This window comes from Euzebya rosea (genome assembly GCF_003073135.1).
Lineage (GTDB): Bacteria > Actinomycetota > Nitriliruptoria > Euzebyales > Euzebyaceae > Euzebya > Euzebya rosea.
Genome location: NZ_PGDQ01000005.1, coordinates 288,192 through 345,862, shown reverse-complemented (window position 1 = coordinate 345,862; position 57,671 = coordinate 288,192). Strand labels below are relative to the sequence as shown.

Annotated in this window: 50 protein-coding genes, 3 rRNA genes and 1 pseudogene (2 of these 54 cut by a window edge); 12 read left to right on the top strand and 42 right to left on the bottom strand. The window is 70.1% G+C overall.

The genetic code is table 11. From position 1 onward, the window contains the following. Positions 1-936 carry the 5' portion of a site-specific tyrosine recombinase XerD gene (locus CUC05_RS08700; protein WP_108665683.1) on the bottom strand. The gene continues 45 nt to the left of window position 1, outside the view, so only the first 936 of its 981 coding nucleotides appear in the window; the start codon lies at positions 934-936; the stop codon falls past the left edge of the window. Between the two features lie 70 nt (positions 937-1,006). Then, positions 1,007-1,570, bottom strand: coding sequence for an NUDIX domain-containing protein (locus CUC05_RS08695; protein ID WP_108665682.1), 564 nt, complete (start codon positions 1,568-1,570; stop codon positions 1,007-1,009). 114 nt (positions 1,571-1,684) lie between these two features. Here CUC05_RS08695 and CUC05_RS08690 point away from each other — a divergent pair, with 114 nt between their 5' ends. Next, positions 1,685-1,990, top strand: coding sequence for a PGPGW domain-containing protein (locus CUC05_RS08690; RefSeq protein WP_205712217.1), 306 nt, complete (start codon positions 1,685-1,687; stop codon positions 1,988-1,990). A gap of 21 nt (positions 1,991-2,011) precedes the next feature. Here CUC05_RS08690 and CUC05_RS08685 read toward each other — a convergent pair whose 3' ends face one another. The 8 genes from CUC05_RS08685 to CUC05_RS08655 form a co-directional block, all read right to left on the bottom strand. After that, entirely contained in the window at positions 2,012-3,709 is a 1,698-nt protein-coding gene (locus CUC05_RS08685; protein WP_108665681.1) for a CTP synthase, read from the bottom strand. Positions 3,710-3,831: 122 nt separating this feature from the next. Continuing rightward, entirely contained in the window at positions 3,832-4,791 is a 960-nt protein-coding gene (locus tag CUC05_RS08680; protein WP_108665680.1) for a hypothetical protein, read from the bottom strand. 198 nt (positions 4,792-4,989) lie between these two features. Beyond that, a complete protein-coding gene (gene recN / locus CUC05_RS08675) occupies positions 4,990-6,666 on the bottom strand; it encodes a DNA repair protein RecN (protein ID WP_108665679.1) in 1,677 nt (558 codons plus the stop codon). Between the two features lie 61 nt (positions 6,667-6,727). Continuing rightward, a complete protein-coding gene (locus CUC05_RS08670) occupies positions 6,728-7,369 on the bottom strand; it encodes a TetR/AcrR family transcriptional regulator (RefSeq protein WP_108665678.1) in 642 nt (213 codons plus the stop codon). Between the two features lie 83 nt (positions 7,370-7,452). After that, positions 7,453-8,280: a TlyA family RNA methyltransferase gene (locus tag CUC05_RS08665; RefSeq protein ID WP_108665677.1), complete on the bottom strand. Its 828-nt coding sequence runs from the start codon at positions 8,278-8,280 to the stop codon at positions 7,453-7,455. Between the two features lie 25 nt (positions 8,281-8,305). Beyond that, complete coding sequence (locus CUC05_RS24600; RefSeq protein WP_157965375.1) at positions 8,306-8,464, bottom strand: hypothetical protein; 159 nt, start codon at positions 8,462-8,464, stop codon at positions 8,306-8,308. A gap of 3 nt (positions 8,465-8,467) precedes the next feature. Beyond that, positions 8,468-9,220 (bottom strand): phasin family protein, encoded by a 753-nt coding sequence (locus CUC05_RS08660; protein WP_205712216.1) that lies wholly within the window; start codon positions 9,218-9,220, stop codon positions 8,468-8,470. A gap of 95 nt (positions 9,221-9,315) precedes the next feature. Then, on the bottom strand, positions 9,316-9,696 hold the full coding sequence (locus CUC05_RS08655) for a tetratricopeptide repeat protein (RefSeq protein ID WP_108665675.1): 381 nt from the start codon (positions 9,694-9,696) through the stop codon (positions 9,316-9,318). A 78-nt stretch (positions 9,697-9,774) separates the two neighbouring features. Here CUC05_RS08655 and CUC05_RS08650 point away from each other — a divergent pair, with 78 nt between their 5' ends. The 3 genes from CUC05_RS08650 to CUC05_RS08640 are packed head-to-tail and all read left to right on the top strand — an operon-like array spanning position 9,775 to position 13,348. Then, positions 9,775-11,049: a DUF1015 family protein gene (locus CUC05_RS08650; RefSeq protein ID WP_157965374.1), complete on the top strand. Its 1,275-nt coding sequence runs from the start codon at positions 9,775-9,777 to the stop codon at positions 11,047-11,049. A 13-nt stretch (positions 11,050-11,062) separates the two neighbouring features. Continuing rightward, entirely contained in the window at positions 11,063-12,352 is a 1,290-nt protein-coding gene (locus tag CUC05_RS08645; protein WP_108665673.1) for an AI-2E family transporter, read from the top strand. Positions 12,353-12,376: 24 nt separating this feature from the next. Beyond that, positions 12,377-13,348, top strand: coding sequence for an MBL fold metallo-hydrolase (locus CUC05_RS08640; protein WP_108665672.1), 972 nt, complete (start codon positions 12,377-12,379; stop codon positions 13,346-13,348). Positions 13,349-13,426: 78 nt separating this feature from the next. Here CUC05_RS08640 and rrf read toward each other — a convergent pair. The 12 genes from rrf to polX all read right to left on the bottom strand — a co-directional run bounded on the left by rrf (position 13,427) and on the right by polX (position 29,272). Beyond that, positions 13,427-13,543, bottom strand: a 5S ribosomal RNA gene (rrf, locus tag CUC05_RS08635). Positions 13,544-13,609: 66 nt separating this feature from the next. Further along, a 23S ribosomal RNA gene (locus tag CUC05_RS08630) occupies positions 13,610-16,540 on the bottom strand. 328 nt (positions 16,541-16,868) lie between these two features. Further along, positions 16,869-18,388 (bottom strand): 16S ribosomal RNA (locus tag CUC05_RS08625). Together the 16S, 23S and 5S rRNA genes form the textbook arrangement of a ribosomal RNA operon. Before the next feature lie 677 nt (positions 18,389-19,065). Beyond that, positions 19,066-19,437, bottom strand: a complete 372-nt coding sequence (locus CUC05_RS08620) for a hypothetical protein (protein ID WP_108665671.1) — start codon at positions 19,435-19,437, stop codon at positions 19,066-19,068. Between the two features lie 67 nt (positions 19,438-19,504). Beyond that, the gene (locus tag CUC05_RS08615) at positions 19,505-20,362 is read right to left on the bottom strand and encodes an ABC transporter ATP-binding protein (protein ID WP_205712215.1); all 858 of its coding nucleotides are present in this window, start codon (positions 20,360-20,362) and stop codon (positions 19,505-19,507) included. Then, a complete protein-coding gene (locus tag CUC05_RS08610; RefSeq protein WP_108665670.1) occupies positions 20,355-21,200 on the bottom strand; it encodes an ABC transporter ATP-binding protein in 846 nt (281 codons plus the stop codon). Before CUC05_RS08610 ends, CUC05_RS08615 begins: the two co-directional genes overlap by 8 nt. Then, positions 21,197-22,438: a branched-chain amino acid ABC transporter permease gene (locus tag CUC05_RS08605; protein WP_108665669.1), complete on the bottom strand. Its 1,242-nt coding sequence runs from the start codon at positions 22,436-22,438 to the stop codon at positions 21,197-21,199. Before CUC05_RS08605 ends, CUC05_RS08610 begins: the two co-directional genes overlap by 4 nt. A gap of 1 nt (position 22,439) precedes the next feature. Next, a complete protein-coding gene (locus CUC05_RS08600; RefSeq protein WP_108665668.1) occupies positions 22,440-23,375 on the bottom strand; it encodes a branched-chain amino acid ABC transporter permease in 936 nt (311 codons plus the stop codon). A gap of 8 nt (positions 23,376-23,383) precedes the next feature. Beyond that, positions 23,384-25,063: an ABC transporter substrate-binding protein gene (locus tag CUC05_RS08595; protein ID WP_108665667.1), complete on the bottom strand. Its 1,680-nt coding sequence runs from the start codon at positions 25,061-25,063 to the stop codon at positions 23,384-23,386. Between the two features lie 51 nt (positions 25,064-25,114). Continuing rightward, on the bottom strand, positions 25,115-26,674 hold the full coding sequence (locus tag CUC05_RS08590; protein WP_157965373.1) for a hypothetical protein: 1,560 nt from the start codon (positions 26,672-26,674) through the stop codon (positions 25,115-25,117). A gap of 217 nt (positions 26,675-26,891) precedes the next feature. Then, positions 26,892-27,524, bottom strand: coding sequence for a DNA-3-methyladenine glycosylase (locus tag CUC05_RS08585; RefSeq protein ID WP_108665665.1), 633 nt, complete (start codon positions 27,522-27,524; stop codon positions 26,892-26,894). Beyond that, complete coding sequence (gene polX / locus CUC05_RS08580; RefSeq protein WP_108665664.1) at positions 27,521-29,272, bottom strand: DNA polymerase/3'-5' exonuclease PolX; 1,752 nt, start codon at positions 29,270-29,272, stop codon at positions 27,521-27,523. The genes CUC05_RS08585 and polX overlap by 4 nt, the downstream gene beginning before the upstream one ends. A 72-nt stretch (positions 29,273-29,344) precedes the next feature. Between polX and CUC05_RS08575 the strand changes: the two genes are divergently transcribed. Beyond that, positions 29,345-29,704 carry a tudor domain-containing protein gene (locus tag CUC05_RS08575; RefSeq protein WP_108665663.1) on the top strand — a complete coding sequence of 120 codons (360 nt, stop codon included), beginning with the start codon at positions 29,345-29,347 and terminating at the stop codon, positions 29,702-29,704. Here the strand turns inward: CUC05_RS08575 and CUC05_RS08570 are convergent. The 12 genes from CUC05_RS08570 to argC are packed head-to-tail and all read right to left on the bottom strand — an operon-like array spanning position 29,701 to position 40,040. Continuing rightward, the gene (locus CUC05_RS08570) at positions 29,701-30,081 is read right to left on the bottom strand and encodes a hypothetical protein (RefSeq protein ID WP_108665662.1); all 381 of its coding nucleotides are present in this window, start codon (positions 30,079-30,081) and stop codon (positions 29,701-29,703) included. The two genes, CUC05_RS08575 and CUC05_RS08570, sit on opposite strands and share 4 nt — an antisense overlap. A gap of 32 nt (positions 30,082-30,113) precedes the next feature. Continuing rightward, positions 30,114-30,578 (bottom strand): SRPBCC family protein, encoded by a 465-nt coding sequence (locus CUC05_RS08565; RefSeq protein WP_108665661.1) that lies wholly within the window; start codon positions 30,576-30,578, stop codon positions 30,114-30,116. Further along, a complete protein-coding gene (locus tag CUC05_RS08560; RefSeq protein WP_108665660.1) occupies positions 30,571-31,773 on the bottom strand; it encodes a winged helix DNA-binding domain-containing protein in 1,203 nt (400 codons plus the stop codon). Before CUC05_RS08560 ends, CUC05_RS08565 begins: the two co-directional genes overlap by 8 nt. Before the next feature lie 7 nt (positions 31,774-31,780). Beyond that, on the bottom strand, positions 31,781-33,199 hold the full coding sequence (gene argH, locus CUC05_RS08555; protein ID WP_108665659.1) for an argininosuccinate lyase: 1,419 nt from the start codon (positions 33,197-33,199) through the stop codon (positions 31,781-31,783). Then, positions 33,189-33,737, bottom strand: coding sequence for a hypothetical protein (locus CUC05_RS08550; protein WP_157965372.1), 549 nt, complete (start codon positions 33,735-33,737; stop codon positions 33,189-33,191). The genes argH and CUC05_RS08550 overlap by 11 nt, the downstream gene beginning before the upstream one ends. 17 nt (positions 33,738-33,754) lie before the next feature. After that, positions 33,755-34,258, bottom strand: a complete 504-nt coding sequence (locus CUC05_RS08545) for an arginine repressor (protein ID WP_108665657.1) — start codon at positions 34,256-34,258, stop codon at positions 33,755-33,757. Positions 34,259-34,274: 16 nt separating this feature from the next. Next, positions 34,275-35,225, bottom strand: a complete 951-nt coding sequence (argF, locus tag CUC05_RS08540) for an ornithine carbamoyltransferase (RefSeq protein ID WP_240606226.1) — start codon at positions 35,223-35,225, stop codon at positions 34,275-34,277. A 4-nt stretch (positions 35,226-35,229) separates the two neighbouring features. Beyond that, positions 35,230-35,616: a response regulator transcription factor gene (locus CUC05_RS08535; RefSeq protein ID WP_108665656.1), complete on the bottom strand. Its 387-nt coding sequence runs from the start codon at positions 35,614-35,616 to the stop codon at positions 35,230-35,232. Further along, the gene (locus tag CUC05_RS08530) at positions 35,616-36,815 is read right to left on the bottom strand and encodes an acetylornithine transaminase (RefSeq protein WP_108665655.1); all 1,200 of its coding nucleotides are present in this window, start codon (positions 36,813-36,815) and stop codon (positions 35,616-35,618) included. The genes CUC05_RS08535 and CUC05_RS08530 overlap by 1 nt, the downstream gene beginning before the upstream one ends. Further along, positions 36,812-37,786, bottom strand: a complete 975-nt coding sequence (gene argB, locus CUC05_RS08525; protein ID WP_108665654.1) for an acetylglutamate kinase — start codon at positions 37,784-37,786, stop codon at positions 36,812-36,814. Before argB ends, CUC05_RS08530 begins: the two co-directional genes overlap by 4 nt. Further along, a complete protein-coding gene (gene argJ / locus CUC05_RS08520; protein ID WP_205712214.1) occupies positions 37,783-39,033 on the bottom strand; it encodes a bifunctional glutamate N-acetyltransferase/amino-acid acetyltransferase ArgJ in 1,251 nt (416 codons plus the stop codon). Before argJ ends, argB begins: the two co-directional genes overlap by 4 nt. Beyond that, positions 39,030-40,040, bottom strand: a complete 1,011-nt coding sequence (gene argC, locus CUC05_RS08515; protein ID WP_157965371.1) for an N-acetyl-gamma-glutamyl-phosphate reductase — start codon at positions 40,038-40,040, stop codon at positions 39,030-39,032. The genes argJ and argC overlap by 4 nt, the downstream gene beginning before the upstream one ends. 112 nt (positions 40,041-40,152) lie before the next feature. Between argC and CUC05_RS08510 the strand changes: the two genes are divergently transcribed. After that, on the top strand, positions 40,153-42,393 hold the full coding sequence (locus CUC05_RS08510; protein ID WP_170127958.1) for a thiamine pyrophosphate-dependent enzyme: 2,241 nt from the start codon (positions 40,153-40,155) through the stop codon (positions 42,391-42,393). Positions 42,394-42,695: 302 nt separating this feature from the next. Here CUC05_RS08510 and CUC05_RS08505 read toward each other — a convergent pair whose 3' ends face one another. After that, positions 42,696-42,950, bottom strand: a complete 255-nt coding sequence (locus CUC05_RS08505; protein WP_108665651.1) for a hypothetical protein — start codon at positions 42,948-42,950, stop codon at positions 42,696-42,698. Positions 42,951-43,070: 120 nt separating this feature from the next. On the opposite strand from CUC05_RS08505, the pseudogene CUC05_RS26090 reads away from it, so the two are divergent. Continuing rightward, positions 43,071-43,487, top strand: a pseudogene (locus tag CUC05_RS26090) (SRPBCC family protein); the annotation flags it as partial. Positions 43,488-43,554: 67 nt separating this feature from the next. Here the strand turns inward: CUC05_RS26090 and CUC05_RS08495 are convergent. Both CUC05_RS08495 and CUC05_RS08490 read right to left on the bottom strand, forming a co-directional pair. After that, positions 43,555-45,351 (bottom strand): GMC oxidoreductase, encoded by a 1,797-nt coding sequence (locus CUC05_RS08495; protein WP_205712213.1) that lies wholly within the window; start codon positions 45,349-45,351, stop codon positions 43,555-43,557. 92 nt (positions 45,352-45,443) lie between these two features. Beyond that, entirely contained in the window at positions 45,444-46,916 is a 1,473-nt protein-coding gene (locus CUC05_RS08490) for a TIGR03560 family F420-dependent LLM class oxidoreductase (protein WP_170127957.1), read from the bottom strand. A gap of 63 nt (positions 46,917-46,979) precedes the next feature. Between CUC05_RS08490 and CUC05_RS08485 the strand changes: the two genes are divergently transcribed. Next, positions 46,980-47,420 carry a hemerythrin domain-containing protein gene (locus CUC05_RS08485; protein ID WP_108665648.1) on the top strand — a complete coding sequence of 147 codons (441 nt, stop codon included), beginning with the start codon at positions 46,980-46,982 and terminating at the stop codon, positions 47,418-47,420. Between the two features lie 26 nt (positions 47,421-47,446). Here CUC05_RS08485 and CUC05_RS08480 read toward each other — a convergent pair whose 3' ends face one another. Beyond that, positions 47,447-47,725 carry a DUF2277 domain-containing protein gene (locus CUC05_RS08480; RefSeq protein WP_108665647.1) on the bottom strand — a complete coding sequence of 93 codons (279 nt, stop codon included), beginning with the start codon at positions 47,723-47,725 and terminating at the stop codon, positions 47,447-47,449. Positions 47,726-47,827: 102 nt separating this feature from the next. On the opposite strand from CUC05_RS08480, the gene CUC05_RS08475 reads away from it, so the two are divergent. From CUC05_RS08475 to CUC05_RS08460, 4 genes are all read left to right on the top strand, one after another. Then, positions 47,828-49,807 carry a cell wall-binding repeat-containing protein gene (locus CUC05_RS08475; protein WP_170127956.1) on the top strand — a complete coding sequence of 660 codons (1,980 nt, stop codon included), beginning with the start codon at positions 47,828-47,830 and terminating at the stop codon, positions 49,805-49,807. A gap of 82 nt (positions 49,808-49,889) precedes the next feature. Then, the gene (locus CUC05_RS08470; RefSeq protein ID WP_108665645.1) at positions 49,890-50,840 is read left to right on the top strand and encodes an ROK family protein; all 951 of its coding nucleotides are present in this window, start codon (positions 49,890-49,892) and stop codon (positions 50,838-50,840) included. A 20-nt stretch (positions 50,841-50,860) separates the two neighbouring features. After that, positions 50,861-51,646, top strand: a complete 786-nt coding sequence (locus tag CUC05_RS08465) for a cytochrome b/b6 domain-containing protein (RefSeq protein WP_205712212.1) — start codon at positions 50,861-50,863, stop codon at positions 51,644-51,646. Next, on the top strand, positions 51,643-52,569 hold the full coding sequence (locus CUC05_RS08460) for a molybdopterin-dependent oxidoreductase (protein WP_108665643.1): 927 nt from the start codon (positions 51,643-51,645) through the stop codon (positions 52,567-52,569). The genes CUC05_RS08465 and CUC05_RS08460 overlap by 4 nt, the downstream gene beginning before the upstream one ends. 44 nt (positions 52,570-52,613) lie before the next feature. Here CUC05_RS08460 and CUC05_RS08455 read toward each other — a convergent pair whose 3' ends face one another. From CUC05_RS08455 to CUC05_RS08440, 4 genes are all read right to left on the bottom strand, one after another. Beyond that, positions 52,614-53,189 carry a hypothetical protein gene (locus tag CUC05_RS08455; RefSeq protein WP_108665642.1) on the bottom strand — a complete coding sequence of 192 codons (576 nt, stop codon included), beginning with the start codon at positions 53,187-53,189 and terminating at the stop codon, positions 52,614-52,616. A gap of 12 nt (positions 53,190-53,201) precedes the next feature. Further along, on the bottom strand, positions 53,202-55,619 hold the full coding sequence (gene pheT / locus CUC05_RS08450) for a phenylalanine--tRNA ligase subunit beta (RefSeq protein ID WP_108665641.1): 2,418 nt from the start codon (positions 55,617-55,619) through the stop codon (positions 53,202-53,204). 27 nt (positions 55,620-55,646) lie between these two features. Then, on the bottom strand, positions 55,647-56,720 hold the full coding sequence (gene pheS, locus CUC05_RS08445; protein ID WP_205712211.1) for a phenylalanine--tRNA ligase subunit alpha: 1,074 nt from the start codon (positions 56,718-56,720) through the stop codon (positions 55,647-55,649). A 117-nt stretch (positions 56,721-56,837) separates the two neighbouring features. Further along, positions 56,838-57,671, bottom strand: partial view of a sensor histidine kinase gene (locus tag CUC05_RS08440; RefSeq protein WP_108665640.1) — the 3' portion only. It continues 288 nt past the right edge of the window; 834 of the gene's 1,122 nt are visible here — the last part of the coding sequence; its start codon lies off the right edge, out of view — the gene reads right to left on this strand; it ends in the stop codon at positions 56,838-56,840.

The following is a 57,671-nucleotide window of genomic DNA, read 5'->3' as shown; positions in this document are numbered from 1 at the left end:
TTCGGCACCCATCGCGTCGGCATCGGCGATGGTGGCCCGCGGGTGTGCCCGATCGTAGAGCGCCCGGAGCCGGGCCTGCGAGGTGTGGGTGTACACCTGCGTGGTGTTGACGCTGGCATGGCCCAGCAGCTCCTGCACCACGCGGATGTCCGCGCCGCCCTCGACCAGGTGGGTGGCGAAGCTGTGGCGGAGGGTGTGCGGCGACACGCTGTCGGGCAGCCCGGCAGCGGCCGCATGTCGCTTGACGATCTTGTGTCCGCCCTGCCGGCTGAGCCGACCTCCGCGGCTGTTGCAGAACAACCACGGCCCCTTGGGGGACATGGACCCGCGACCGTGCAGCACCCACGCGTCGACGGCCGCCGCGGCCATCCGTCCGATCGGCACGATGCGTTCCCGCGAGCCCTTGCCGATGCACCGCACGCTCATCTCGATCAGGTCGACGTCGTCGACGTCGAGGTCGATCAGCTCGGTGATCCGCAGGCCCGCGGAGTACAGCAGCTCCAGCATCGCGAGGTCGCGACGCTGGGCCGGCTGGTCGCCCTCCGCGGCAGCGAGGAGGGACTCGACCTGCGACTGGGAGAGGGTGTCGGGCAGCTTTCGCTGCGGCGGCGGGGTCGTCAGCTCCGTGGCGGTGTCGACGTCGGTCAGTCCCTCGCGGACCAGATGGCGGTGCAGGCCCCGGACGGCGACGAGGGTCCTCGCGATGGAGGACTTGGCGTACGGCGTGCCGCGGGAGGTTCGCTGGGACCGCAGCCAGACGGCGAACCCCGTCACGGCGCGGGTGTCGGCGGCGATCGGGCTGCCGATGTCCTCGAGGTCGAGGTAGGTCCCGTACAGCGTCAGGTCTCGGCGGTAGGCCTGCAGGCTGTGGTCGGACAGGCCCTTCTCGGCGGCCAGGTAGTCCAGGTAGCTCTGCGCGTGCGGGGGAAGCGCCAACGGGCTCGAACCTCGAGGGTCAGGATGGTGGTCGGTCGCTGCGCAGTGTAGCCGCTGTGATTGACATAACTCAGCGCTGGAGGGAGGAGACCGCCAGCAGTCCGACGACGGTCTTGGCGTCGACGATGCGGCCGTCGTGCACCATCGCGATGGCCTCCTCCAGCGGGATCCGCAGGACCTCCATGTCGGCCTCCTCGTGCTCCAGCACGAAGTCGTCGGGCCGTGGCGCCGGGGTCAGGTCCTCCGCCAGGTACACCGTCGTCCGCTCCGTCGTCCATCCAGCGGAGTTGGTGAACGTGGTCAGGTGCGTCAGCGTGCCCGCGGTCAGCTGCACCTCCTCCGCAAGCTCGCGCTGCATGGCCTCGGCGGTGTCCTCCCCCTCGACGTCCAGCTTCCCGGCGGGGACCTCGAGGAAGTGCTGTCCGAAGGCGTGTCGGTACTGCCGCAGCAGCACGACGTTGCCGTCGGCGTCCAGCGGGACCGCACCCACGGCCGACATGTGCTCGGCGATCTCCCGGTCGGTGACCGTGCCGTCGGGCATGCGGACGGTGTCGACGCGGATGCGGGTGAAGCGCGAGCGGAAGGCCTCCTCGGACTCCAGGACCTCGTAGCCGTCGGTGGTGGTGTCGCTCACTGTGTGTCTCCTGCTCGGGCGGTGGTGTCGTGGATGCCCGGAGGACTCGGGGTTCCCCCTGATCTGTCCCCCAGAGCGGTGGGCACCGCGCCGCCACGATGCCAGACTGACCCCATGACCGCCGAGCCGTCGCGCCGTACCGTCGGCCGCCGCATGCAGCTGGCCGCGAGGCGGGTTGCCGTCACCGTCGTCGGTGGGGTCGTGCTGGCCGCCGGCCTGGTCATGCTCGTCACGCCCGGCCCCGGCCTGCTCGGCATCGTCGCCGGCCTGGCGATCCTCGCTCGCGAGTACACCTGGGCCGGCCGTGCCTACCGCTGGGCGCGGGACCGCTGGCGTTCGACCGTGGAGACCACCAAGGGACGGGTGGCGCTCCGTCGGGCCGAACGGACGGCACAGGACGTCGACCGCGACCGGGGGTGACCCCCGGTCGCAGGAACGGGGCTAGCGCAGCGCAGCCTCGGACACGGGGTCGGCGGCACGGTCGTCGTCGTCGGTCGCCCCGTCGTCGTCGGCCGGCCGGGGAAGACGGCCCTCGCGAGCCTGCAGCCGTTCGACGGCCGCACCGACGAAGTCCCGGAACAGCGGGTGCGGGTGGTTGGGCCGCGACTTGAACTCCGGGTGGGCCTGCGTGGCCACGAACCAGGGGTGGTCGGGGATCTCGACCATCTCGACCAGGCGCTGGTCCGGCGACATGCCGGACACGATCATGCCGGCCTCGGCGAGGCGGTTGCGGTACTTGTTGGCAACCTCCCAGCGGTGGCGGTGTCGTTCGTAGACGAACGGCTCGCCGTAGGCGGCCTCGGCCTTGCTGCCGGGAACCAGCCGGCAGGGGTAGATGCCCAGCCGCATGGTGCCGCCGATGTCGGTGACGTCGCGCTGGTCGGCCATCAGGTCGATGACCGGGTCTGGGGTGTCGGCGTCGAACTCCGAGGAGTGCGCCTCCGCGAGGCCCAGCACGTTGCGGGCGAACTCGATGACGGCCGTCTGCAGCCCCAGGCAGATGCCGAGGTACGGGACCAGGTGCTCGCGGGCGTAGCGGCCGGCGTTGATCTTGCCCTCCACCCCCCGGACGCCGAAGCCGCCGGGGACGAGGATGCCGTCCAGGCCGGCCAGCTGCTCGTCGGCCTGACCGGGCTTGGCCAGCTCGTCGGACTGGATCCAGCGGATGTCGACGTCGACGCCGTGGTGGATGCCGGCGTGCTCGAGGGACTCCACGACCGAGAGGTAGGCGTCGGGAAGCGACACGTACTTGCCGACGAGGCCGATGGTGACGGTGTCCTCGGGGTTCTCCAGCCGATGGACCATCTTGTCCCACTCGGCCATGTCCGGCTCGACCGCCGGGTCCAGGCCCAGCTTGCGGACCACGAAGCGGTCCAGGCCCTCCTGCCGCAGGACGGCCGGCACGGCGTAGATGGAGTGGGCGTCGTGGGCGCTGACGACACCGTCGAGGTCGATGTCGGACAGCATGGCGATCTTGCGCTTCAGCTCCAGCGGCAGCGGCCGGTCGGAGCGGCACACGACCGCGTCGGGCTGGATGCCGATGGACCGCAGCTCGCGCACGGAGTGCTGCGCCGGCTTGGTCTTCAGCTCACCGGTCGTGCCGAGGAACGGGACCAGGGCGCAGTGGACGTAGCAGATGTTCTCGCGACCCACGTCGTAGCGGATCTGGCGGATGGCCTCGAGGAACGGCAGGCCCTCGATGTCCCCGACGGTACCCCCGACCTCGGTGATGACGACGTCGGCCTCGTCGGCGAGCTCGAGGATGCGCGACTTGATCTCGTTGGTGACGTGCGGCACGACCTGGACGGTCTCGCCCATGTAGTCGCCCCGACGCTCCTTGGCGATCACGGCGGAGTAGACCTGCCCGGTCGACACCGAGGAGGCACGCGGCAGGTTGACGTCGATGAACCGCTCGTAGTGCCCCAGGTCGAGGTCGGTCTCGCCACCGTCGTCGGTGACGAACACCTCACCGTGCTGGAACGGGTTCATGGTGCCGGGGTCGACGTTGACGTACGGGTCCAGCTTCTGCATGGTCACCCGCAGTCCGCGGGCCTTCAGCAGGCGACCCAGCGACGCTGCGGTGATGCCCTTCCCGAGGGAGGACGAGACTCCACCGGTGACGAGGATGTGCTTGGCCAATGGGTCCTCCACGACTGTCGAGGTCGGATGGGGCCGCCATGGGCATGCGGAGCCTCGGCCAACGTAGCAGTCAGGCTGGCCCCCTCAAACCATCCCGTCGTGCCGCCGAGCGCGCCGCGTGCTCAGCTGGCAGCGGTGGTGGCGGCTACCGCCGGGGCATAGGGGTCGATGGCCTCTTCGGACATCGCTGGTCGGATCGAGATCCACACGCTGGGCAAGCCCAGCGGATTCTGTTCGGTCGTGGCCACCTCGCCGGCACGGACGGTGCCGAGCACGGTCTGGGCCACCCCCACCGAGTCACCGACGGCGACCGTCGGCGACTGCAGGCGGCGGATGATGACGTGCAGGTCGGCGCGGTTCTCGGGCTGGACGACGACGCGCCAGTCCCGCCCGCCGTCGGCGGTGGAGTACTCGTCGACGGCGACGACGGTGCCGGTCAGCGGGCTGGTGACCTGGGTACCGGGGGCAAGCAGCACGCGGGCGAGGCCGGTCGCTGGCCGGACGCCGGTCGTGGCCTCCGCGACGTGGTAGCCGGGCCCCTCGAAGGTCTTGACCGGGTCGTAGCCGGCGGGGTTGGCGTTGGTGACCATCTCGCCGATGGGCGCGAGGGCCAGCATCTCGGGGGCGTCGGCCTCGGTGAAGATGACGTCGGCGTCCTGGACACCCGGCAGGTGCAGGGCAAGGTCCTCGACACCGGCGAACGCCGGGGGCACCTCGACCATGCCGGTTGCCGCCCCGCCGCCGGGGACGATCAGGCGGCTGCCGGTGGCGGCCATCTGCGTGCCGCCGCTGAGCAACGAGGCCTCCAGCACGGGGTCGAGCGCCGGGATCTGCGAGGCGAGCGGTGAGGGCCGGTCCAGCTGGCTCGAGGCCGTCAGGCCGAGCACGAACAGGCCGAGCAGGACGATGCCGACCCCGGCGAGGACGATGCGCAGCGGCGGCATGGAGAACCCGGTGCTGCTGGTCCGACGGACCGTGCGCGACCCACGGAGCGAGAGTCGACGACGCAGCGTGCCCCCGCTGAGGGTGCCGCTCGCTGTGCCGAGTCGGCCCAGCGTCGAGAAGTCGGTCTGCGTGCTCACGTCGGGGGTGGGGTCCTCGGGGGGTGGCGGGGCCCGTGGGGGCGTGGGGGGTGTGTCGACGACCGGAGCGGCGCGACGACATGGGAGTTGAACGCAAGGTAACAGCGAGAACTCGCGGCGCGCAGGTGGCCCGATGGTCCTGCCGGACAGGGTGACCCGGAGTGGAACCGAGGGTCCGGAATGACGCTCGTTCGGTGGTCAGCTGCTCCCCTGCGCCAGCCCAAGCAGCTCGGCGGCGTGGGTGAGCGCCGCGTCGCTGTCGGGGGTGCCCGACAGCATGCGTGACAGCTCCTCGGCGCGTTCGTCATCGGCCAGGCGGCTGACCGAGGTGGTCGTGCGGTCGCCCGTGACGCCCTTGCGGACGACGAAGTGGGCGTCGGCGAAGGCGGCGAGCTGTGCGAGGTGGGTCACGCACAGCACCTGCCGTCCTCGGGCCAGGGTCGCCAGCTTCTGGCCCACGGCGAGGGCCGTCTCGCCGCCGATACCGGCGTCCACCTCGTCGAAGACCAGGATGGGCGTGTCGTCGGCGTCGGCCAGCGCCACCCGCAGGCCGAGGGCGACGCGGCTGCGTTCACCGCCGCTGGCCGACCGCGACAGTGGCAGGGCAGGCTGGCCGCGGTTGGCGGCCAGGAGGAACTCGATGCGGTCCGCCCCGTCGGGTCCGGGGTCCGCCGGGGTGATGTCGACCGACATGTGGGCGTCGGGCATGGACAGCTCGGCCAGGTGGCCGTCGACGGTGCTGCAGAGGGCCGCACCGGCGGACTCGCGGGCCACCCGCAGGGTCTTGCCGGCCGCGTCGACGGCTTGGCGGGCGTCGGCGAGGGTCGCGCGCAGCTCCTCCAGGCGGGTCTCGCCCCCGTCGATCAGCGCGAGCCGTTCGTGGGCCTGCGCCGCGTAGGCGCGCACCTGGGTCGTGGACGGCCCGTACTTGCGGAGCAGCGCGCCGATCGCCGAGCGGCGGCCGAGGATGGCGTCGAGGGCAGACGGGTCGGCCTCGAGCCCGTCGAGGTAGCTGGTCAGGTCGATGGCGACCTCCTGGACCTCCGCCATCTGGGCCTGCAGCCGCTCGAGGGGGTCGGCCAGGGACTCGTCGTGGGACACGACCCCTCGCAGCGCCGCGACGGCGGTGCCCAGCGTGTCGCGGGCGCCACCCTCCTCCTGGACGGCGTCGACGACGGTCTGGCAGGCGATCCGCAGCGACTCGGCGTGCTCGAGGCGGGCGATGTCGCCGTCGAGGCGGTCCTCCTCCCCTTCCTCGGGTGCCACCGCATCGATCTCGTTGACCTCGAACCGCAGGCGGTCGGCTTCCCGTGCCCCCTCGCGCATGGCGTGCTCGGCGTCCTCCAGCGCGGTCCGCGCCTCGGTCCACCGGCCGTAGGCGACGTCGTAGGCCGCCCGTGCCTTCTCGATGGCCTCGCCGCCGAAGCGGTCGAGCAGGGCCCGTTGCATGCGGTGGTCGGCGAGCCGGAGGGCCTCGTGCTGGGAGTGGATCTCCACGACCGGCGCCAGGACCTCCGCGAGGCTGGCCACCGGGGCGAGCCGTCCGGCGATGCGTGCGCGCGACCGGCCGGCCGCGGCGTCGCCGTCCCCCTTGGCCCCGACCTCGCGGCTGACGACGAGGTCCTCGTCCTCGGGGTCGATCCAGTCGGTGGCCGAGGCGGGCACGGGGACGAGGCGGGCCTGGACGATCGCAGCGCGGGCGCCCGAGCGAACCTTGTCGCGGTCGGCCCGTCCACCGAGCAACCACTGCAGGGCGCTGACCACCATGGTCTTGCCTGCACCGGTCTCACCGGTCAGCACGTTCAGCCCGGGCCCGAGGGCCAGGGACACCTCGTCGATGATGCCGAGGTCGCTGATTTCGAGGTCGGTCAGCACGTGACGATCATTCCATCGGTGGGGCCGTCCATCGCAGGACGGGCGCGTGTGGTGGGGGCGGTCAGGGCTGGCTCAGCAACGCGACCAGCATGTCGGCCACGGTCTGGGCCGCCTCGTCGGCGGTGATGCTGCCGACCAGGACGACCTCGTCGCTGACGGCGTCGACCATGACCCGGATGGTGGTCGCGAGGGCCTTGGCACCGGCGGCGGGCATCTCCGCCATCCCGGACTGCACGATGCCCTCGATCACCCCGGCGACGGCCGCGTCCCATTCCTCGTCGAGGCGACGCTGGACGGTCTGGACCTCGTCGTCGGTCAGGGCGAGCCGCAGCCAGGTGCGACGCAGCCAGGGGACCGACTGCCGGTCCTCGATGACCGAGGCGACGATGGACTGCACCAGGGTGTGGAGCGACACGCCCTCGGCCATGGCGTCGGTCACGCGGTCGAGGGTGGGTGCCACGGCCATCTCGTGCTGGCCCGCGACCATCAGGAATGCCTGGGTCTTGTTGGTGAAGTAGTTGTAGAAGGTGCCGGTTCCGAACCCGGCGTGGGCGGCGATGACGTCGGCGGTCACCTGCTCGAACCCCGGGTCGGCGAAGAGCTCGGCCGCAGCCTTCAGGAGCTTCTCCTGCTTGCGACGGCTTCGTTCCTGCTTGGGCTCCCGGGGCAGGGTGACATCTGCCGTGAGCCGTGAACGATGCATGGTCTCGGCATTCTACGGCTGCGGTGCGACACCGGCCGGGACCGGGCCCCTCGCCGTGTGGACAGGCGGCCGCGGGCAGCGCCTCAGCTCCGCAGCTCGAGTCCTGCCTCGGCCGCAGCGGCCAGGATGTCGTCGAGGTCGTTACCGCCGGGTGGGTCGCCCGCCGGGTCGCGGTGCAGGTGGAGGAAGAACTCGATGTTGCCGGCGGGGCCGGGCGCGCGCGACGGGGCGGCGCCGAGGGTCCGGAATCCCAGCCCTGCAGCGGTCTCGGCGACCTCGTGCATGGTCCTGACCCATGTGGCCGGGTCGCGGACGACACCGCCCTTGCCGACGGCGGCGGCTCCTGCCTCGAACTGGGGCTTGACCATCGGGAGCGCCGTCGCCCGGTCGGCGGCGAGCGACGCCAGCGCCGGCAGCACCTTCCCGAGCGAGATGAAGGAGAGGTCCGCCACGATCACGTCGGGACGGTGGGGGGCGAGGTCCTCGGGGGTCAGGTGGCGCACGTTCGTGCGCTCCAGCAGCGTGACGCGTTCGTCGCTCCGCAGCCGCCAGTCGAGCTGGCCGTAGGCCACGTCGACCGCCACGACATGGACGGCGCCGCGGCGCAGCAGGACGTCGGTGAACCCGCCGTGGGCGGCTCCCGCGTCCAGCGCGACGGCACCGGCGACGTCGACGCCGAGGTCCTCCAGCGCACCGTCGAGCTTCAGGCCGCCTCGCGAGGCGAAGCGAGGGCCGTCGTCCACGACGTGGATGGCCTGGTCACGGGTGACCTGGCTGGCGGGCTTGGGCACGGCGACGCCGTCGACCCGGACCGACCCGGCCTCGATGAGGGCGCGGGCCGCGGTCCGGGAGGGCGCCAGCTCACGGCGCACGAGCTCGGCGTCCAGACGGGCCCGACGGGCGCCCGTCATCGGACACCCGTCCGGTACCCGGGGGTCACCGTGCCGGCGGGATCGTCCTGGCCAGCTCGTCGAGCTCGCCGACGATGGTGTCGAGGGTCCGAGTCAACCGCTGGACGTGCTCGGCCACGGGCAGGTCGTCCATGGCATCGAGCTCGCTGCGCAGCCGCTCGATGACCTCCGAGGCGTCGGCCACCGATCAGCTCTCCGTCGACGAGCCGCTGTCGCTGCTGGACCCGGCGGCCGGGGTGGCCTTCTTGGCCGTCGTCCTGGCCGCCGTCTTCTTGGCGGTGCTCTTCTTGGCGGTGGCCTTCTTCGCCGTGCTCTTCTTGGCGGTGGCCTTCTTGGCGGTGCTCTTCTTGGCGGTCGCCTTCTTCGCCGTGCCCTTCTTGGCGGTGGCCTTCTTGGCGGTCGTCCTGGCCGCGGTCGACTTCGCCGCGGTCGACTTCTTCGCCGTGGCCTTCTTCGCCGTCGTCGACCCGGTCGAGGCCGTGGCCTTCTTCGCTGTCGCCTTGGACGCCGTCTTCTTGGCGGTGCTCTTCTTGGCAGTGGCCTTCTTCGCCGTGGCCTTCTTCGCCGTGGCCTTCTTCGCCGTGCGCTTCCTGGCCGGCGCCTTCTCGGCCGGGGCGGGGGTCGACGACGTGTCCTTGTCGTCGTCGTTGCCCCTGACGCGCTCGAGCAGCGAGATGCGGCTCTCCAGGGCGTCGAGGGCGCTCTTGCGCACCAGGTCGACGTTCTTCAGCGCCCGCTCGACCTCCTGGCCGACGAGGTTCTGGACCGCCTTTCGGTTGGTCTCGACCTGGCTGAGCAGGCTGTCGACGAGGTGTTCGCTGGCGTTCGCGGCCACCTCTCCGCGGGCGACGAGGGCCTTCACGGCGTCCTCGGCCTTGCGGCGAGGGACCTCCGTCAGGCCGGACGCCATGTCCAGGTACTTCCTCCAGGCAGACTCCACTGTGCGCTCCCGAAATTCGATCGTGTGGCGGTCGATGGTCCACGCAGCATAACCACGCAGGACCTCCACTACGCGCTGGCCATCCGGGCGGACGATCAGGCGGCATCCTCGATGCGTGCCTCGACCCGCCGCAGGTGCCGTGCGTAGACGGTCCGGTCGCTGAGCGCAGCCGCCAGCCGGAGGTGGGCCCGCGCATCGACGAGGAGGCCCAGCCGCTCCAACGCCCGGCCGAGCCCGAAGTGGGCGTAGGCGTTGGTGGGCTCGCGCTCCTCGAGGCGCTCGAACGCCTCGACCGCGCCCATGTGGTCACCAGCGGCGTACCGAGCCCGCCCCAGGAGCTCCAGCAACGAGGCCGACTCCGGGCTGGCGGCGACCGCTGTTTCCGCCATCTCGACGGCAGCCAGTGACAGCCCGTCCTCGAGCAGCCCCTCCGCCGTGCGGAACAGGTCGTAGACGTTCGGTTGACCAGCGCTCACCACCGTCCACGGTAGCGTCTGTCCTCCATCGGACCGGCCAGCCGGCAGGGTCCCAGACCGAGTCGGAGGAGTGGCCGCGTGAAGCTGCGTGCGTTCAGGGCGCTGCGATACGAGGCGACCGCGGCCGGTCCGGCATCGGAGACCTCTGCCCCGCCCTACAGCGACCCCGACCCCTTCGATCACGCCACCCACCGCACCTCCAACCCCTACACGGTGCTGGAGCTGCTCACGACCGACCCGGCGGTGACGACGGCGGGCCGCTACGCCACCGCACGCGCGACGCTGGACCGCTGGTGCCGGACGGGCGTCCTTGCCGAGGACGACGAGCCCGGGCTCGTTGTCTACGAGCAGCGCGACGGCGAGGGTCACGTCCAGCGCGGGCTCGTGGGGCTGATCGCCCTCGAGGACGTGGACGAGGGCACGCTGCTGCTCCACGAGGACGTCGACGGCGCGCGGGCGCGGGCCCGGGCCAACCGGCTGCGCCACGTCCCCGTGGACCTGACGCCGGTGGTGGCTGTCCACCTCGGCGCGCCGCCGGTCGTGCACACGACGCTGCAGTCGGTGTGTGCCTCCCGCCCCGACATCGCGTTCACCGACGAGCAGGCCGTGGCCCATCGCCTGTGGCGGATCACCGACCCCGACGTGGTCGGCACGTTGGTGCGAGGGGTGGCCGACGTCACCGCGGTGCTCGCCGACGGCCACCACCGCCTGGCGGCCGCCCGACGGCTGGCGCGTGACCCCGACGCCCCGGCCGGAGCCGGTCACACCCTGGCCATGGTCCTGGACGCCGCCCACGAGGGTCCGCGGCTGCGAGCGGTGCACCGGCTGGTCCGATGGACGCGGGACGACCTGCCGGACCGCCTGGCCGAGATGGACGGGGTGTCGGTCCAGCGATGGCCGGGCACGCCCGGCGGGCTGGCCGCCGAACTGGAACGCCCCGGCCCCCGACGCTTCGGGGTGGTCACGACCTCGGGAACGTGGCTCGTGTCCCTCCACAACGGCACCGGCGAACCGCTGCTCGTCGACCTGGGCATCCCCGACGTCCTGCGGCAGCTCGACATGGTCGTGCTCCGGGAAGTCCTCTTCCCGGTGATGGACGTCGTCGACGATCGCGCGATCGCCGAGGTGGACGCCGCTGTCACGGCGCTGTCGGCCCCCGCAGCCGCCGATGGGACGGCGCCTCCCGACGCCCTCGTGCTGCTGTCCCCGCCCACCGTGGGGCAGGTCCTCGAGGTCGCCCGTTCCGGCCTGCGCATGCCGGCCAAGACGACCTGGTTCTGGCCCAAGCCGAGGGCCGGCCTGGTGATGCGACGGCTGGACACCACGGTGCCAACCAAGCCGACCTCGTCCTGATACGTTGCGCCGGATGGCGACCACACCCAAGGACCCGGACCCGGCGGCCGGTGGCCCACCTGCGTCCACCGACCTCCCCGTCGTGGCCGCTCCCTCGGCGGAGCGCCCCCCGGGCTTCGACGAGATCCGTCGCGGCTGGCGTGACCTGCCGGCCCCCGGGCAGCTCGCCAGCCTGATCGGGGTCGCGGTCCTCAGCTACGGGGCGGTGCTGATGATCGCCTCGCTCCGCACGATCCTGGTCATGCTGCTCGTCTCGTTGTTCATCGCGTTCGCCGTCGAACCGGCCGTGCAGTTCATGGGGCGTCGCTGGGGCTGGCGTCGCGGCCCCGCCACCGCGCTGGTCTTCTTCGGCGTGTTCCTGGCGATGGCCGCGAGCTTCGGATCCATCATCCCGCTGCTGGTCGACCAGGTCGGCCAGCTGCTGCGGTCGGTCCCACGGTCGGTGTCGGAGCTGAACGACCTCGTCGCGAACCTGCCGTTCGTCGACCTCCAGCTGGACCCCGGCTCGGACGTCAACCAGGAGCTCCTGGCCATCGGCCGCGACCTGACGAGCACGCTGCAGGACAGCCTGACGTCCATGGCCGGCAACCTCCTCGGCGCCGCCGGCAACGTGGTCACCCTTGCCGGAACCGCCATCGGCGCGGTGTTCCAGGGCCTCACGGTGCTGCTGGTGTCGTTCTACCTGGTCGCCGACGGGCCCCGGTTCCGGGCCACCCTCGCCCGTCCGCTCCCCCAGCATCGGCAGCGCGAGCTGCTCGCGATCTGGGAGATCGCCGTCGCCAAGACCGGCGGGTACATCTACTCCCGCCTGCTCCTCGCGGCCGTCGCCACGGCCGTGACCTCGGCGTTCCTGGCGATCATCCAGGTCCCCTACCCGCTCCCGCTGGGGCTGTGGGTCGGTGTCACCGGCGCCTTCGTCCCTGTCGTCGGCACCTACCTGGGCGGCATCCTCGCCCTCATCGTTGCGTTGGCCGACCAGCCGTCGAAGGCGTTGTGGGTGCTGATCTTCCTCGCGACCTACCAGCAGCTCGAGAACTACCTGATCGCCCCACGGCTGCAGGCCGCCACGATGGACATCCACCCCGCGGTCGCCTTCATCTCGGTCCTGGTCGGCGCGACCCTGCTCGGTGCCGTCGGTGCGCTGCTGGCGCTGCCGGCGACGGCGATCATCCAGGCGGTCGCCTCCACCTACCTCCATCGCCACGAGCTCATCGCCGAGCTGACTGAGGTCTCGGCGCACCTCGACCAGGAGATACCCCGGCCGCTTCCCCCGCTGGATGTCAGGGCCGACCCGGCGACGTGACCACCGGGGCTAGCATCCGACCGCATGAGCCCCAGCCCCGACGAACCCGTCCGTCCCTCCCCCATGGAGGTCATCCGCGACGACCTGGTGTCGGTCGACACGTTGACCGCCGGCATGACCAAGGTCACGGCCGGATACCTCCTCCAGACCCCCCGCCCGACGTTGGTCGAGTGCGGCCCGGCGGTGTCGATCCAGTCGGTCATCGACGGTCTCCGGGCGCACGGCCTGGACCCCGATGACCTCGCCTACCTGGTGATCTCCCACATCCACCTCGATCACGGCGGCGGCGCAGGCGACGTCGCCGAGGCGTTCCCCAACGCCACGATCGTCGTGCACGAGGTGGGCGTGCGGCACATGGTCGATCCCGAGCGGCTCAACGCCAGCTCGAAGCGTGTGTACGGCCCCCTGTACGACTCGGTGTACGGGGCCTGCACCCCGATCGACCAGAGCCGCATCATCGGGGTGGGCGAGCGCGAGACCCTGGACCTGGGTGGAGGGCGGCGGCTGGAGCTGTTCCAGACCCCCGGACACGCCAAGCACCACATCGGCATCTTCGACCCCGACACCGGCGACCTGTTCGTGGGCGACTCGGTCGGCGTGAAGATGCCGGGCATGGACGTGATCCGTCCGGCCACACCCCCACCCGACTTCGACTACGTCCTCGCGCAACGGTCCCTGGACACCTACCTGTCCCTGACACCGAAGACCGTGCACCTGGCCCACTACGGCGCGGTGGATCCGCCCATGGAAGCCCTGCAGGAGGCCAAGGACCGCCTCGAGCTGTGGATGGAGGCAGCCGAGGCTGCCTGGAGCGACAACGCCGACCTCGACCACGTCGCGGAGACCCTGGGCCACCGCTTCGCGTCGGAGGTCGTCGAGGTCGACGGCGATCCGGACGCCAAGGGCCGCGTCGAGCTCCTGAGCGGGATCCGGTCCAACGCGATGGGATTGGTCCGCTACCTCGACCTCAAGGAACAGGGGCGCGTGGCCACCTGAGCGGCCCGTTGGGCCGGCCGAGAACTGACTGCAAAAAGCACACTGGCCACCTTCGGTGTGAAGGTGGCCAGTTGTGGTGGTCCGCGACGTCCTACTCTCCCACGCAGTTTCCCGCGCAGTACCATCGGCGCTGGAGGGCTTAACTTCCGGGTTCGGAATGGAACCGGGTGTACCCCCTCCGCAATGACCACGGAACTCTATGAAATTTGTTCGTAGGGTTCCATCCCGTCCCAGGATGAACCACATAGCGAGCGCGAGCATCACGACAAGTAATCGGATTATTAGTACCGGTCAGCTACAGACATTGCTGCCCTTCCACATCCGGCCTATCAACCCAGTCGTCTACTGGGATCCTTAAAGAGAAACCTCATCTTGAAGCCGGCTTCGCGCTTAGATGCTTTCAGCGCTTATCCATTCCGTACGTAGCCAACCGGCCATGCCCTTGGCAGGACAACCGGCACACCAGAGGTACGTCCACCCCGGTCCTCTCGTACTAGGGGCAGCTCTTCTCAAGTTTCTTACGCGCGCAGCGGATAGGGACCGAACTGTCTCACGACGTTCTAAACCCAGCTCGCGTGCCGCTTTAATGGGCGAACAGCCCAACCCTTGGGACCTGCTCCAGCCCCAGGATGCGACGAGCCGACATCGAGGTGCCAAACCTTTCCGTCGATATGGACTCTTGGGAAAGATAAGCCTGTTATCCCCGGGGTACCTTTTAGCCGTTGAGCGCCATCTCTCCCACTTGAAGATGGCGGATCACTAGGTCCTGCTTTCGCAACTGCTTGACCTGTCAGTCTCGCAGTAAAGCTCCCTTGTGCCCTTACACTCGAAGGCCGATTACCGACCGGCCTGAGGGAACCTTTGAGCGCCTCCGTTACAATTTAGGAGGCAACCGCCCCAGTTAAACTGCCCACCAGACGCTGTCCCTGATCCGGATAACGGACCAAGGTTAGAAGCTCAATATTGCCAGGGTGGTATTCCAAGGTTGGCTCCACGAACACTGGCGTGCCCGCTTCAAAGCCTCCCACCTATCCTGCACAAACAACACCGAACTCCAACATCAAGTTGCAGTAAAGGTCCCGGGGTCTTTCCGTCCTGCTGCGCGAAACGAGCATCTTTACTCGTATTGCAATTTCACCGAGTCTCTAGTGGAGACAGTGCTCAAGTCGTTACGCCATTCGTGCAGGTCGGAACTTACCCGACAAGGAATTTCGCTACCTTAGGACCGTTATAGTTACGGCCGCCGTTTACTGGCGCTTAGATTCAAGGCTTCACCGAAGTTAACCTCTCCTCGTAACGTTCCAGCACCGGGCAGGCGTCAGTACATATACGTCGTCTTACGACTTAGCATGCACCTGTGTTTTTAGTAAACAGTCGCTTGAGCCTAGTCACTGCGGCCCACTCTCGTGGGCACCCCTTCTCCCGAAGTTACGGGGCCATTTTGCCGAGTTCCTTCACTAGAGTTCTCTCGATCGCCTCGGTATTCTCTACCTGTCCACCTGAGTTGGTTTGGGGTACGGGTGGTCTTAGCCCTCCCTAGATGCTTTTCTTGGCAGCATGGTATTTCGCACTTCCACTATCCGTGTCGGCGTCGTGTTTCAGCCTTTGTGCAGCCCGGATTTGCCTGGTCTGCGGCCTACGCACTTACCCCGGCTCTACCATCGGCCGGGTTGCGATAACCTCCTGCGTCACACCATCGGTCAAACGGTCTAGGACCAGTACAGGAATATCAACCTGTTATCCATCGATTACGCCTTTCGGCCTCACCTTAGGTCCCGACTTACCCTGGGCGGATGAACCTTCCCCAGGAACCCTTGGACATTCGGCGGAGGAGTTCCTCCCTCCTCTTTCGTTACTCATGCCGGCATTCGCACTTGTATATGCTCCACGGTCGGTCACCCTTCCGCTTCGCTGCGAATACAACGCTCCCCTACCCATGTACTGAGTACATGCCGCAGCTTCGGTGCATGGCTTAGCCCCGTTACATTGTCGACGCAGGATTTCTTGACCAGTGAGCTATTACGCACTCTTTCAAGGGTGGCTGCTTCTAAGCCAACCTCCTGGTTGTCTGTGACATCCCACATTCTTTACCACTTAGCCATGACTTAGGGACCTTAGCTGGCGATCTGGGTTGTTTCCCTCTCGACTACGGAGCTTATCCCCCGCAGACTCACTGCCGCGCTTGGCGTACTGGCATTCGGAGTTTGACTGATGTTGGTAAGCTTGTAGGCCCCCGCGACCAATCAGTGCTCTACCTCCAGCACGGAACACGCGACGCTGCACCTAAATGCATTTCGGGGAGAACCAGCTATCACGGTGTTTGATTGGCCTTTCACCCCTATCCACAGCTCATCCCCCCAGTTTTCAACCTAGGTGGGTTCGGTCCTCCACGCGGTCTTACCCGCGCTTCAACCTGGCCATGGATAGATCACACCGCTTCGGGTATAGGACCAGCTACTCGACGCCCTGTTCAGACTCGCTTTCGCTTCGGCTTCCCAACGTCTGGTTAACCTTGCAACTGATCGCTAACTCGCCGGCTCATTCTTCAAAAGGCACGCTGTCACCCCGAAGGGCTCCAACTGCTTGTAGGCACGCGGTTTCAGGTACTATTTCACTCCCCTCCCGGGGTACTTTTCACCTTTCCCTCACGGTACTAGTTCGCTATCGGTCGCTAGAGAGTGTTTAGCCTTATGAGGTGGTCCTCACAGATTCACACGGGATTTCACGGGTCCCGCGCTACTTGGGATGACTGAACAGCTGCACACAGATTTCGCCTACGGGTCTATTACCCACTACGGAGGACCTTTCCAGGTCGCTTCGGCTATCCGCGTGCATCGACTGTGACCGGATGACAGTCCGATCTATCAGGTCCCACTACCCCCACATGGCAACGGCTGTCACCTTGACACCATGTGAGTTTGGGCTGTACCCCGTTCGCTCGCCACTACTAGGGGCATCACTGTTGTTTTCTTTTCCTCCGGTTACTGAGATGTTTCACTTCACCGGGTTCCCTCTCGCTGAGCTATGTATTCACTCAGGAGTGACAGGGCATAACCCCTGCCAGGTTTTCCTATTCGGAAATCCGCGGATCAAAGCTTGCTTGGCAGCTCCCCGCGGCTTATCGCAGCCTGCAACGTCCTTCATCGGCTTCTAGCGCCAAGGCATCCACCGGGTGCCCTTACTAACTTGCCGAGACGATGCTCGCGCTCGCTATGGAGTTCTCAAGGGACGGACTCGGTCGCAGATGACGCCTGCACCGCGCCAGCCGAAGCTGGGAGACGATGTGGTTCGTACGATGCGACCTCGAAGGAGCTATACCGCAACCTTCAAAGCTACACAGTGTGCCCACACACTTTGGTTCGTCCGCTACCGACTCGGTCATAACCAGAGCCACCGAAGCGACCCAGGTCCCCCCGAGCGGGGAACTCACCATCATGGATGAATAGTCAGTGATCCACAGAAACGGGGCGCCTATCGCCACAGAACGTTCGTCTGTGGTCGGGCGCCATTCGCTCCTTAGAAAGGAGGTGATCCAGCCGCACCTTCCGGTACGGCTACCTTGTTACGACTTCGTCCCAATCGCCGATCCCACCTTCGGCAGCTCCCTCCTTGCGGTTGGGCCACTGACTTCGGGTGTTACCGACTTTCATGACGTGACGGGCGGTGTGTACAAGGCCCGGGAACGTATTCACCGCAGCGTTGCTGATCTGCGATTACTAGCGACTCCGCCTTCATGGAGTCGAGTTGCAGACTCCAATCCGAACTGAGACCGGCTTTGTGAGATTCGCTCACCCTCGCGGGATCGCAGCCCTCTGTACCGGCCATTGTAGCATGTGTGCAGCCCAGGACATAAGGGGCATGATGATTTGACGTCGTCCCCACCTTCCTCCGGTTTGACACCGGCAGTCTCCCATGAGTCCCCGCCATTACGCGCTGGCAACATAGGATAAGGGTTGCGCTCGTTGCGGGACTTAACCCAACACCTCACGGCACGAGCTGACGACAACCATGCACCACCTGTATACGACGCCGAAGCACACCATGTTTCCATGGTTTTTCCGTATATTTCAAGCCCTGGTAAGGTTCTTCGCGTTGCTTCGAATTAAGCCACATGCTCCGCCGCTTGTGCGGGCCCCCGTCAATTCCTTTGAGTTTTAGCCTTGCGGCCGTAGTCCCCAGGCGGGGTGCTTAATGCGTTAGCTGCGGCACGGAAGAAGTGGATTATCTCCCACACCTAGCACCCATCGTTTACGGCGTGGACTACCAGGGTATCTAATCCTGTTTGCTCCCCACGCTTTCGCTCCTCAGCGTCAGAACAGGCCCAGAGATCCGCCTTCGCCACCGGTGTTCCTCCTGATATCTGCGCATTTCACCGCTACACCAGGAATTCCGATCTCCCCTACCTGCCTCAAGTTCTCCAGTATCGGGTGCGGTTTCAGGGTTAAGCCCTGAGATTTCACATCCGACTTAAAGAACCGCCTACGAGCTCTTTACGCCCAATAATTCCGGACAACGCTCGGTCCCTACGTATTACCGCGGCTGCTGGCACGTAGTTGGCCGGACCTTCTTCTGGAGGTACCGTCACTTTCGCTTCTTCCCTCCTGAAAGTGGTTTACAACCCGAAGGCCTTCTTCCCACACGCGGCGTCGCTGCGTCAGGCTTTCGCCCATTGCGCAAGATTCCCCACTGCTGCCTCCCGTAGGAGTCTGGGCCGTGTCTCAGTCCCAGTGTGGCTGTTCGAGCTCTCACTCCAGCTACGCGTCGTTGCCTTGGTGAGCCATTACCTCACCAACTAGCTGATACGCCGCGAGACCATCCCGGAGCAGCGGACTTTTCCTCCAGCTGCCATGCGGTAAATGGAGAGTATTGGGCATTAGCCACAGTTTCCCGTGGTTATTCCCATCTCCGGGGTAGGTTTCTCACGTGTTACTCACCCGTTCGCCGGTCTCCACACATCCGAAGATGTGCTTCTCCCTCGACTTGCATGTGTTAGGCGCGCCGCCAGCGTTCGTCCTGAGCCAGGATCAAACTCTCCATTAGAGACCTGTAGCGAACAGCAAAGCTGCAACCACACATCCTGTGGAGATAAATGACCTTGGTTATGGAATGAACACTGACAAATTTTCGTTGTCAGTCATCCTGAATCAAGGAATCTACAAACTCGAATGGACACCATGCCGAAGCACGACACCCAGACGGGGCTTGCATGTATAAAGTGCACTGACTTTTGGCACACTGTGTAGTTTTCAAGGAGCGGGACACACAATCTCCCGAGTTCCCCAGAACCCACAAACGCAGGAACAAAGGCTTTCGGTCAACCATGCAACCGAGCAAAGCTCGGGCTCCAAGTCCTGAATCGAAGACCTCTCGCAGACACGAGAGCCGATCACAACGGACTCACACCGCCTCCCGGGGCGAACCCCTTTGTGCGGCGGACGAGTAATGTACGCCTCCCCCCGGACCCCTGCAACCCCTGGGATGGGTTTTTCTGGATTCGTGGACGCAAAATGGCGTCTGACCTGCGGAAACGGGGTCAGGACTAGTTGGGTGAATCCCTGGAGGGGGCGCAGCGGCGTGGCTGCAGGCCCCCTGTCTACCCCGTGGGCCGGCCCGGAAACCAGCAACGCCGCCCCCAGCTCCGGGACGGCGTGTTGGCGAGGTGACCCACACCGGACGACCCCACAGGGGGTCGGCGTCGGTGCGGACTGGAGGCGTGCTCAGGTGGCGTGCTCGAACGGGGGCGCGGGCGGCGGCATCGAGGGCGCCGCTCCCATCCCATTCATCGACGGGTGGGCCTGCGGCTCCTCCTGGGCGGCGAGCCGCTCGACGGCAGCGGTCAACCGCTCGAGGTGGCGGACCACCTCCTTGGTGTCACGGCGACCCTCGAAGATGCGGATCAGCGTCAGCCCGGCGGCGACGAGCGCAAGCCCGCCGATGCCGCCGGAGATGAGGAACGGGAACTGCGTCCGGATGTCGACGCCGTTGTCCAGCCCTGCTGCGCCGTTCCAGGCGAAGAAGATGAACAGCAGGCCGAACAGGACGAGCCCGATCGCGGTGTACCTGGTTGCGTTGGGAGAGAGGTTGTTCATGCGTGCGCGCTCCTGCGTGCGAAACGGGTGGGGTCGGCGGTCGAGTGGGCGAAGGCGGCGGCCGGGGTCATCCGAGGAACACCTTGCGGACGTTCTCGGGGTCGGCCAGCTCGGCACCCCGGACCTCCTGCACGATGGTCCCCTGCTCCATGATCAAGCCGAGGGTGGCGACGTCGAGCGCGCCGATGTTCTGCTCGATGAGGATCACGGTCGTGCCGTCGGCGTTGATCTGGCGGACGATCTCGAAGACGTCCTTGACGATGACGGGTGCAAGGCCCATGGAGGCCTCGTCGATGATCAGCAGCTTGGGCTTGGCCATGAGGCTGCGGCCGATGGCGACCATCTGCTGCTCACCGCCCGACAGCGTGCCGGCCATCTGGTCGTGGCGTTCGCGGAGCCGGGGGAAGTAGTCGTAGACCTTCTCCCGCTGCTGCTCCATCCAGTCGCCGTCGGACCGGTGGGTCCAGCCGCCGACGTCGAGGTTGGCCCGCACCGAGAGCTGGGGGAACACCCGCCGGCCCTCCGGGCACATGACGATGCCGTTGGACACCGCCTGCCGGACCGACCACTTGGAGGCGTCACGTCCCTCGAAGGACACGGTGCCGCCAGTCGGCTTCACCTTCCCGCACAGCACCGATGCGGTCGTGGTCTTCCCGGCCCCGTTGAGGCCCAGGAGCACGGCCGTCTCGCCGGTGCGGATGGTGAAGTCGATGCCGTGCAGCACCTGCAGGCCGCCGTAGCCGGCGGTCAGCCCGGACACCTCCAGGAGCGTGTCGCCCGGGGCGGTCTCGCCACCGACGGCGGCGATCTCGTCGCTGGGCAGCGGCATCGTCGGGTCGCGGGACAGGTCCGTGGTCGGGTCGTACTCCTCGTACTCCCCCACCGCCTGTCCGCTGGACGGTGGCTTCCACTGTGCGTCAGTCAAGGGTCGTCGCCCCCTCACCCATGTAGGCCTCGGCCACGGCCGGGTTGGTGCGGATCTCCTCGGCCTGGCCCTCGGCGAGCAGCTTGCCGAAGGACAGGACGAACACGTAGTCGCTGACGCGCAGCACCTGCGGCACGTGGTGGTCGATCATCACGATGGAGATGTTCAGCTGGTCACGCATGACGAGCAGGCGGTCGCAGAACTCCGCGGCCTCCTCCGGCGCCATGCCGGCCAGCGGCTCGTCCAGCATCAGGATGTCGGGGTCCACGGCCATCACCGCCGCGACCTCGCACAGCTTGAGCATGCCGTAGGGCATCCCGTCGAGCGTGCGATGCGCGAGGTGGGCGATGCCGAAGAAGTCCAGCACCTCCATGGCCCGTCGCCGCAGCTCGCGTTCCTCACGACGTGCCCAGGGCATGCCGAACATGCCGGCCCCGTCGCCGTAGGCCACCTTGTGGTGGTGGGCGACGAGCAGGTTCTCCAGCAGGGTGAAGGACCGGATGAGGCCGACCTGCTGGAACGTGCGGCCGAGGCCACGGATGACGCGTTCGTCGGGCCGCAGCGCGGTGACGTCCTCACCCTTGATGAAGACACGTCCCTCGTTGGGGCTTGCGAAGCCGCTGACGCAGTTGAAGAAGGTGGTCTTGCCGGCGCCGTTGGGGCCGAGCACACCGACGATCTCGTTGGGTGCGACCCGGAAGTCGACGCCGCCGAGCGCCTGGACGCCTCCGAAGCGGATGGCGATGCCCTTGGTCTCCAGCAGGTACCGGGAGTCGCCCTTCGGGATGGCCAGGGGTGGTGCGGCCGTGTCGGGCACGGGAGTGTCGAGCTGGGTCACAGCCGGGCTCCTTCCGGGTCGGCCAGCGGGTCCTCACGGTAGACCGCGGGCGGGTCGGTCAGCGGATCGGCCGTGTCGTCCTTGAACTTGCCCATGCGCAGCCACGAATGGAGGTGGTGCTGCTGCTGGGCGATGCCTCCCGGGTAGAGGGTCAACGTCAGGATCAGCAGCGCCGCGCTGATCACCGGCTCGAGGGTGATGTCGATCGCGGTGAACGGCCAGAAGTGGAGGTTCTCGTGGGACCGCTCCAGCAGCGTGGGGAGGACGGCGAACAGCACGCCACCCTGCACCACACCCCAGCGGTTGCCCACGCCACCAACGACCGCCATCAGCAGGAAGGTGATGGAGAGCAGGAACTGGAAGTCAGCCGGCGCCACGCGTTGCTCGATGGAGGCGAACAGGCCGCCCGCCACGGCGGCGATGAGGCCGGAGAGGACGAACGCCAGCAGCTTGTAGCCCGTGACGTTGATGCCCCACGACGCCGCCACCCGCTCGCTCTCGCGGAGGGCGCGGACCGCTCGGCCGGCCTTGGAGCCGGCGAAGAGGGTGTCGAACAGCAGGAAGGCGGCGAGGAAGCCGATGCAGAGGTAGGCGTAGCTCAGGTCGCTCGTCGCCCCGTCCAGCCCGCCGGCGATGGCCGAGAACGGGCCGCCCAGGCCGTCGAGGAAGGACACGATGAAGCCGGGCATGACCGGGCGGGGGGCCACCTGGCCGGCACCGCCACCCGTCAGGGAGGTGATGTTGAACACCACTTCCTGGGCGAACAACCCGTAGGAGATCGTGACGATCGCCAGGTACAGGCCCTTGACCCGCAGCGCGACCGCGCCGAGGAGGACCGCGGCGAACGCCCCCGACAGGGCGGCGACGATCAGGCCGGCACCCCAGGGGAGGTCGAGCTCGGTCAGGGTGTAGCCGGCGGCGAACGCGCCGGCGCCGAAGAAGGCCGCGTGGCCGAGCGACACCTGGCCGGCGTAGCCGACGAGGATGTTCATGCTCAGCGCCACGATGGCGAAGACCGCGGCCTTGCTGACCAGGTTGGTGTAGACGTCCGGCACCAACGAGGTGACGAACAGGACGAGGAGGACCAGGCCGATGCGCACGGCGTGGCGCTGTGCACGCCCACGGGAGTCGGGCGCCCACTGCTCCACGACGAGGCGTGGCGGCGGGCCGGACGGACGGGCGGGCGTGGTGCCCGAGGGCATGGGCTGCGGGGCCGGCGCGGCGACGTCGACTGCCATGTCAGGCCTCCTTTCCGAGCAGGCCTCGGGGACGCAGCAGCAGCACGAGCAGCAGCGACATGAGGACCGCGATCTGCGGCGGACCGGGGAGACCCAGGTCGAGGGTGAGGTTGATCTGGTTGGCGGTGGCCACGATCACACCGAGCAGGAGGCCGCCGACGACGGCACCGACCATGCTGGTCAGGCCACCGAGCAGCGCGCCGGTGAACGCCGGGATGAGGAACCGGGCCAGGAGCAGCCCCGGGCCGAGCAGGTTGAAGACACCCGCGGCGAGGAGGCCGGCGGCACCGGCCATCGCGCCGGCAACGGCCCACGCGCTCATCGTGATCGCGTTGGTGTTGATGCCCTGCAGCTCGGCGGCGAAGGGGTCCTGGGAGGTGGCGAGGAGCGCGACGCCGTAGGGGGTCTTGAAGTACAGGGCCAGCAGCGCAGCCGCACCACCCAGCACGACCACGATGATGATCGTGTGCCAGTCGACGGGGATCGTCGAGCCGGGGATGGTGAAGGCGTTGCCGTTGATGAAGCGGGGGAACGGGTCACCGGTGACGCCGAACAGCTTGGCCTGCAGGCCCACCATGAACACGGCGACACCGATGGTGAGCACCAGCTGGGTGACGGGCGTGGAGTCCTTGAGCCGGTCGAGGATGACCTTGACCATCACGCTGAGCATGGCGCCGGCGAGCAGCGCAGGGATGACGGAGACCAGCAGCTGGCCACCGGTGAGGGTGCCGGGGTTGTCGGCGCTGCTGAAGATCGACAGCGCCTCCATCCGCTCCATGATGAACAGCGACACGAACGCGCTGGACGTGCCGATCTCGCCGTGGGCGAAGTTGAGGACCTTGGTGGCCTTGAAGACCAGCGCCAGGCCAAGGGCGATGAGGGCGTAGATCGCACCGGTGCGGACACCGATGACGAAGATGTTGATCAGCTCGTCCATGTCAGGCCCTAGAACCCGCTGGCGAAGCTGGCGACGGTCTCGTATTCCTCGGTGCTGCAGTTGGCCTTGATCACGTGCACCTGGTTGGCCCCGAAGTGGTTGTTCGCGGAGTACGAGGTGCTCGGGAAGATGCCGGTCTCCACCGTCGAGGTCTCGACGAGGTTGCGGAAGTCCTCGCGGGTCACGTCGTTGCTCCCGTAGGTGCTGACGTACTGCTCGAGCAGGTCGGAGAAGATCATGCCGGTGGCCCACAGGGACAGGGCGATGTCGTCGCTCGGGGTGCCGAACTGCTGGGCTGCGGAGAAGAACTCCGGCACGTTGTTGCGGGCCCAGTCCAGGCCGGGGAAGGGCGAGAAGAACTCGCCGCCGTCGACGTTGGGGCAGCCCGATCCGAGGACGGCGTTGAGGCCCATCGAGACACCCACGCCCACGAACTGGGGGTTGTAGCCGGCCAGGTTGGCCTGCTGGGCGAACTGGATGTAGTCCACCGGGGCGGTGAGGATGTAGACGACGTCGACACCGTTCTGCTGCAGGTCCGCGGCGTAGGTGTTGTACCAGGAGTTGTCACCCTTGGGGTGCCGGAGGGTGCGGTAGTAGTCCAGGCCGGACGCGGCGACGCCCTGCTCCCAGCCGTCGACGGCGTCCTGGAAGTTGGGGGTGTCGGTGATGACCGCGGCGACCTTCTGGCCGGGGTGCTGGGCCTTGACCCACTGGGCGAGCAGCAGGCCCTGGGCCCGGTAGCTCATGGAGAAGGCGAAGTAGTTGCGCAGGCCCAGCAGGCCGGCCTCGGTCACACCCGCGGAGAAGTACGGGATGTTCTGCTGCTCGGCGAAGGTGCCGCAGGCCTGGATCTGGTCGGTACCGCCGGCACCGGTCAGCAGGAAGTTGTCGGCGGCGAGCTGGCGGCAGGCCTGCACCGCGGTGGAGGGCTGGTACCGGTCGTCGGCGAAGGAGATGTTGAACTGGGTGAACCCGGCGATGTCGCCGTCCTGCCCGACCTTGTAGCGGTAGTACAGGTCACGGGCCTCCTCGAATGAGGTCACGGGCAGCGGGGCCGCGCCGGTCACCGGCGCGTGGACCGCGATGTTGATGGAGCCCGCAGCGGCGTCGACACCGGTGCGGTCGGAGCCGGTGATGGCCGCGCCACCCGTGGCCCCGCCGCCGTCGGTGTTCCCGCCCCCGGCACCATCGGTGTTTCCACCGTCAGTGGCGCCGCCTGCACCACCGTCGGTCGACCCGCCGGTGCTGCCACCGGTCGAGCCGCCGGTGCTGCCACCCGTGGAGCCGCCCGTCGAGCCACCGGTGCTGCCACCCGTGGACCCGCCGGTGCTGGTCGAACCGCCGGTCGTCCCACCGGTGGTCGAGCCGCCCGTCGTCCCGGTCGTGCCGGTCGTCCCGGTCGTCCCCGTTGTCCCGGTGGTGCCGCCGGTCGTGCCGGTGGTGCCGCCCGTGGCGCCGCCGGTGGACCCGCCGGTCGCGCCACCGGTGGAGCCGGTGGTCCCGCCGGCGACCTGGTTGCCGGTCCCCGAGTCGAACGCGGTCTGGTCGGTGAAGCCGTTCGTTCCGCCGGCGGCGAAGCCGATCTGTTCACGCGTTTCGGCCTTCAGGCCGCAGGCAGCCGCAAGCATCGCGAAGACCGCGAGGGCTGCGAGGAAACGCAGGCGTCGGTAAATGGACATGGTGGGCATCGACTCTCTTCTTCGGGGAGGGAGCAGGGAACGGGGTGCGGCGACCCCGGACTAGATCTGGAATCCGCGATCGCGCAGGAGGCGGGTCATCGCCCCGGAACGCACCGCGGCGGTGACGGGCGCCCCGTCGAGGACACGGCCGTACCAGAAGGCACCGCCGAGCATCATGGGCAGCAGGATCCATGCGATCGGGAAGGATCCGGCCGACTCCTCGTTCACCGGGGCGAACGCCTCGTCGGCGACGCTGCTGGTGTTGTCCTGCACAGCCGACGTGACGCTGGACTCGGCTGCCGGCGCCGGCTGGGCCGCCGTCGTGCTGGTCGTCCCCGACGCGGCGGGCGAGGACGGCCGGTTGCTGGACCCGCTGGACGACGAACCGGACGAGCTCGACGTCCCACGGCCACCGCTGGTGCCACCCGTGCTGCCGGAGCTGCCCGAGGTGGACCCACCGGTGCTGCCACCGGTGTTGGTGTTGTTGCCCGGGCTGACCGGGATGGGCTCGGGCTTGTCGACCTGGGTGAACTCCGTCGTCGGGGGGTTCTCGTCGAGCGGCTCGAGGTAGGCGTAGTAGTTCGTGGAGTAGTCGGCGTCGCCATAGGCCAGGTTCTGCGCGGCCAGCGGGCGGATGAGGATGCCGTTGCTCCAGTCGAGCTTGAACTGCTCGTTGTCGGTCAGCGCGTCCTGCGCCGGGAACGTCATGTCGAAGGTGACGATGTTGTTGTCGTCCGGTTCGGCCCGGGGGCTGCAGTAGAAGATGTCGATCTCCGGCTGCTCGCGGACGGGCTGGTTGTCCCCGGCCTCCCAGGGTTCGGCGATGACGCAGGCCTCGAGGCCCGTGATGTTCTGGGTCAGCAGGTCCGTCTCGCCGCCGGTCACGTTGGCGAAGAACGCCTCGAACATCTCCGGTCCGCCGGTGCCGGCCTGGGCGACGACGGCCAGCATGAACTCGCGGAACGCCGGGGACTCCACGGCGAAGGAGGCGGAGGACATCTGGAAGCTGATGGTGTAGTCGCTGACCGTCTTGCCCTCGGCAACGGTGGGCGGGCCGATCTGGACGGCCGAGGAGTAGCGCTGGTTGCCGTTGAGCAGGCCGACCGGAAGCGCGCCCGGCGGGACGGGCTGCGGGACGGGCTCGGACGCGGCGTCCAGGCCCTCGAGGCCGGCGACGACACCGCCGAGGACGGGACCGGTGACCTGCTGGGCCTCGGGCGTGCAGGACTCCGGGATGACGATGCACTGGATGGTGGAGTCCGTTAGCGTCCCGGGCGTCAGCGCGCTCGTGGGCGAGGTGTAGAACGCCGTCTTGATGCCGCCGCTCTCCGCGGGCGGTTCCTCGTCGCCACCGGGCAGCGCCGGGATGGGCGATTCCTCCTCGGTCTCGCTGGGCGAGGGTGCCGGCTCGGGCTCCTCGGACTCGCTCGACCCGGGGATCGGGACCGGAAGGTCGGGCAGCTGTGCGCCGGCGCTGGACGCCAGCGGCACGGTCGCGAGCAGCATCGTGCCCACCAGGAAGAACAGCGCCCAGGCCCTGATGTCGTGGGTGGGACGCAGCGCGCTGGCGCTGGGGCGTCCCGCATGACGATCACGGGAGGAGGGATGCGGCTTGGTCATGTCGTGTCGGCCCATCACAGTCGGCTTCGGTTCCTCGCGGCACTCCCCCGAGCGGGCCCCGCGTTGGCGGAGCACAGTGCTGCATATCGGAGAGTTCGACGTCGGCGCAGGGTTCTCCTGCCCGACGACCACAGGATTCGGTCGAAATCGGTGCCGACTGAAGGAGATCCATCCGATCGTCGACCCGAGGTGTTACCGAAGGTACCAAGGGTGACCGTCAGCTCGGTTCGGGGGCCCCGCCCTGCTCGTCGGCCCGCCGGTGCCGGACGTACCGGCTGACCAGCGGATGGCCGTCGATCCAGAACCGCCACGGCCGGTTGGCGGCCAGCCGGACACCCACCCGTGGCCCGGCCGCAACGACCGGTGGCTCGTGGCCGTCCGCGGCCAGCTGGACCGGGGACGACGGGTCCAGGAGGTCAACCCCACCGAGGGCCCCGTCGATGCCGAGGGCGCTGGCAAGGCGGGCCGGCCCCCGGAGGAGGTCCCGGTCACGGACCCGGTCACCACGACGGGCACGCATCACCGCCTGCCCCTCCACGACCTCGGCCGCACGGAGCAGGACCGCCTGGCCGTGGCCGTCAGGCCCGGTGACCACGTTGGTGCACCAGTGCATGCCGTAGGTGAAGTAGACGTAGGCGTGGCCGGCCGGACCGAACATCACCGCGTTGCGGGGGGTCCGGCCACGGAAGGTGTGGCTGGCGGGGTCGTCCTCGTCGTAGGCCTCCACCTCGATGATGCGGACGGCCGTCCCCTCGTCGGGGCGCTGGAGGATCGTCCCGAGCAGCTGCGGAGCAACGTCGGGGCTGTCCCCCTGCAGGACGGACCGGTCCAGCAGGCGCCGCTCGGTCATCCCAGCCGGTCGCGCTTGGCGGCCACGAACGCCCGCAGCTGCTCCAGCGTGCCGGTGTTCAGCACGTCCGACGGCGTGGCCCAGCCGCGCTGCGCGGTCCACACGCCGTACCGCATGGCGTCGAGGTCACCGACGGAGTGCGCGTCGCAGGAGATGGTGAGGGTGACGCCGGCCTCGACCGCCCGCCGGACCATCTCACCCGACAGGTCCAGCCGGCGCGGCGAGGCGTTGACCTCCAGCGCCGTGCCCGTCTCGCGGCACGCCTCGAGGATGGCAGCCAGGTCGACCTCGAAGCCGGGGCGCTTGCCCAGCTTGCGGCCGGTCAGGTGTCCGATGGCGTTGACGGCGGGCGACTCGATGGCGGCCATGATCCGTGCGGTCTGGGCGGCGCTGTCGCGTTCGAGGCCCGAGTGCACGCTGGCGACGGTCCAGTCGAACTCCAGCAGGAAGTCGGGGTCGTAGTCCAACCCCCCCTCCAGCCCGATGTTGAGCTCCGACGCGTCGAGGATCGCCATCTCGTAGCGATCCCGGAGCGCCCGGATGGCGGCCCTGCGGTCGAGCACCTGCTGGCGGGACAGGCCGTTCATCGAGAGGTCCTCGGCGTGGTCGGTCACCGCCCAGTAGGCGTAGCCCTTGTCCGCGGCTCGGTCGAGCATCTCCTCCAGCGTGGCCTTGCCGTCGCCGGACCAGTCGGAGTGGCCGTGCAGGTCGCCGGTGATGTCGTCGAGCGTCACGACCGCGGGCAGGGTGCCGTCGATCGCGGCGTCGACCTCGCCGGTGTCCTCCCGCATGGTCGGTGGCACCCACGCCAGGTCGACGGCGGCGTACACGTCGGCCTCCGTTCGGCTCGCGACGCGCTCGCCCTGCGTGCCCTCCTCGGTCCGCGTCCAGATGCCGTACTCGTTGAGCAGCAGGCCACGGCGCACGGCCCGCTCCCGGACACGGACGTTGTGGGCCTTCGACCCGGTGAAGTACTGCAGGGCAGCGCCCCATGCGTCGGGTTCGACGACGCGCAGGTCGACCTGGATCCCGCGGACCGTGATGACCGAGGACTTCTTCTCGCCGGCCGCGATCACGGACTGGACCAGGTCGTAGCCGCGGAACGCCTCGTGGATCGGCCCCGGGTCGGCGTCGCTTGCGACCAGCACGTCGATGTCGCCGATCGTGTCGCGCATGCGGCGCAGCGAGCCGGCGTAGTCGACCTGCTGGACGTCGTCGCGTGCCCGCAGCCTTGCGCAGACCTCCTCGGCCAGCGCGATCGCGTCGGCGGCCGGGACACGGTCGGTGTCCTTGCTGCCCATCCGGCGCAGCGACTCCTTGAGGTTGGCGACCGTCTTGGCGCCGAGCCCTGGCAGTCCTGCCACCCGGCCGTCGTCCATGGCCGCCGTCAGCGCCTCGATGGAGTCGATGCCGAGGGACTCGTGCATCAGCACGGCGGTCTTGGGACCGAGTCCCGGGACCCGCGTCAGCTCGACCACCCCGGCCGGGACCTTCTCGCGGAGGTCCTCCAGCATGCCGATGGTGCCGGAGTCCAGGTACTCGCGGATCTTCTTGGCCGTCGACGCGCCGATGCCCTTGACGTCGGCCAGGGCCGCGTCGTCGAGGGTGCCGAGGTCCACCGACGCGGCACCGACGGCGTCGGCGGCGCGTTCGTAGGCGCGGACACGGAAACGATCGGCGCCGCTGATCTTCAGCAGCGTCGCGATCTCGGCGAACCGGCGGTGCAGCTCCTCGTTGACCCAAGCCATGGCGCGCAGCCTACGACCCGCGTGCGACACCGGCTGCTGTGCCGGTCGGCCCGCCCTGCAAGACTGCGAGACATGAAGATCGGATCTTGGGCCCGCGCCGAAGGCGTCGTCGGCATCGTCGCCAAGCTCGACCCCGACGGCACGGTCACCGTGTTCAATCCCGGCGACCGGCAGATGATCGTGGTGCCGTCCGCGCGCTGCCAGCCCCTGCCGACCGGGACCGTGGAGGCCACCATCACCGTCCGGCTCGACGTGCCGCACGGCCTGGGCGAGGACTCCATGACCAGGTGGGTTGCCGCGCTGGTCGACCCGGTGCTCCGCACCAACGCCCGCGCCGCGCTGGAGGAGCAGGGCATGGACGTCGGGGCCTTCGCGATCGAGCCGTCGGTGGAGGTCGTCGAGGTGGCCCAGCCCGACGCCGAGGGGTCCTAACCCGGTCGGTTGGTCGACGACTGCACGTCGCGGTGGGCGTGCAGGTAGGCGGGGAAGAACTCGCGTTCCAGCCGTGACCAGTACTGGACCGCCAGCGACGCGTCCAGCCCGAGGTCGTTGGAGGGGATGTCGGCGGTGGTGCGGTCGCAGGTCTGGACGAGCAGGCCGTGGAGCCGGTTGGCGCGTGCCTCGTCCTGCATGCGGATCTGGATGAGGGTCAGCTCGACGCGCTGCTTGCCGTGGGGCAGCCAGGCCACGGTGCCACCGACCCGGTCACGGTAGATGCGGGCCTTGCCGGTCTCGGCGACGAGCAGGCCCTCACGCCGTGCGAGCTCGTCGATCCGGGCGAGCAGCTGAACCTCGATGCTGGGTGCCATGCGGGGGATGCTATCGACGGGGCCGCGTCGGCTCAGACAACCTCGCCGGCGTCGATGCGCTTCTGCCGCTTCTCCGCCTCGGCCTTGATGCCCTTGGTGGCGATCGACATCACGAGCTTCTGCCCCTGCTTGATGACCAGCTTGGGCAGCGGGATGATCAGGTCGACCATGCCCTCCAGCTCGGCCGTGCAGCCGGTCTCGGTCGGGATGATCGTGTAGGTCCCGCGCTGTGCCCGCTGCACGCCGCCGCTGACGAGCTCCCAGCTGACGGAGTCGTCGGTCCAGGAGTGGTCCACGACCTGTTCGTCGCGGATCCCGACCACCGACATCTTCATCCAGACCCGCTCGGGCCAGCCCTCGTCGTTGTGGCTCTCGATGCGGACCTCCTCGTGGATCCTCGACCACGTCGGGAAGGCCTCGAGGTCGGTCAGGACGTCCCAGACCGTCTCGGGTGCGGCGTCGATGTCGATCCGGGCGCTGGCGTGGACCTCAGCCAAGGGCCATCTCCTTCTCCAGGGGCGTGCGGAAGCGCGGGATCACCACATGGCCCCGTAGCCACGTGGTCAGCCGTTCGGCTTCGACGGCGACCGCGTCCGACCCATCATGACCGATGTCGGCCAGCAGCCGGGTGACCACCCGTCCATCCGCCTGCTGCGCCCAGCCGCCCACGACCCGGCCGTCCAGCCACACGGTCGGGCCGACGTTGCCGTTGCGGTCGAACAGCGGCCCGCCGAACACGGCCCACTCCCCCAGGTACCACCCGCGTTCCTTCCATCCCATCGGCGTCGGGTCCATGGCAGGGAGGAGGGTCACGACGGGCCGGTCGACGGCCGGCGCGGGGCGAACGTCCTCGGGCAGGAGCCATCCCTCTGCGCCGCCGTCGAGGGACACCACGACCGCCGCGACGTCGTCGAGGGCCGCGACGGCGCTGCGCTTGGTCCAGCCGGTCCACCAGCGGATGTCGTCGGTGGTGGCCGGTCCGAACCGGGCGAGGTAGGCACGCAGGAGGTCGGCGCGGGCGGACACCTCCGGGGCGGCGAGCAGGCCGTCGAGGGGCTCGTCGAACCACTGCTCGGTGCGGCTCCAGCGGTACTGGCTGGCCCGCCACGACCCGAGGGGACGGCCCCGGACGATCAGGCCGTCCATCGCCATCAGGTACAGCAACCGGGAGCCGACCGGCTGCTGCTGCACCCACTTGCCCGACCCGAGGGTGATCGGTGTTCGCAGCTCGGGGATGGCCTGTCCCAGTTCGGCTGTTGTCATCGGGGCGGCGCCGTCCAGGACCCGGAGGACCTCCTCGGCCAGCCCGGCGAGCCATCCTTCGGGGTCGGGGTGGACGTCGGAGGCGGTGACGAACGCCAGCAGCTTCCGTCGGTCCGCCGCGGCGACCGGCACGGTTCCCCCGCCCAGCGCGGTGGGCCCGAACGTGCGCGGCACCACCCAGATCGTCCGGCGGATGGTGTGCAGGCGCCACAACGACCGGCGGTCGTACAGCGCGTCGGTGATGTCGCTCCGGGTGACGTCGGGCACGCGGGCCCAGAGCGACAGGAACGGCGTGGTCGGGTCGCTGGAGTGCAGCATGACCAGGTCGGCCACGCACCCCTCGATGTCGGCTGCCGTGCGTCCGAGGTGGTGGCGGTCGACCAGCCTGGCCCGTCGCTCGTCGTCGTCGACGTGTCGCTGTCCCCCCACGGGTGCCTCAGCCGAGGCGTTCGCGGAGGCTGGCGAGCTGCCGTTCGACCGCGGCGGGGGCGGGACCCTGGACGGCCGACCGACGGTGGACGGCGCCCATCGGGTCCAGCAGGCTGCTGACCTGGTCGGCGTCCAGCTCGGGCATGGTGCCGACGAGCTCGTCGGGGGTCAGGTCGGTGATGTCGATGCCGCGTCCCTCGCAGGTGGCGACCAGCTCGCCGACCCGTTCGTGGGCGCTGCGGAAGGGGACGCCGGCGACGACCAGCGCTTCGGCGACGTCGGTGGCGAGGGAGAACCCGCCGGCGGCGGTGCCGGCCAGGCGCTCGCGGTCGAACACGAGGCTGGCCATCATCCCGGCGACGGCGGGGAGGGCGAGCATCAGCGTGTCGACGGCGTCGAAGACGGGCTCCTTGTCCTCCTGCAGGTCACGGTTGTAGGTCAGCGGCAGGCCCTTGAGGGTCACCAGCAGGGTGACGAGGCTGCCGATCAGCCGCCCGGTCTTGCCGCGGACCAGCTCGGCCACGTCGGGGTTGCGCTTCTGCGGCATGATGCTGGATCCGGTCGAGAAGGCGTCGCCGACCCGGCACCACCCGAACTCGGTGCTGGCCCACAGGACCACCTCCTCGCAGAGGCGGGAGAGGTGCACGCCCAGCATCGCGGTGGCCGACAGGAACTCCACGGCGAAATCGCGGTCGGCGACGGTGTCCATGGAGTTGGGGCCGACGCCGGTGTAGCCGAGGGCGTCGGCGTAGCGCTGCGGGTCCAGGGGGAGGGTCAGGCCGGCCATCGCGCCGGAGCCGAGCGGGGAGAAGTCCAGCAGCCGCATGCGGCAGTCGGCGAGCCGGGCGATGTCGCGATCCAGCGCCCACGCGTGGGCCAGCAGGTGGTGGGCGAGCGTGACGGGCTGGGCGCGCTGGAGGTGGGTGAAGCCCGGCGCGATCCAGTCCACCGCACCTTCGGCCTGGTCGGCAAGGACGGCCTGGATGCCGCGCAGGTGTTCGGTCAGCACCGGGATGGTGTCGGCCAGGTACAGCCGGAGGTCACCGACGATCTGGTCGTTGCGGCTGCGCCCGGCCCGCAGTCGGCCGCCTGCCTCGCCGCACAGCTCGATCAGCCGCCGTTCGACCGCGCCGTGCAGGTCCTCGTCGTCGTCGAGGAAGGCGAAGGTGCCGCTGGTGAACTCCTCCTCGATCGTGGCGAGGGCCGTGACGATGTCGGCGTGGTCGTCGTCGGTGACCAGGTCGAGGCGACGGAGCTCGTCGGCGTGGGCGCGGGATCCGGAGAGGTCGTAGGGCCACAGGCGTGCGTCGAAGTGGATCGACCGGCCGAGGTCCCATGCGGCCCGGTCGGGACCGCTGGCGAAGCGCCCGCCCCACAGGCGCCCCTCCCCGGTCGTGCCGGTGGTGCCGCTGCCGTCAGTCGTCATCGTCGTCGTCCTCGTCGTCGGTGTCGTCGTCGTTCCGGGGTTGGATCTCGGTCAGCACCACACGGGCCGCGTCGGCGACCTCGGGGTGGATGTCGCCGTCGTCGTCCCACTCGCGCAGGCGGTCCAGCGCACGCTCGATCCGCTTGCGGTCGGGTTTGTCGCGGACCCGCTCGAGCTCGTGCAGCAGGTCCTCGCCGCGTTCGCCCGCGGCCTCGGGGTCCTGCCCGATGAGGTCGATCATGCCGTCCAGCCCCAGCTCGCGGGCGATGTCGGCGGGGTCCGACGGCGCAACCGGCTGCCCGTCGGCCGCCGGGCTGGTCGGGCTCGGCGGGGGCGAGGGTGTCGTGGACGGCGCCGATGACGCGGTGGGTTCCGACGCCTCTCGGGTCGCGGCGGCATCGGGTGAGGCGGGCACGACCTCGTCGGCGGTCGCGGTCGGCACGACCTCGGGCAGCGTCTGGAAGACCGCGGGGTCGTCCTCGGACGCACCGCATGCCACGACGAGGAGGAGGGTCGTGGCGGCCACCAGGCGGCCCACGACAGGATGGACGCGGCTCACGGCTGGGCCCGGCCGACGTCTGCGGGTTCCTCGTCGCCGGTGACGCGCCGCGCGGGAAGCGTCGGGGTCTTGATGGCGCGCAGGGTCTCGGCGACGTCGTGGCCGGTCGCGGGTTCACGGGCGACGACGAGCACGGTGTCGTCGCCCTGGAGCGTCGCGAGCGTGCCGGCCACGTCGGCCATGTCGATGGCGCTGGCGACCGTGGCGGCGGCGCCAGGAGGGGTCTTGAGGACCGCCAGGTTGCCGCTGGCGTCGATGGCGGTGACGAACTGGCGCATCAGCTGGGCGAGGCCCTGCCGTTCGGTGCCGGCGTAGGCAAGGGTGCCGTCGGCGCCGCGTTGCTTGCCGATGCCGAGCTGCTCGAGGTCACGCGAGACCGTCGCCTGGTTGACCTCGACCCCGTGTCGCGACAGCAGCTCGACGAGCTCGCCCTGCGAGGCGATCTCGTAGGTCGCGACGAGCTGGGCGATCAGGTCCTGCCGTTGGGTGCGGTCGGTCATGGGATGGGTGGCCGGGTCAGGTCAGCAGCGTGATCAGCAGCGCCTTCTGGGCGTGCAGGCGGTTCTCGGCCTGGCTGAACACCACGCTGGCCTCGCCGTCGATGGCCTCCGTCGTGATCTCCTCGCCGCGGTGGGCGGGCAGGCAGTGCATGACGATGGCGTCGGGGCGGGCCGCCGCCATGGCGCTGGCGTTCAGCTGGTAGGGCTTGAACAGCTCGGCCCGCTCCTCGGACTCCGACTCCTGGCCCATGGATGCCCAGACGTCGGTGTACAGCACGTCGGCGTCGACGCAGGCGGCCTCGGGGTCGGTCGTGATGGTGACGGCCCCGCCGCTGAACTCCGCGAGCGTCCGGGCCTCGTCGACGATCTGGGCGTTCGGCGCGTACCCCTCCGGATGCCCGATGACGACGTGCATGCCCGTCATGGCCCCGGCCTTCAGCAGCGAGTGGGCCATGTTGTTGCCATCACCGAGGTAGACCAGCTTGAGGCCCGCCAGGGTCCCCTTGTACTCACGGATCGTCTGCAGGTCGGCGACGGCCTGACAGGGGTGGGTCAGGTCCGACAGCGCGTTGATGATCGGGATGTCGCCGGCTTCGGCGAGGTCCTCCAGCCGATCCTGCCCGAAGGTGCGCAGGACGATGGCGTGCACGTAGCGGGACAGCACGCGTGCGGTGTCTGCGACGGTCTCGCCGCGCCCGAGCTGCAGCTGCTGGCCGGTGAGCACGACGGGGTGGCCGCCCAGCTCGCGGACACCGACCTCGAACGACACGCGGGTCCGGGTCGACGGCTTCTCGAAGATCAGCGCGACGGACTTGCCGTGCAGCACGTCGCCCCACGTGCTGGAGGCGCGGCTGGCGGGCGTCGGCCGTTCGGCCTTCAGGTCGTCGGCCAGGTCGAGGACGGCCAGGAGCTCCTCGGGCTGCAGGTCGTCGACGGTCAGGAAGTGCCGGATCGGGGTGTCGGTCACGGGGCTATCCCTCTCCCCCGACGATCTGCTGGACCCGCAGGAGCAGGTCCTCGACCTCGAAGGGCTTGTTGAACACGTTGGCGTTGCCCAGCCGCTTGCGGGCCTCGTCGGCTGCCTCGGGCTTGCCGGTGACCACGATGACGGGGGTGTCGGAGTGCTCCTCGGCGAGCTCGTCGAGGACCCGCAGGCCACCCACGTCCGGCATCATGATGTCCAGGACGACCACGGCCGGCCGGTGCATCCGCAGCTTGAGCAGGCCCTCGAGCCCGTCGCGTGCGGTCTTGACGTCGATGCCCTCGGCAGCGAAGAGGACCTCGATGAGGTCACGAACGGCACGGTCGTCCTCGACGACGAGGACGACGGGGTCGGGGCGGTCGGCGGGGCGGTCCATCAGGGGGTTCCGTTCTCGTTGGCGGCCGCGGCCAGGGCGTGTCCCAGCCTGCGGAGGCCCTCGTCGATCTCGTCGGGAGTGACGTTCAGCGGTGGGGCCAGGCGCACCGCGTCGCTGGCGACATTGTTCACCACCAGCAGCTGGTCGAGCGCATGTCCGGTCACCGCGGCCGAGATGGGCGCGTCCAGCAGCAGGGCGCGGAGCAGTCCGCGGCCGCGCTGGCCGACCACGTGGGGGCTGTCGAGGGCGATCAGCCCGTCGGCCAGCCGCTGCCCCATCGCGCGGGTGTTGGCCAGCAGGCCCTCGCGGTCGATGACGTCCATGACGGCGTTGGCCGCCGCACACGCCACCGGGTTGCCGCCGAAGGTGGAGGCGTGGTCGCCCGGCTGGAACGCCTTGGCCGCGACGCCGTGGGCGAGGATCGCCCCGATGGGCAGCCCGTTGGCAAGGCCCTTGGCGAGGCAGATCACGTCGGGGACGACGGTGGTGGTCTGCCAGCCGTACCACTCCCCCAGCCGGCCGATGCCGGTCTGGACCTCGTCGACGACGAGCAGGGCGTCGTGGGCGTCGCAGACCTCGCGGGCCCGCTCCAGCATGGCGGCGTCCAGCGGCCGGACCCCACCCTCGCCCTGGACGACCTCGACCCAGACCGCGCAGGTCCGGTCGTCGACGGCTGCGGCGAGCGCGTCGGGGTCGTCGTGGGGGACATGGGTGACCCAGCTGCCGAGCGGCTCGAACGGTTCGTGCTTGGCGGGGTTGCCGGTCAGCTTGAGCGCGCCGAGCAGGCGTCCGTGGAAGCTGCCGGTCAGGGCGACGACGTTGACCTTGGCGGGGTCCCGGTGCTTGCCGTGGCGACGGGCCAGCTTGATGGCGGCCTCGTTGGCCTCGGCCCCGGAGTTGCAGAAGAAGGCACGGCCGTCGGCCCAGCCAGCCGCGTCACGCAGCTTCGCGGCCAGCTCCAGCGCCGGGGTGGTGGCGAACAGGTTCGAGGTGTGGCTGAGCGTGCTGGCCTGGGCCGTGATGGCCTCGGTGACCGCCGGGTGGGCGTGGCCGAGGCTGGTGACCGCCAGGCCGCAGAGGAAGTCGAGGTGGTCCCGGCCGGCGTCGTCGGTCAGCCAGCTGCCGTGGCCGGAGACGAACGTGCGTGCCTGCGCGCCGTAGGTGGGCAGCAGGACCTGGTCGGCGGTGGGGGCGGTCACGGTGCGGGCTCCGGGAGGATCATGGTGCCGATGCCGGAGTCGGTGAAGATCTCCAGCAGGATGGCGTGCTCGATGCGGCCGTCGAGGAGGTGCGCCTGGGGGACGCCCCCGTCCAAGGCGGCCACGATGCTGGCGACCTTGGGGATCATGCCGGTGACCAGCTCGTCGTCAGCGATCATCTGCCGCAGGCGACCGACGCCGACCTCGCTGAGGAGGGTGGAGTCGGGGGTGCCGAAGTTCTCGTAGAGGCCGGCCACGTTGGTGAGGTAGATCAGCTTGTCGGCGCCGAGGGCCTGGGCCACGGCGCCGGCGACCTCGTCGGCGTTGACGTTGACCGTCTGCCCGTCGGCGGTGCTGCACAACGTCGCCATGACGGGGATCCGACCGGAGTCCAGCATCTGGTCGAGCAGCTGGGGGTCGACGTGGTCGACCCGGCCGACGAAGCCCATCCGGGGGTCGTGCTGCACGGCGATGACCTGGCTGGAATCGGTGCCCGCTACGCCGACGGCCGGGGCACCGGCGTCGGAGATCATCCGCACCAGCATCGGGTTGACCTGGCCGAGGAGCGCCATCTGGACGGCCTGCAGCGTCGGGGCGTCGGTGACCCGGCGCCCGTCGACGAACGCGGTCTCCAGGCCGAGCCGGTCGGCCAGCTGGCTGATCTGCGGGCCGCCGCCGTGCACGACGACGACGCGGACGCCCACGGAGTGCAGCAACGCGATGTCCCGCGCGAACGACGGGTCCTCACCGGGTCCGGTGTCGGTCGGCGTCAGCGCGGTGTTGGTCTCGCCGTCCTCCGGACGGCCGCCCTCGCTGCGGTCCAGTGGTGTCCTCGCGAGGGCGTTGCCCCCGTACTTGACCACCAGCGTCTGGCCAGCCCACCGAGTCATCCACGGCAGGGCCTCCTGCAGCACCCTCGCCTTGTCCTGCGCCAGCTTCAGCCGGTCGTTGACCAGCACCTCGGCCGTCATGTCGTGTACTCCGCGTTGATCGTGATGTACCCGTGCGTCAGGTCACAGGTGATGAAGGTGGCCCGGCCGCTGCCGAGGCCGAGGTCGATGCGGACATCGACGTCGGGGGCCTGCATGGCCTCGCTGGCGGCGGCCCGGTCGAAGTCGGCCTTGACACCCCCGCGGCAGACGACGTGTCCGGCGATGGCGATCTCGATGCCGGTCGGGTCGATGTCGACGCCGGCCGCGCCGACGGCGGCGATGATCCTCCCCCAGTTGGGGTCGGCCCCGGCGAAGGCGGTCTTGACGAGGTTGTCGTCGCCGACCCTGCGGGCGACCGCGAGGGCGTCGGCCTCGGTGGCGGCACCCGAGACGGTGAGGTGGATGACGTGCTCGGCGCCCTCGCCGTCCCGCACCATCTGGATGGCGAGGTCGGCCAGGACGGCGTGCAGGCCCGCCTCGATGGCGGTGTTGGAGGGTGGGGTCACGGCGGTGCCGCCGGCCAGGAACACGATGGTGTCGTTGGTGCTGATGACCCCGTCGACGCTGACCCGGTTGAACGTCGCGTCGACCGCACGCCGGAGCATCCCGTCGGCGACGAGCGGGTCCAGCGGGGCGTCGGTGGTGACGACGGCGAGCATCGTGGCAAGGGACGGGGCGATCATCCCCGACCCCTTGCACATGCCGCCGATGGTGGCCGAGCCGCCCTCGTCGTCGGTGACGTGGACCGCCGACTCCTTGCTGACCAGGTCGGTCGTCATGATGGCTTCGGCCGCGTCCAGCCCGCCGTTGGGGTCGGCCGCGGCGACCAGGGGGGCGATGCCGTCGAGGTAGGGCTGCGCGGGGATGGGCTCACCGATCACGCCGGTGGAGCACAGCAGGACCTCCTCGGGGTCGCAGCCGAGCGCCTCGGCGGTTGCCGCGGCGGCGTCGCGGGCCAGCTGGAGTCCCTCGGGGCCGCAGCACACGTTGGCGCTGCCGCTGTTGAGGACGACCGCCCGGGCACGTCCGCCGGTGGCGAGCAGGTGTTCGCGGGACACGGTGACGGGCGCCGCCTGGATCCGGTTGGCCGTGAAGACGGCGGTGGCCGTTGCCACGTCGTCGGCGACGACGATGGCCATGTCGGGCCGGCCGCTGCCCTTCAGGCCGGCGGTGATGCCACCCGCGGCGAAGCCCCACGGGGCGGTCACGCCGTCGTCGAGCGGCATGATCTGGTGGACGGGTTCGTCCTGCTCGTCGATGGGCTGGTCGGTGGGGTCGGGGCTCACGGGTAGACCGCCATGGTGGGCAGGCCGGCGGCCTCGGGCAGGCCGAGGGCGACGTTGGCGGCCTGGACGGCCTGTCCCGCGGCGCCCTTGGTCAGGTTGTCGATCGCGCAGGACACGGTGACCCGGCCGGTGCGCGGGTCGACGGCGGCGCCGACGTGGGCGGTGTTGGCGCCGACGACGTGGGTCGACTCGGGCCAGCCGTCGACGACGGTCACGAAGGGTTCGGCGTCGTAGGCGTCGTGGAAGGCCGCCAGCACGGCGTCGGCGTTGCCGGCGTCAAGCATCTGGGCGTTGAGGGTGACGACCATGCCGCGGACCTGCGGGACGAGGTGCGGGGTGAAGCTGACGGGATGGTCGGCGCCGGTGAGGGCGCTCCACTGCTGCTCGATCTCGGGGGTGTGCCGATGGGTCGGCGCGCCGTAGGCAGCGGTGTTGGCGGTGGCGTGCGAGACGTGGAGGGTGTCGCGCAGGCCACGTCCGGCACCGCTGGTCCCGGACATGCCGACGATGGTGAGCGTCGCAGGGTCGACCAGCCCGGCGAGGGGCTTGAGGCCCAGCAGGGTGGCGGTCGGGTAGCAGCCCGGGCCGGCGACGAGGTCGGCGCCGGCGATGGCGTCGCGGTTCAGCTCCGGCAGGCCGTAGACGGCGGGTGTCAGCTCGGGAGCGGTGTGGTCCATGCGGTACCACTCCTCGAACACCTCCGCGGGCAGCCGGAAGGCGCCGGACAGGTCGACGACCGTCGTGCCCTGCGCCAGCAGCGGCGGCGCCAGCTCCATCGACACGGCGTGCGGGGTGGCGAGGAACACCAGGTCGCAGCCCTCGAGCGCCTCGGGGGTCGAGGGCGCGAGGGTGCCGGAGGCGTTGAGGTGGGGGAAGACCGCCGAGAGGTCCTCGCCTGCGCGCGAACCGGCCGCGATGGTGCGAACCTTCAGGGTGGGATGTCCCGCGAGCAGCCGCAGCAGCTCGCCACCTCCGTAGCCGGATCCACCGACGATGCCTGTATCCATTCCGACAGTGTGCATGGATATGCATCACGTATGCAATACGTCGGGGTGGCCGTTCGACCGGGCGGGGCCGGCGCACGTCGTCGGGGCGGTCGTGCCGGTACGCTCCCGCGCCATGCGGACCCGTGTCGAGATCGTCCAGGATCGGTTGCAGCGTCGTCTCGGGCGGGCCACCGGCCCCGGCCCCGTGCTGGCCGACGACGACCCCGTCGTGGAGGGCTCCAGCCTGACCGTCGCGCGAGCCCGTGACCTGCTGATCGACATGCTGACGTCCCGGTCCCTCGACGTGGCCGCCCGGCGCCTGAAGGCCAGCGGGCAGTCCTACTACACGATCTCCTCGGCGGGCCACGAGGCCAACGCCGTCATCGGCGCGCTGACCCGGCCGACCGACCCGGCGTTCCTGCACTACCGCTCCGGCGGGTTCGTCATGGCCCGGTCGCGCCAGATCGCCGATGTCGACCCGATCCGCGACACGATCCGGTCCTTCACCGCCGCGGCATCGGATCCGATCGCCGAGGGCCGCCACAAGGTATGGGGGTCCGTGGCCGGCTGGATCCCGCCGCAGACCTCGACCATCGCCAGCCACCTGCCCAAGGCGGTCGGGACGGCGTTCGCCATCGAGCGGGCCCGTCGCCTCGGCTACGCGCTGGACGTGCCCGACGACGCGATCGTCGTGTGCTCCTACGGGGACGCCTCGGCCAACCACGCCTCGGCCCTGGCGGGCATCAACGCCGCCCGGTACAGCCAGCGGCGGGGAGCACGGGCGCCGGTCGTCTTCGTCTGCGAGGACAACGGGCTGGGGATCAGCGTCGACACGCCGCGGCGATGGATCCACTCCAGCTTCTCGGGCCTGCCCCACCTGAAGTACGTCCCGGCCGAGGGAGACATCGACCAGGTCTGGGCGGCGGTGGAGGAGGCCGTCGACCACTGCCGTCGCACCCGTGGGCCGGTGCTGCTGCACCTCAAGACCGTCCGGCTGTGGGGCCACGCGGGCTCCGACGTCGAGGCCACGTACCGCACGCTGCCCGAGATCGAGACCGACGAGGAACGCGACCCGATCGCCCTGGCCGGCGAACGGCTGGCCGCGCTGGGCGCCACCGACGGCGACGGGATGGCGCTGCTGGCCGCCGAGGTCGACGAACGGGTCCAGCGAGCCGCCGACGTGCTGGCCGGCGGGGCCACCCTGCCCGACCGCGCCGCCGTGATGGCCCCGCTGGCACCGTGGCATCCCGACGAGGTGGCAGCCGACGCCGTCGGCGCCCTGCCCGACGACGAGCGCCGTGCCGCGCTGGGCGACGACCTGCCCGAGCACGCCACCGCCCCGGCCCGCCGCACCATGGCCGCCCACATCAACGCCGCCCTCCACGACGAGCTCGCCCGCCGGCCCGAAGCGCTGGTCTTCGGCGAGGACGTCGGCCGCAAGGGCGGCGTGTACCACGTGACCGCGGGCCTCCAGGAGCGGTTCGGGCGGGACCGGGTCTTCGACACCCTGCTGGACGAGACGACCATCCTCGGGGTGGCGCAGGGTGCGGCGCTGCTGGGCTTCCTGCCCGTCCCGGAGATCCAGTACCTGGCCTACGTGCACAACGCGCTCGACCAGATCCGGGGCGAGGCCGCGTCGTTGTCGTTCTTCTCCGCCGGGCAGTACACCAACCCGATGGTGGTCCGCATCGCCGGGCTCGCCTACCAGAAGGGCTTCGGCGGCCACTTCCACAACGACAACTCCATCGGCGCGCTGCGCGACATCCCGGGCCTGGCGATCGCCTGCCCGAGCCGCGGAGACGAGGCCGCCCGCCTGCTGCGGACCGCCATGGCGATGGCGGCCATCGACGGCCGGGTCGTGGCGTTCCTCGAGCCGATCGCGCTGTACCACGAGAAGGACCTGCACGAACCCGGCGACGGCGAGTGGCTGTTCGACTACCCCGCACCGGGTTCGGACCCCCTGCTGCCGGGCGACGTCGGGATCCACGACCCGCCCGGTGAGGCCGAGCCGACCATGCTGATCGTCAGCTACGCCAACGGCCTGCGCATGTCGTTGCAGGCCGCGCGGCTGCTGGCCGACCAGGGCGTCGCCGCCCGCGTGCTGGACCTGCGCTGGCTGAGCCCCCTCCCGCTGGAGGCCGTCGCCCGCCAAGCCGAGGCCTGCGGCCGGCTGCTGGTCGTCGACGAGTGCCGCGCCACGGCCGGCGGGGTGGCCGATGCGCTGCTGGCCGGCACGATCGAGCGGGGCGTCACGGTGCCCATGTCGACGGTGCGGGCAGCCGACTCGTTCGTGCCGTTGGGCCCGGCCGCCGACACCGTCCTGGTCGACACCGGCCAGGTCGTCGCCGCCGCCCTGGACCTGGCTGCCCGCTGACCCCGACCGCCCGCTGACCCGGCGGCCCGCCGACCCCGACCGCCCGCCGACCCCGGCGGCCCGCTGACCCCGGCCCGGGGGGGTCGACTGCGCCGCCCCCTGCTGGCGCGATCGGGGCCGGCGTCGGCCATGCGCGACGCAGGCCCCGATCGTGCCGAAAAGCGCCGACGACGCCGGGGGGAGCCAGCGTCGTCGTCTCGGTGTGTCAGGGGCCGTACGGTGTCGAGTGCTCGAGGGCGACCCGGGACGGTTCGGCATGACGTCCTGTGGTGGTGCCCGCTGATCGGCGGGCACTCGGGGTGCTAGGCGGCGACCGGCACCTCGGCCACGTCGTCGACCAGCAGCAGGTGGGCGGCGTAGCCGACGCGCTCCTGCCAGTTCATGTCGGTGGCGGCGGCCACCAGGGCCGTGACGCCGTCCAGGCGCCGGTCGCTCGGGTCGATCCCGAGCATCTGCGCGGCGGCGCGGACGGGGGCGGCCTCGTGCATCCCTTCGTCCCACTGGGCGGCAAGGACGAGCTGGGACACGAGCTGTTCGGTCGTCATCTCGTTGGTCATCGTGGTCCCCTTGAATGGTGTGGTGTGCCCGCGGTTCGGGCCGGTCTCGGGGTGAACCCGTGTACGCGGCCCACCCTTCCCCTCGAGACGCGTTTCAACCGTCCCGGGTTCCCTTTCGTAATGATCTTTACTACCGCTTTGCCGGAGGCCGACGGGACCGTGCCCTTCCGTCGTAGGCTGCCGACCATGGTGCGCTTCGACGACGAGCCGACGACTGCCGTCCAGCTGGACATCCCGGCGACGCCGGAGGCCATCTGGCCGATCGTGACCGACATCACGCTGCCGGTGGACCACAGCCCCGAGCTGCAGCGAGTCGAGTGGGTGGACGGACACGCCGAACCCGCCGTGGGCGCCCGGTTCGACGGCCACAACCGTCGCGGCGACCTGGCCTGGACGGCCCGCTGCGTGATCACCGAGCTGGACCCCCCGCGCCGCTTCACGTGGGTCCCCGGCCACGACAGCGAACACGGGGCCTACTCCGCCTTCGGGTTCGAGCTCTCCCCCTCCGACGACGGGACGACGGTCACGCAATGGGTGCGGCTGGGACCGGGCCGCTCCGGTCTCACGTGGGCGATCAGGCAGAACCCCGACCAGGAGGAGCAGATCATCGAGGGCCGCCTCGCCGCCTTCCGCGAGTCGATGACCCGCAACCTGGAGGAGGTTCGCCGTCGCGCCGTCGACGCGGCGGGCCCCACCCCCGGCGCAGCGCCGCGGGGGCGTCGGCGGGGACGGCCGGCGACCGCGGCGGCACGGGGGCCACGCGCCGATAGGGCGCACCCAGCGGGGGCCGAGGGTCCTCCTCCCCCTTGTTGGGCCACAGCGACATGGCCCGTTCCGTCATCGCCGTGATCGACAACGACGGGTTCACCCCGAGGTTGGCGGTGATGGCCGCGCCGTCGCAGACGTGGATGCCCTCGTGCCCGTACAGGCGGTGGTACGGATCGATCACGCCGGTCTCGGGTGAGTCGCCGATCGGCGCGCCGCCGATGATGTGTGCGGTGGTGGGCACGTTGAGCGTCGCCTCGAAGATCGACCCGACCGCGGTGCCGCCCATCTCCTCCGCACCGATCCTGGCCGCCTCGTTCGCCGCGGGGATCCACGTCGGGTTCGGTGACCCGTGACCCTGCTCGGTGGACAGGAACGACCCGAACGGGGTGCGCTTGCGGATCGTCTGCAGGGAGTTGTCGAGGGACTGCATGACCAGCAGCGCGACGGTGCGCTCGGGCCAGCGGGTCTGGAAGAGGTTGCGGAAGAACTCCCCCGGGCGTGTCAGCAGCATCAGGAGGAAGCGGAGGGGGCGGGGGATGGCGCCACCACCGTCGACCATGGGTGCGGTGATGCCGCGCATGGCGTCGCTGCCCTTGCCGTAGCGGACGTTCTCGATGTGGGTGTGCTCGTCGACGTGGATGGACGCGGTGATCGCCACGCCCCTGGAGTAGTCGACGCCGTCGGTCCCGGCGCTGGCGGCGACGATCGCCTCGGAGTTGGTGCGGGTCAGGCTGCCCAAGCGGGGCGAGATGTGGTCCAGCGGCCCATCCTCTGCGAAGCGATGCAGCAGCTTCTGGGTGCCCAGCGACCCGGCCGAGAAGATGACCTGGTCGGCCCGGATGACGGTCCGTTCGGGGGTCCGCCACAGCGGCGTCCCGGGCGTCTCGGCCAGCAGCGCCCATCGCCCGTCGCTGGCGCGCCGCATGTCGACCACGCGGCGTTCGGGCACGACCCGCGCGCCCTGCTTCTCGGCCAGGTACAGGTAATTGTGGTCCAGGGAGTTCTTGGCGTTGTGCCGGCAGCCGACCATGCAGTTGCCGCACCTGATGCAGCCGGTGCGGGTAGGGCCGACACCGCCGAAGTAGGGGTCCTCGACGGTCCTGCCGGGTGTGCCGAACCAGACGCCCACGTCGGTCTTGTGGAAGGTGTCCTCCACCCCCATGCGCCGGCCGATGGACAGCAGCAGGTCGTCGGCCGGCGAGTGGAAGGGCACTTGGTTCACGCCCAGCATCCGCTTGGCCTGGTCGTAGTGGGCGGCCAGCTCGTCACGCCAGTCGGTGATGTGGCCCCACGCCCGGTCGGTCCAGTAGTGCTCCAGCGGTTCGTAGAGGGTGTTGGCGTAGATGACCGAGCCACCGCCGACGGCCGCGCCCGACAGGATGAAGACGTCCTTCAGCAGCGTCATGCGCTGGGCGCCCCGCATGCCGAGCCGGGGGAACCAGAAGAACTTGTCGACCCGTCGGTTCGTGGTCGGCAGCGTCTCGGCGGTCCAGCGGCGCCCCTCCTCCACCACCGTCACGTCGTAGCCCTTCTCGGTCAGGCGGAGGGCAGAAACGCTGCCCCCGAACCCGGAGCCGATGATCGCCACGTCGGTCTCGATCGTGTCGATGCGGTCGGTGTGCGTTCGCGCCATCGGTGCCCTCCGGCTCGGTCGGTTAACGGCGTTAAGTCAACACTCTTGCACGTCTCGGGCAGCGGCGCGAACGCCATCGACCCGTGGGTCGGTCAGGCGAACGCCGCCACCAGGGGGGCCAGCTCGGCCACCCGTTCCGGGGTGGTGACCGGCAGGTTGATGATGGCGGTGTGGACGCCGACGTCGGCGTAGGCGCGGAACCGGCCGATCTGGTCCTCGATCGTGCCGGCGCCGAGGGACTCCGCGGTGGTCTCGGGCGCGCGGTCGGGGCGGGTCAGCTCGGCGACCCGACCGGCCAGCGTGTCGGCGTCGGGTGCGGCCAGGACCGTCCCGAGGGTGGTGACCTCGATGTCGTCGAACGGACGGTCGACGTCGGCGCAGTGGCCGCGCAGCACCTCCAGCTTGCGGGCCACCGTCTCGGGGTCCCCGAAGAGGTTGCAGGCGTCGGCGTGTTCGGCGACCAGCCGCAGGGTGGTTCGTTCACCGGACCCGCCGACCAGGATCGGCACCTGCTCCTGCAGCGGGCGCGGGTAGCAGATCGCCTCCGGCACGGTGATCGTCTCGCCGTCGAAGCGTGGCGATCCGGGCCCCCACATCAGCGGCAGCAGTCGCAGGGCGTCGCGCAGCCGGGCGTAGCGGTCGGCGACGTCGGGGAACCCCCAGCCGTAGGCCTCGTGCTCCCGTTCGAACCAGGCGGCACCGAGCCCCGCGATGGCCCGTCCCCCGCTGAGCACGTCGACGGTGGCGATGATCTTCGCGAGGTGTGCGGGGTTGCGGTAGGTGATGCCGGTGACCAGCGTGCCGAGCCGGATCCGTTCGGTGACGCCAGCCATCCACGCCAGCGTCGTCCACGACTCCAGCATGTCCTCCCACTCCCTGCCGACCTGGGGGATCTGCATCAGGTGGTCCATGACCCAGAGGGAGTGGAACCCGGCGTCCTCCGCCGCCCGGGCGACCTCGCGCAGGTGGCTGGCCAGGTCGGGCGGTTCAGGGTCGAAGCGGGGCAGCTGCAGGCCGAATCGCATGGTGACGGGCTCCTGTGTCTGGCGGTGGTGGAGGGACGGGGCGTCGAGCAGGTCCGGCGGGACGACGACGGCGTCGTCGGGACGGACGACCCGGTCGAACCCCTCGCTGCGCAGCAGGTCGTCGGTGGTGACCTCGGCCGTCCGGATCTGGCGGGACAGCGCCCCCGCCGGGATGCGCGGCAGGCGGGCGGCGTTGCGGGCACGGACCTCCGCGGCTGGTGTGTCGAAGACGACGGCGAAGGCGGGCAACCCGTGCCGGTGGGCGAGGGCCACCCACGCGGCCCGCCGGTCGGCCTGCAGTCCGGTCGTGTCGATGACGGTCAGCAGCCGCTTCTTCAGGCGCATGGCGACGATGCGTTCGAGCAGGTCGAAGGCGTCGTTGCCCGCCCGCTGGTCGTGCCGGGTCTCCCCCACGACGGCACGCAGGTCGTCGCTGGCCACGACCTGCTCGGGCCGCAGGTACCGCGCTGCCCACGTGGACTTCCCTGCGCTCGACGGCCCGATCAGGACGACCAGGCAGCGGGTGGGCAGGCGCAGCACGGCACGACGATACTCCCCTCTCGGGACGATTCGGGACGCCACCGAACGGGAACACGGGTGACCATGACGATCTTCGAAGCCCTCCGCGAGAGCCACGACACGCAGCGCACACTCCTCGACCAGCTGGTGAAGACCCACGGCGACAGCGACGGTCGCCGCGAGCTGTTCGACCGGCTGAAGGACGAGCTGGACCGCCACGCGCTGGCGGAGGAACGCCACTTCTACGTGCCGCTCATGGAGCACGACCTGACGCAGGAGAAGTCGCGCCACTCCGTCGCCGAGCACCATGAGATGGACGAGCTGGTGGAGGAGCTGGAGTCCACCGACATGTCCTCCCCCGGGTGGATCGCCACGGCGCGGACCCTCAAGGAACGGGTCGAGCACCACCTGGACGAGGAGGAGCAGGAGGTGTTCCAGATGGCCGGCAAGGCGCTGACCGACGAGCAGAAGTCACGGCTGGCCGAGGAGTACCGCGCCCACATGGAGGAGCTGGCCGCGAGCTGAACCCGTCACGGCCCGACGTCCCGGGGTCAGCCCTCCAGCGGCGGCAGCCCCATGCGTTCGCGGACGTGCGGGATGCGCATCGGCGGGACCTTGCTCGGTGGCTGGCGGCGCGGGGGCAGGCCGCCCAGCAGCTCGGCGGTGACCGCCGCGACCCGCTCGACCGCCGCTTCGTAGTCGGGGGTGACCGCGGCGTTGGGCTGGCGGATACCGGTCACCTTGCGGATGTACTGCCGTGCGGCGGCGGCGATCTCGTCCTCGGTGGCTGGCGGCTCGAGGCCCCTCAGCTCGGTAATGTTTCGGCACATGCGGGTCATTGTGCCGGGTCCCCGCGCCCGGATGTTTGCTCCCTGACCACTGCGGAAACGGACACGCCCATGGACAACGCCCGTTCACTCTCTCGCGTCATCATGTCTGCCCTCGCCATGCTCGGCCTGCTCGTGGCGTTCCCCGTCGCGCCAGCGCGTGCGGTCGAGGACGTCACGCCCGCCCGGGTCGCGGGACCCAACCGGGTCGCCACGGCAGTTGCGCTTGCCGACCAGGCCTTCCCCGACGGCACCGGCACGGCCGTGATCGCCACGGCCGTCGCGCCGCAGGACGCCCTCGCCGGCACGGCGCTGGCCGGGGCCCTGGACGCGGCGCTGCTGCTGGTCTACCCCGAGGACCTGCCGCAGGAGACCGTCGACGCGCTCGACGGCCTGGGCGTGGACGACATCGTGATCGTCGGCGGCACGTCGAGCGTGTCCGAGGACGTGGCGGACCAGCTGGCCGACGGTGGCCGCAACGTGACGCGCCTGTTCGGCGAGTCGCAGTACGACACCGCCGAGGTGGTGGCCCGCGCGGCCATCGAGAACGGCGCGTTGCCGAACGTGGACGGGCTGGCCACGGTGCTGCTGGCCGACGGCGAGGGTTTCGCCGACGCACTGGCCGGCAGCCCGATGGCCTACGCCGGCCCCACACCCGTGCTGTACACCGAAACCGACGTCCTGCGGAACGAGGCGGCCGCGCTGATCGACGACGCCGACGTCGAGCAGGTCGTCGTGCTCGGTGGACCGGCCGCGGTGTCCGAGGCGGTCGTCGACGCCATCGAGGACCGTGGTGTACGGGTCGTGCGCCTCGGCGGGGACACCCGCGTGGAGACCTCCACCGTCGTGGCGGCCTGGACCGCCGAGCAGCTCGGCTTCGGTACCGACGACGTGATGCTGGCCAGGGGCGACGACTTCCCCGACTCCATCACCGCCGCCCAGCTGGCCGGCAAGGGGTTGCGTCCGCTGGTCATCAGCGCCACCCCCGAGGTCCTGTCGCAGGAGGGGCGCGCGTTCTTCCGCGACCACTGCGGCACCATCGAGGTCGTCCAGGCCGTCGGTGGGGAGGCCGCGGTGTCCACCGCGGTGCTGGAGGAGGCCGAGACCGCCGCCGAGGCCTGCGGTGCCGGCGAGCAGCCGGGCCAGGGCGGCGACGACGCCCTGCCGGCCTACACCGTCGACCCCTTGGCGCTCGACACCGAGCTGTCCCAGCTCGACACGATCGCCGTCACCCAGCTGGGTGGCGCGACCGCCCTGCACGTCGGGCTGTTCGCCTGCGACAGCGTCGAGGTCGACACCGACGGATCGGCGGTCTTCACCGACGCCGACGGCGACGGCGCAGCAGACGGCCTTGGGTCCAGCGACACCGGCGAGGCGATCATCACCGGCATCAACTTCGTCGACGTCGACGACAGCCAGCTGGTCCGCGACGCCGAGCCCGAGGACGACCGGCTCGGCATCCAGGTGTCCTCCGGCGCACCGGACTGCTCGGTCGTGGTGGCCTTCGACGCCGCCACCGACCCCCTTCCGGTCGACGGGGCCGGCCGACCGACCGTCGCGTACGGCACCAGCGTCGTGCGCTACGGCGAGCAGGAGGAGCCCACCGAACCGTCGGACCCCGACCGTCCGGCCGACACCCTCGTGTTCAGGGTCGACCCCGACGAACCGGTCACCGCCAGCCCGTCGCAGCCCGTGACCTTCACCGTCAACGGCCGGTTCGACGACACCCCGATCTCGCGTGACCTCAACATCCTGCTGTTCCCCTGCAGCAGCACCGACGTCCTCGGCGCCGGTGCGGACACCTTCGAGGACGCCGACAACGACGGCGGGGCCGACGGGTTCGGCGCCACCGACAACGGGCTGCTGAGCATCACCTCCATCGACGGCGAACCGATCGACCCGACGAAGGCCGCCGGCCCCGTCTCGGTGACCGACGACACGTTGACGTTCCAGATCTCCGCTGCCGAGGGCACGGACTGTGGGACGGTCGTCGTCGTGGCCGGCAACGGCAACGGCAAGTTCGACGTCGACAGCAACGGCGTGCCGCTGGAGGACTACGGCGTCGGGCAGGTCCGGGTCGGCTGACCCGCCCACCCGCGACCACACCTCGCGCGCCGCCACACCACATCGTGTGCCGCGGCCACACCTCCCCCTATCGTCAGGACCCATGATGGGCACCCACATCGGCGTCGACCTCGGTGGCACCAAGGTGCTGGCCGCTCGAGTCGACCAGGACGGACGGGCCGAGGGCCACGTCAAGCAGGTCACCCCCGTCGAGGGGCCCGACGCGGTCGTGGCCGCGATCGCGGAGGCGGTCGAGGCCATCGCCGCCGACACCGACGACCCGGTCGTCGGAGTCGGGGTCGGCGCGCCCGGACCGATCTCCGACGGCGTGATGCTCCACGCCCCCAACCTGTCGGGCTTCGACGACGCCGTCCCCCTGGGCGCGATGCTCGAGGACCGGCTGGGCCTGCCGGTGGAGCTCGGCAACGACGCGAACGTGGGGACCTTCGGCGAGGCCCGGTTCGGCGCGGCGACGGGCGGCACCATCGTGCTCGGCTGCTGGTTGGGGACCGGGATCGGCGGTGGCCTGGTCATCGACGGCCGGGTCCACCACGGCAGCTCCGGCACCGCCGGCGAGCTCGGCCACGTCCCGGTGTCGGTCGAGGGCGGACGCTGGTGCGGCTGCGGCCGACAGGGGTGCGTGGAGGCCTACGCCGGACGTGCGTCCATGGCCGCCGCCGTCCAGGAGGCCATCGCCGCGGGCGAACGCACCTCCCTGCCGACGATCATGGCGTCCAAGGGCAAGGACCGGCTCACTTCCGGCGTCTGGAAACGTGCGCTGAGGGACGGCGATCCCCTGGCGGTCCGGCTGATGGAGGAATCCGTGGCCGCGCTCGGCGTGGCCATCGCGGGGGTGATCAACGTCCTGGACGTCGACACGATCGTCTTCGGCGGCGGCCTGGCGGAGAAGCTCGGCCAGGAGCACGTCGACCGGATCGCCGACGCGGTTCGTCCGCGCCTCATCGCCCCGGAGGTCCCCCGCCGGTGGGTGCTGGCCGAGCTCGGCGACGACTCGGGCGTGATCGGTGCGGCGGCCCTGACCTTCACGACCTGATCGTCGACCCTTACGAAGCCATGACAGGCGGCCGCCATCGGATGACGGTGGCGGCCGCCGACGTTCCCGGCGAGGATCAGGCATTCCCCACGCCCGGAGCCCTCGTGCGCACCGAAGCCCCCTCACCCCCGCCCGACCTGCTCGCCCGAGAGGCCCATCCGCGGGTGATCCGATGGACGCACTGGCTGAACGTGCCGATCCTGGCCGTGATGATGTGGTCGGGGCTGCGGATCTACTGGGCCAACGACGTCTACGCCGCCGGGGTCGGGTCGTGGGAGGTCTTCGCGTTCTTCCCGGACGGGTTCTACTCAGCCCTCGGGCTGGAGCGACGGCTGGCCAAGGGCATCGCCTTCCACCTCAACACCGGGTGGTTGTTCGTCCTCAACGGCGTGTTCTACGTCGCCTACCTGGCGCGGAGCGGCCAGTGGCGTCACCTGGTGCCCGACCGGTACGACGCCCGCGACGCCGTCGACGTCGTCCTCCACGACGTGCACCTGCGCGCCGACGCCCCGCCGCACGGCCGCTACAACGCCGCCCAGAAGATCGCCTACACCGGCGTGGTGCTGCTGGCGTTCCTCATCGTCGGCACCGGGTTCGCGATCTACAAGCCCACGCAGCTGTCGTTGCTGACGGGGCTGTTCGGCGGATACGAGACCGCGCGGCTGATCCACTTCTGGACCACGATCGCGTTCTCGGCCTTCGTCGTCCTGCACCTGGTGCAGGTCGCCCGCTCGGGGCTCGGCAACCTGATGTCGATGGTGACCGGGTTCGAGTACTCCGCTGTCCCGGAGGAGCGCAGGCCGTGACCGATCCGACGCACCGCGACGACCCGGACCTCGACGACCCGCACCTCGACGACCAGGACCTCGACGGCCAGCACCTCGACGAGCCGGACGAGGTCGTCGGCTTCCTCCACGGTGGGGTCGACCCCGCCCCGACCGTCCGTGAACGACGCGCGCAGGCCTTCGCCGCGCAGGCCCGGGCCGAGACGACGAGGGTCAGCCGGGCGGTGTACGTCCAGCGGACCCGCCGGTCGGTCCTGACCGGCGCGGCGGGGGTGGCGGCGCTCGGCCTGGGCTGGGGGTGGCTGCTGCGGGCCCCGGAGGACGGCAACATCCCGTGGCCGCTGCGTCGCGGGTTCGAGTGGAACGAGACCGTCTGGTCGACCCTGTACGACCCCGGGCGGCTGGCACCGGAGTTCGACGTCACCGCCGCCGAGGACATCCGGGTGAACGGCACGATCGGGCTGGACCCCCCGCTGGACGAGGCCGCCTGGCGGCTGCGGGTCGAGGGACCCGACGGGCAGCTGCTGGACGAGCTCGACCTCGCCGACGTGCTGGACGGGGCGAGCCCCGTGCACCAGGTGACGGAGCACAAGTGCATCGAGGGGTGGAGCGCCGTCGTCGCCTGGGAGGGCATCCGCTTCGCCGACTTCGCCGGCCGCTACGAGTCGCTGCTGGCCGACACCGGCTACGTGCAGCTGGTCACGCCCGACGAGGCGTACTACGTCGGGCTGGACGCCGACACCGCGATGCACCCCCAGACCCTGCTGGCGACCGGCCTCAACGGGCAGCCGCTGACCAGCGACCACGGCGCGCCGCTGCGGCTGGTCACTCCCCTCCACTACGGCATCAAGGCCCTCAAGCGCATCGGCACCATCCGCTTCACCACCGACCGCCCGGCCGACTACTGGGCCGAACGCGGCTACGACTGGGACTCCTCCCACTGACGCGTGTCGGCTCACGGCGGCCGACGCCCGCGTGGCGACACTCGTCAGTCGGTGAGGTGGGCGCGGCCGCGGGGGGACAGGCGGTAGCCGACGCGGAGGGACTCTGTCAGGCCCAGGGCCTTGAGGCGGCGGACCCGTCGCTTGAAGCGTGGCACCTCCGGCTCACCGACCATCTCGGCCAGGTCCGGGGCGCGGGTGCCCTCGTGGTCGGCGATCAGGCGCAGGAACGTCGACGTCCAGGGACCGTCGTCGGCGGCGGCGTCCAGCCGGGCCAGCGCCGCGTCCAGCTCGGCCCGGTCGGCGTCGGACAGCTCGTCGGCCTCGCGGAGCGCCACGCGCGGGTCGACCCCGGCGTGGTGGAACTCGATGCGGTACAGCCGCCGGTCGGCGCCCTCCTGCAGCGCCGCGAGGACGTCGGCGACCGAGGCGTGCCCGGCCGCCCTGGCGTCGGACTCGGCGATGTCGGCCTCGTCGATCAGCTCGACAGCATCGATGGCCAGCAGGCCGGCGGCGGTTCGCAGGGTGCCGCCGGCCTTGACAGTCGGCCGTTTCCAGCGCCGGAACGCACAGGTGATCGAGCCGTCGGCCAGGCCCTCCCACGTCGTCTTCGGCATCAGCATCGGCCGATCACCCTAACGTCGCAGCTGCCCGCCCATCGCCTCGACCGCCTCGGCGATCCGCTCGATGGCCGCGGCCTCCTCGGTGTCGGTCAGCTGCGTCTCGGGGTCGTCGAGCAGCAGCGAGAACGCCAGCGACTTCTTGCCCTCGCCCAGCTGCTCGCCGGTGAAGACGTCGAACAGGTCGATGCTGCTCAGCCGTTCACCGGCCGCGCTGGCCACGACGTCGCGCACGGTCGCATGGTCCACCGCGACGTCCACCAGGACGGCGACGTCGAACCGCAGGCCCGGCAGGGGCGAGGGCATCACGGCGGTCGGCAGGTTGGCGCCGCCGTCGACGATGACGTCCAGCCGCAGCTCGGCTGCGACGGTGCGCTCGGGCACCTCGAAGGCCTTGCACACCCGCGGGTGCAGCTCGCCGACCACGCCGACCTCGGTGTCCCCGAAGAACACGCGGGCGGCCCGTCCGGGGTGGAACGGCATCTCGTGGGTGCGCTCGACCCGCAGGTCGTGGGCCACGACGGTGCGACGGATCAGCTCGACGGCACCCATCACGTCGGCGAACTCCACCGGACGGGCGTCGCTGTCGTGCCGGCCGGCCTCGAAGGCCCCGCAGGCGATCAGCGCGACGTGGTCGGGCTCGGCTGGCAGCTCGACACCGGACGGGCCACCGTCGAGGGCCACGTGGCCGTCTCCGGGCGGCACGAACACGTGCCCCGTCTCGAACAGCGCGAGGTCGGTGTTCTGGCGGTTGACGTTTCGCCGAACCGTCGCCAGCAGGCCGGGGAGCAGCGTGGTGCGCAGCACCGACTCCTCCTTCGACAGCGGGTTGACCAGCTTGATGGTCCGACGGCGCGGGTCCTCGTCGTCCAGCCCGAGCGCGACCAGGTCCTCGTCGGCGATGAACGGGTACTGCAGCACCTCCGTCCAGCCACCGCCCGCCAGCGCCCGACGGATGTCCAGCGCCGCCAGGTCCTCCGGCGAGCGTCGGCCGGACCGACCGGTCGACGGAACGCGCGGCTCGATGTTGTCGTAGCCGAACAGCCGCGCGACCTCCTCGGTCAGGTCGGCCTCGATCCGCATGTCGGGGCGGTACGGCGGCGGGACGACCAGGCGCTCGTCCTCCCCCTCGCCCTCCGTGGTGCAGCCCAGCGACTCCAGCAGCTCGACCTGGCGGTCGGCGGAGATGTCCATGCCGATCAGCGACCGGACCCGTGCCGGCCGCAGGCGGATCGGGGTGGGCATGTCGGGGATCGGCTCGAGGTCGTGGCCACCGACGACGGTGCCGCCGGCCCACTCCGTGATCAGGTCCGCGACCCGCGTGGCGCCCTGCGGCAGCCATTCGGTGTTGACGGTCCGCTCGAAGCGGGACTTGGCCTCGGTGTACAGGTGGTGGCGCCGGCCGGTGCGCAGCACCTTGACCGGGTCCCACGCCGCGACCTCGACGTACAGGTCGGTGGTGCCCTCGTTGATCTCCGTGGCGTCACCGCCCATCACACCGGCCAGCCCGATCGCGCCGGACTCGTCGGCGATGACGACGTCCTCGGCGTCCAGGATGCGCTCGACCCCGTCGAGGGTCGTCAGCACCTCGCCGGGTTCGGCGTTGCGCACCACGAGGCCGCCGCTCAGCAGCGCGCGGTCGTATGCGTGGACAGGGAAGCCGGTCTCCAGCATCGCGTAGTTGGTGGCGTCCACGACGTTGCTGATCGGGCGCATGCCAGCCAGGTTCAGCCGCTTCTGGACCGCAGGCGGCGAGGCCGCGATGGTGACGCCCTCGATGCCGCGGCCGTCCCAGCGACGCACTCCGGTGCCGTCGGCGAGGGACACCTCGACGGTGGCGTTCCCACCGGGGTTGCCGGCGAGCTGCGGGACCTTCAGGTCGGCGCCGGTCAGGGCGTGCAGGTCACGGGCGAGGCCCCAGATGGAGGCGCCGTAGCCGCGGTCGGGGGTCAGGTCGATGTCGAGGACGGCCTCCTCGAGGTCCAGCCAGTCGGTCACGTCCGCACCGACGGGGGCGTCGTCGCCGAGCAGCCAGATGCCCGAGTGGTCCTCGCCGACGCCGAGCTCACGGGCGGAGGCGAGCATGCCGTTGGAGGTGACGCCCATCAGCTTCTTGGTGCCGATCTCGAAGCCGCCCGGCAGCGTCGAGCCGGGCAGCGCCGCCGGGACGCGGTCGCCGACGGAGAAGTTCTTGGCGCCGCAGACGATCTCCCACTCGCGCTCGCCGTCGAAGGCGTTGACCAGCGACAGCTTGTCGGCCTTGGGGACGGGGGCGAAGGACAGGATCTCCACGACCTTCAGGCCGCGGGCGCCGGTGGTTGGCCGCTCGACGGCGTCGACCTCGAGGCCGCCGATGGTCAGGACGTCGGCCAGCTCCTCGGGGGACAGGTCGAGGTCGATGTAGTCGTACAGCCAGGAAACAGGAACACGCATGGTGGGTTCTCCTCGTGACGCCGCGGGCTAGAAGCTGGACAGCAGTCGGACGTCGTTGTCGGCGAACAGCCGCAGGTCGGGCACGCCGTAGCGGACCATGGCGGTGCGTTCGATGCCGATGCCGAACGCGAAGCCCTGGACCTCCTCCGGGTCGTAGCCGCCGGCGCGGAGGACGTTGGGGTGGACCATGCCCGAGCCGAGCAGCTCCATCCACTTGCCACCCCCCTGCCCGTCGGGTACCCAGGCGTCGAGCTCGGCGGACGGCTCGGTGAACGGGAAGTAGTGGGGTCGGAAGCGCAGCTTCACGTCCTCGCCGACGAGCGCCCGGGCGAAGGCCATGAGGGTGCCGTACAGGTCCGACAGCGACAGGTCGGTGTCGACGGCGAGGCCCTCGATCTGGTGGAAGACCGGCACGTGCGTGGCGTCGGGGGTGTCCTGCCGGTAGACGCGGCCGGGGATGGCGACGTACACGGGCGGGTCGTTGTCCAGCATCGTGCGGATCTGCATCGGCGAGGTCTGGGTGCGCAGCAGCATCCCGGTGGTCCCGTCGTCGCGCTTGGGGGCCTCCGTCAGCCCGTGCACGTAGATGGTGTCCTGCAGCGTGCGTGCCGGGTGGTCCATCTGCGTGTTGAGCGCGTCGAAGTTGAACCAGTCCGACTCGACCTCGGGGCCCGTGACGATCTCGTAGCCGAGCCCCACGAAGACGTCGAGGATGGCGTCGAGCGTCTGGCGGAGCGGGTGCAGCGACCCGCGGGCGGGCACCCGCGGCGGCAGCGTGATGTCGATGGCCTCCGCGGCGAGGACGACGCGGTCACGCTCGATCTCCAGCGTGGTGCGCCGGGCGGACTCGGTGCGCCCGAAGTCGGCGTTCACGGTGTTGACGGCCTGGCCGACGGCCTTGCGCGTCTCGGGGTCCATCCTCCCGAGGCTGCGCTTGACCATCGACAGGCGACCCTTCTTGCCCATCCAGGTCTGGCGGACGGCCTCGAGGGCGTCGAGGTCGGTGGCTGCCTGCAGCTCGGCGACGGCCTCGGCGCCGAGGGCGAGCACGTCGTCGGGGGTGGGGACGTCCGGGGTATCGGTGGTGGGATCAGTGGTCACAGCTGGGTGCTCCGCTCTGGCGTTGGGGCAGGGGTGAGGGGCGTGGACGTGGCGGCGGCCGGTGTCGGCGCCGGGCGAGTCCGCGAACGAGCCAGGGCCCGCGTGGCTGACGCGGGGCTAGTGGCTCTCGCCGTTGGTGTGCCGAAGGGCCGACAGATCGATGCCTGCGAGCTCGAGACCGCCCTTCGGCAACGTAAATCGGAAGACCGACCCGCTGCCCGGGGAGGACTCGACGACGATCTCGCCACCGTGGGCCTGCACGAGCCCCTTGGTGATGTACAGCCCCAGCCCCGTTCCCTGCTTCCGCTCGCCGGGTTTGCGGAAGAACTTGGTGAAGATGGGGTTGAGGAACTCCTCGGGGATGCCGTCGCCCTCGTCGGCGACGGCCACCTCGACGAACTCCTCGGTCTCGCTGGCGGTGATCGTGATCGTCCCGTTGGTGTACCGGATCGCGTTCTCCAGCAGGTTGGAGAGGATCTGCTCGACGCGGTCGGGGTCGGCGTACAGCTGGGGCAGCTCGCCGATGTCGACGGTGATCGTGCGGCCGTGGCCCACGCCGGCCTCGACCCGTTCGCCCACGCGCGCGGCGGTGGCGGCCATGTCGATCATCTGTCGCTTGAGCTGCAGCCGACCGGCGTCGATGCGGCTGACCGCCAGCAGCTCGCCCAGCAGGCGGGTGACCCGGTCAGCGTCCTCGTTGACGGTGGCGAGCATCTGCTTCTTCTGCTCGTCGGTGAACCGGTCCCACTTGGCCAGCAGGGTCTTGGTGAACCCCTTCACGCTGGTCAGGGGGCTGCGCAGCTCGTGGGACACCGTGGAGACCAGGTCCGACCGGGCGACGTCGCGGCGTCGCCGGGCGTCGGCCCTGCGGATGGTGAGGACCAGCTGCGTGGTCCGGCCGGCGTCGTCGGCCAGCCGTGCACCGGTCATGGCCACCGCCCGAGAGGTGCC

What these genes read in the sequence shown, in the direction of transcription:
- CUC05_RS08690 (WP_205712217.1), top strand. Translation starts at nt 1,685, where the DNA reads ATGACCGCCGAGCCGTCGCGCCGTACCGTCGGCCGCCGCATGCAGCTG.
- CUC05_RS08670 (WP_108665678.1), bottom strand. Translation starts at nt 7,369, where the DNA reads ATGCATCGTTCACGGCTCACGGCAGATGTCACCCTGCCCCGGGAGCCC.
- CUC05_RS08665 (WP_108665677.1), bottom strand. Translation starts at nt 8,280, where the DNA reads ATGACGGGCGCCCGTCGGGCCCGTCTGGACGCCGAGCTCGTGCGCCGT.
- CUC05_RS08645 (WP_108665673.1), top strand. Translation starts at nt 11,063, where the DNA reads ATGGCGACCACACCCAAGGACCCGGACCCGGCGGCCGGTGGCCCACCT.
- CUC05_RS08640 (WP_108665672.1), top strand. Translation starts at nt 12,377, where the DNA reads ATGAGCCCCAGCCCCGACGAACCCGTCCGTCCCTCCCCCATGGAGGTC.
- CUC05_RS08620 (WP_108665671.1), bottom strand. Translation starts at nt 19,437, where the DNA reads ATGAACAACCTCTCTCCCAACGCAACCAGGTACACCGCGATCGGGCTC.
- CUC05_RS08605 (WP_108665669.1), bottom strand. Translation starts at nt 22,438, where the DNA reads ATGGCAGTCGACGTCGCCGCGCCGGCCCCGCAGCCCATGCCCTCGGGC.
- CUC05_RS08600 (WP_108665668.1), bottom strand. Translation starts at nt 23,375, where the DNA reads ATGGACGAGCTGATCAACATCTTCGTCATCGGTGTCCGCACCGGTGCG.
- CUC05_RS08595 (WP_108665667.1), bottom strand. Translation starts at nt 25,063, where the DNA reads ATGCCCACCATGTCCATTTACCGACGCCTGCGTTTCCTCGCAGCCCTC.
- CUC05_RS08590 (WP_157965373.1), bottom strand. Translation starts at nt 26,674, where the DNA reads ATGACCAAGCCGCATCCCTCCTCCCGTGATCGTCATGCGGGACGCCCC.
- CUC05_RS08585 (WP_108665665.1), bottom strand. Translation starts at nt 27,524, where the DNA reads ATGACCGAGCGGCGCCTGCTGGACCGGTCCGTCCTGCAGGGGGACAGC.
- polX (WP_108665664.1), bottom strand. Translation starts at nt 29,272, where the DNA reads ATGGCTTGGGTCAACGAGGAGCTGCACCGCCGGTTCGCCGAGATCGCG.
- CUC05_RS08575 (WP_108665663.1), top strand. Translation starts at nt 29,345, where the DNA reads ATGAAGATCGGATCTTGGGCCCGCGCCGAAGGCGTCGTCGGCATCGTC.
- CUC05_RS08570 (WP_108665662.1), bottom strand. Translation starts at nt 30,081, where the DNA reads ATGGCACCCAGCATCGAGGTTCAGCTGCTCGCCCGGATCGACGAGCTC.
- argH (WP_108665659.1), bottom strand. Translation starts at nt 33,199, where the DNA reads ATGACGACTGACGGCAGCGGCACCACCGGCACGACCGGGGAGGGGCGC.
- CUC05_RS08545 (WP_108665657.1), bottom strand. Translation starts at nt 34,258, where the DNA reads ATGACCGACCGCACCCAACGGCAGGACCTGATCGCCCAGCTCGTCGCG.
- CUC05_RS08535 (WP_108665656.1), bottom strand. Translation starts at nt 35,616, where the DNA reads ATGGACCGCCCCGCCGACCGCCCCGACCCCGTCGTCCTCGTCGTCGAG.
- argB (WP_108665654.1), bottom strand. Translation starts at nt 37,786, where the DNA reads ATGACGGCCGAGGTGCTGGTCAACGACCGGCTGAAGCTGGCGCAGGAC.
- argC (WP_157965371.1), bottom strand. Translation starts at nt 40,040, where the DNA reads ATGGATACAGGCATCGTCGGTGGATCCGGCTACGGAGGTGGCGAGCTG.
- CUC05_RS08510 (WP_170127958.1), top strand. Translation starts at nt 40,153, where the DNA reads ATGCGGACCCGTGTCGAGATCGTCCAGGATCGGTTGCAGCGTCGTCTC.
- CUC05_RS08505 (WP_108665651.1), bottom strand. Translation starts at nt 42,950, where the DNA reads ATGACCAACGAGATGACGACCGAACAGCTCGTGTCCCAGCTCGTCCTT.
- CUC05_RS08495 (WP_205712213.1), bottom strand. Translation starts at nt 45,351, where the DNA reads ATGGCGCGAACGCACACCGACCGCATCGACACGATCGAGACCGACGTG.
- CUC05_RS08485 (WP_108665648.1), top strand. Translation starts at nt 46,980, where the DNA reads ATGACGATCTTCGAAGCCCTCCGCGAGAGCCACGACACGCAGCGCACA.
- CUC05_RS08480 (WP_108665647.1), bottom strand. Translation starts at nt 47,725, where the DNA reads ATGTGCCGAAACATTACCGAGCTGAGGGGCCTCGAGCCGCCAGCCACC.
- CUC05_RS08475 (WP_170127956.1), top strand. Translation starts at nt 47,828, where the DNA reads ATGTCTGCCCTCGCCATGCTCGGCCTGCTCGTGGCGTTCCCCGTCGCG.
- CUC05_RS08470 (WP_108665645.1), top strand. Translation starts at nt 49,890, where the DNA reads ATGATGGGCACCCACATCGGCGTCGACCTCGGTGGCACCAAGGTGCTG.
- CUC05_RS08465 (WP_205712212.1), top strand. Translation starts at nt 50,861, where the DNA reads ATGACAGGCGGCCGCCATCGGATGACGGTGGCGGCCGCCGACGTTCCC.
- CUC05_RS08455 (WP_108665642.1), bottom strand. Translation starts at nt 53,189, where the DNA reads ATGCTGATGCCGAAGACGACGTGGGAGGGCCTGGCCGACGGCTCGATC.
- pheT (WP_108665641.1), bottom strand. Translation starts at nt 55,619, where the DNA reads ATGCGTGTTCCTGTTTCCTGGCTGTACGACTACATCGACCTCGACCTG.